Here is a 57,671-nt window from a genome sequence, read left to right as displayed (position 1 = left end):
CAGCTCGTCCTCTTCTTCCCCATCCCGATCGCGATCGCGCTGCTGCTCAACACGATCATGAGCGCACGGGTGCGGGCCTGGGTCCAGGCGGTCGTCTACCTCCCGCACTTCTTCTCCTGGGTGCTCGTCGTCACCGTCTTCCAGCAGATGTTCGGCGGCGCCGGGCTGGTTGCCCAGTGGCTGCGCGAACACGGTCACGAGGGCTTCGACCTGATGACCAACCCGGGCTTCTTCAAGTTCCTGGTCTCCGCCCAGGCGGTGTGGAAGGACGCGGGCTGGGGCGTGATCGTCTTCCTCGCCGCGCTCGCCGCCGTCAACACCGATCTGTACGAGGCCGCAGCCGTGGACGGGGCGGGCCGCTGGCGCCGGATGTGGCACGTGACGCTGCCCGCACTGCGCCCGGTCATCGCGCTGCTGCTCGTCCTGCGGGTGGGCAGTGCGCTCAACCTCGACTTCGAGCAGATCCTGCTCCAGCGCGACCAGGTCGGTGCCGGCGCATCGGAAATCCTCGACACCTACATCTGGTGGACGGGCATCAAGACCGGCGACTTCGGCTACGCGGCCGCCGCCGGGATCTTCAAGGGGCTGTTCAGCGTCGCCATGGTGCTGGGTGCCAACAAGGTCGCCCACATGCTGGGTGAGCAGGGGGTGTACTCCAAGAAATGACAACTCTCCTGGAACGTGCGAAGGACCCGGCGGACCCCGTGCCCCGCGCGGAGACCCCGCTCCAGCGCGCCCTGCGCATGGAACCCCGCCCGGTGTGGGAGGAGGAGCCCACCAAGGCGGGTCTCGCCTTCAAGGGCGTCGGTCTCGTCGCGATCTGCGCGGTCGTGATCATCCCGATCTGGGTGGTGCTCGTCACCAGTCTCTCCGACACCAGGACGATCAACGAGGCGGGCGGTCTGGTCGTCTGGCCGAAGCACATCACCTTCATCGCCTACAAGGAGCTGCTCAGCGGGGGCGCGGTGACCCGCGCGGCCGCCGTGAGCGTGGGCCTCACCGTCGTCGGGACGGTGGTCAGCATGGTGGTCTCGGTCCTGTGCGCGTACGGGCTGAGCCGCCGCGACTCGTACGCCCACCGTCCGCTGCTGATGACCCTGATGGCGACGATGTTCTTCGGCGCCGGTCTCATTCCGACGTATCTGCTGGTCACGGGCATCGGGCTGAGCGACAGCTACTGGTCGATGATCCTGCCCAGCGCGATCAGCGTCTTCAACGTGCTGGTCCTGCGCGGCTTCTTCATGGACACCGCGCCCGAACTCATCGACGCGGCCCGGATCGACGGCGCCGGCGAGTGGCGCATCCTGCTCCAGATCATCATGCCGCTGTCGCGTGCGGTGATCGCCGTGATCTCGCTGTTCTACGCGGTCGGCTACTGGAGCCAGTGGTTCAACGCGATGCTCTACATCCAGGACAGCGACAAGTACCCGCTGCAGATGATCCTGCGTCAGCTGGTCCTCCAGCACCAGGTGCCCCCGGGCGCCATGGGCGCGGCGGTCAGCAGCGGGGCGATCAACAGCCTCTCCGTGCAGATGGCGGTCATGATCCTCGCGCTGATCCCGGTCGCGGTGCTGTCGCCGTTCGTCCAGAAGCACTTCCAGAAGGGCATGCTCACGGGCGCCGTGAAGGGCTGACCCCCGGCCTGTTCCGCTCGACGTACGACGGCTTGGCGGTGCTGCGCCCGGACGACGCGGGCACCACCTGGGTCCGGATCAACGACGACACCCATCAGTGGGGCTGGACCGGCGAAGTGATCACCGGCGACCCCCGCGTCCACGGCCGTGTCCACCTGGGCACCAACGGCCGCGGCATCCAGTACGCGGAACCCGAGTAAGGAACGAGAGACGCCATGCCGTCCCTGCGCGACGCGGCCCGTGGCCGCATCCTCTTCGGAGGCGACTACAACCCCGAGCAGTGGCCCGAGGAGGTGTGGGAGGACGACGCCCGGCTCATGAAGGAGGCCGGGGTCAACTCCGTCACCCTCGGCGTCTTCTCCTGGGCCAAGATCGAACCACGCCCCGGTGCACGGGAGTTCGGCTGGCTGGACCGGCTGATGGACTTGATGCACGGACACGGCATCGGCGTCGTGCTCGCCACCCCGACCGCCTCCCCGCCGCCCTGGATGGGGGCGCGGCATCCCGAGACCCTGCCGCGCACGGAGGACGGTTCGATCGTCTGGTACGGATCGCGCCAGCAGTTCTGCGCGAGCTCCCCCGTCTACCGGGGCTACGCCGCCGCCCTCACCGAGGACCTCGCGGAGCGGTACGCGCACCACCCGGCGCTCACCGTGTGGCACATCAACAACGAGTACTGCACCCACTGCTGGTGCGACGAGACGGCCGCCCACTTCCGTCGCTGGCTGCGGAGCCGGTACGGCACGGTCGACGCGCTCAACGAGGCCTGGGGCACCGCGTTCTGGAGCCAGCGCTACGACTCCTGGACGGAGATCCTGCCGCCGCGCAAGGCGCAGTACACGAAGAACCCGGCGCAGGTGCTGGACTTCAAGCGGTTCACCTCCGACGCGCTGATGGAGTGTTACGTGGCCGAGCGCGACATCGTCGCCCGGCACACCCCGCACATCCCGGTGACGACCAACTTCATGCCGCTGTGGTCGGGGCAGGACGCCTGGGCCTGGTCGGGGCAGGAGGACATCGTCTCCGTCGACATCTATCCGGACCCCAGGGACCCGCTGGGCGGCCAGTACAACGCGATGATCGCCGACATGACGCGCTCGCAGGCCGCCGGGCCGTGGATGCTGATGGAGCAGGCCGCGGGTCCGGTCAACTGGCGGGGGGTCAACCACCCCAAGCCCGAGGGGCTGAACCGGCTCTGGTCGCTCCAGGCGGTGGCGCGCGGCGCGGACGCCGTCTGCTACTTCCAGTGGCGCCAGTCCCGGCAGGGCTCGGAGAAGTTCCACTCCGGGATGCTCGGCCACGCCGGCGAACACGGCCGCACCTTCCGGGAGATCAAGCGCATCGGGGCGGAACTGGCGTTGCTCGGCCCGGCCGTCGGCGGCTGCGCCGTCCGCGCCGAGGTGGCGATCCTGCATGACTGGGACTCCTGGTGGGCGGGCGCCCAGGAGGGCAGGCCGTCCTCGCTGCTGGACTACACGGAGGTCGTACAGCGCTGGCACCGGGCGCTGTGGGAGAACGGGTTCGCCACGGAGTTCGCCCGCCCCGACGCCGATCTGAGCCGGTTCAAGGCGGTGGCCGTACCGCACCTGTATCTGCTCACCGACACCGCGATCGACAACCTCGTGGCGTATGTGCGCGGCGGCGGGAGGCTGGTCTGCGGCTTCTTCAGCGGGGTCGCGGACATGGACGACCGGATCAGGCCGGGTGGCATGGACGCACGGCTGCGTGAGCTGTTCGGCATCAGGACCCTGCACGAGTGGTGGCCGCTCGACGCGGGCTCGGCCGTGGAGTGCGACGGATTCCGGGGCGGGCTCTGGTCGGAGGAGCTGGAGGCAGAGGCGGACACCGAGGTGGTGGCCGCCTACCGCGACGGTGAGCTGGCCGGGCTGCCCGCGGTGCTGCGCAGGGGCCGGGCCTGGTATCTGTCGACGCTGCCCGAACCGGAGGCGCTGCGCGCGCTGCTGGGCGGGGTGGCACGGGAGGCCGGCGCGGAACCGGTGCTGGCGGGGCTGCCCGACGGGGTGGAGGCGGTCCGCCGCGGCGAGCTGCTCTTCCTGCTCAACCACGGGCGGGCCGCGGTCACCGTGGCCGTGCCCGGAGACCTGGAGGACCTGCTGACCGGCAACGCGGTGCACGACCGCGTGGAGCTGGGCCGCCACGGCGTGGCCGTACTGAGAAGCGCGGCGCCGTGAGCGGCCGCACCCGGGCCGACGGCACCTGGGAGCCGCGCCCCGCCGTCCGCTGGGAGGACGCCTTCCTCGGCGGCAACGGCCGGCACGGCGCCATGGTGTACGGGGATCCGGTCGACGACCGCGTCATCGTCAACCACCACACGCTGGTCCGGCCCAACGGCAGCGAGCACACCCGTCCGCCCGAGCTCGCGGACCGGCTGGACCGGCTGCGGGACTCCCTGCTGGCCGGGGACACCACAGCCGCCGAGCAGTTCGGGGCGGGACGGCCACTGGCCTGGGTGCAGCCCTTCCACCCGGCGTTCCAGACCCGGATCCGCCCCACCCCCGCCTCGGCACCCACCGCCGATGGCGACACGGCGCTCGCCGGCTACCGGCGCACGGTCGACTTCGCCACGGGGGAGATCACGGCCGTCTGCGAGGGCAGGCGCAGCCGGGTCTTCGTCTCCCGCGCGGACGACGTGATCGTCCAGTCCGTGTCGGGCCCGGGGCTCGCGGTGGACCTGACCCTGGACCACGCCCTCCCCGGTGCCCCGCCCCGGCTGGCGGTCGGCCGCAGCACCGTGCTGACCCCGGGCGGCGGGCGGCTGGCGCTGCGGGTGGGCTACCCGGACAGCGAACTCGCGTACACCGGGGTGACCGTCGTCCGGGCGGACGGCGGCAAGGTGTCGGTGTCGGGTGAGGGCATCCGCGTCGAGGGTGCGCGCGGTCTGCTGCTGCTGACCCGGGTGCGGCGCCATGCGGGCGACCTCGACCTCGCGGCGGAGTGCGCCGCACTGCCGGGGGACGACTACCCGGCGCTGCTCGCCCGGCACCTCCCGCTGCACCGGCCGGCCTTCGAACGGGCCTCCCTGACGCTGGACGCCGATCCGGCCGAACGCGCGCTGTCCGGGGGCGATTTGGTGCGCCTGCCGGGCAGTCCCGCACTGCTGGAGCGGCTGTTCGCGGCAGGGCGCTACCACCTGTTCTCGTCCTCCGGTGTGCTGCCTCCCCGGCTGACGGGTCTGTGGACGGGTGACTGGGACACCGCGTGGTCGGGGGCGTTCACCACCAACGCCAATCTCAACCTCCAGATCGCCTCGGCGGCGGCCGCGGCGCTGCCGGAGGTGTCCTTGGCCCATGCCGCCCTGGTGTACGGCCAGCTCGGCGACTGGCGGGACAACGCGCGGGCGATCTTCGGTGCGCGGGGGATCGTCGCCCCGTCCCACACCGACGGCGAGTCCGGCCACACCCGCCACTTCCAGCGCGCGTATCCGCTGCATCTGTGGACGGCGGGTGCGGACTGGCTCCTGGAGCCGCTGCTCGAACACGCCGAGACCAGCGGGGTGACGGACCCGCGACTGGTCGACGCCCTGGATGAGGCCGCCTTGTTCTACGAGGACTTCCTGACCCGCACCGCCCCGGACGGAACCGTCGCCGTGGTGCCCTCGTACTCGCCGGAGAACCGGCCCGCCAACGCGAGCTGGGTGACGGTCAACGCGACGATGGACCTCGCGGCCGCCCGTCACGCGCTGACCGTGTCCGCCGACCGCTCCCCCACCCACCCGGCGTCCGCCCGGCGGCGCGCGCTGGCGGCCCGGCTCCCGGAGTTCTCCGTCAACAGGGACGGCGCGCTGGCCGAATGGGCGTGGCCGGACCTGGAGGAGAGTTACGACCACCGCCACCTCAGCCATCTCTACCCGGTGTGGCCGCTGGACGCGATCAATCCGTACGACACCCCGGAGCTGTCGGCCGCCGCGCATCGCGCGCTGGAGCTGCGCGGATCGGAGAACGACTCCGCCCACGGGCATCTGCACCACGCGCTGATCGCGGCGCGGCTGCGGGACGCCGTCCGGGCCTCCGCCGCGCTGGACGCCGTACTCGCGGGCGACTTCTTCCACGACTCCCTGATGAGCGCGCACTATCCGGGGCGCGACGTCTACAACGCCGACGCCGCCCATGCGCTGCCCGCGGCGGTGATCGAGTCGCTCGTCCAGTCGACACCCCGACGGCTGGTCCTGCTGCCCGCACCGCTCGCCGGCTGCCCCGGCGGTGAACTGCGCGGCATACGTACCAGGTTCGGCGCGGGCCTGGATCTGCGCTGGTCCGCCGACGGCACCGCGACCGCGGTGCTGCACCCCACCCGTGACGCCCGTGTCGATGTCCGCACGGGGGACGGCAGCACACTCACCGATTCCTCCGCCGGATCCACCGCGGCTCCGCTGGAGCTGACGGCCGGCGTGGACCGCGTCCTGGAACTGGAGCCGCGGTAGCACTCCCCTGGACTTCACGACGAACGGCTTCGGTGTCTCCGCGAGCTGAGCCGTACGCATCAGGAGCCGGCCCCTGCGCAGGGGCCGGCTCGTGCGCGCGCGCTGCCGTCCGGTGTCACCTCGGGGCGGGGCCGGTGCTCTCCCGTACCGTCAGCTCCGGTGCCAGCAGCTCCACTTCGTCCGTGCCGCGGCCGGAGAGCTTGGCGACGACCTGTTCGACCGAGCGGCGCCCCATCTCCTGCGCGGGGATGGCCACCGAGGTCAGCCGCACCGATGCCTGGGCGGCCACCTGCTCGGGGCAGATCGCGACCACGGACACGTCCTCGGGTACGGCCCGGCCCTGCTGCCGCAGGAGGTTGAGCAGCGGCTCCACCGCCGACTCGTTCTGCACGATGAAGCCGGTGGTGCCGGGTCGCTCGTCGAATATCCGCGAGAGGGTCTGGGCCATCGCCGGATAGCCGCCCTCGCAGGGCCGGTGCAGGACCCGCACCCCCGCCTCCCGCGCCTTGGCCCGTACCCCGTCGACGGTCCGCTCGGCGAACCCGGTGTGCCGCTCGTACACCGCGGCCGCCTCACCGATCACCGCGACCTCACGGTGCCCGAGGCCGGCGAGGTGCTCCACGCAGAGTGCCCCGGTCGCCTCGAAGTCGAGGTCCACACAGGTGAGTCCGTCGGTGTCGGCGGGCAGTCCGATGAGCACGGCCGCGCGGTCGGTCCCGCGCAGCAGCGGCAGCCGTTCGTCGTGCAGCTCGACGTCCATCAGGATCATGGCGTCGGCGAGCGAGCTGCCGGCGATCCGGCGTACCGCGGCGGGACCCTCCTCACCGGTGAGGAGCAGGACGTCGTATCCATGAGTGCGGGCCGTGGTGGCGACCGCGATGGCGATCTCCATCATCACGGGGACGTACATGTCGGTACGCAGCGGCACCATGAGCGCGATGATGTTCGACCGGCTGCTGGCGAGCGCCCGCGCGCCGGCGTTGGGGTGGTAGCCGAGCTCCTTGATGCTCTGCTCCACCCGCTCCCGGGTGGGTACCGAGATGGACCGCTTCCCGCTGAGGACGTAGCTCACCGTGCTCGCGGAGACTCCGGCGTGCTGTGCGACCTCGGCAAGGGTGACCATTCAGCTCTCCATCACGGAACGACGTCGGACACCGGCACGCATACCGGCCTGCACCGGCAGTCTCGGCCAGATGTGGCGAAGCGCTTCGACTTCCCATCATTTGGCTGCGACATGCACGGATGATGCGAGCCTAGACCCGCACGCACAGCGTGTCCATAGAACAGTCGAAGCGCTTCGACTCGCTGCCACCAGCCGTCGCCGACCGCGCCGTCGCCCGTAGGGCCAACGCCACGATATGCCGGACGGCCGGCCCGGGACATCTGGGGGACTCACGCGGCGCACGGGCGCGGTCCGCATCGGTCGCATCCGGGCCTCGCCCGGGGGGGCTCAATCGTTGAGCAGTACGGGGAAGGCCTCCATGTCGTTCTGCGTCATCACCGGAAGCTTGCGGATATCCGCGTCCGGCACCGCGAGCCGCAGTGCGGGGAAGCGGGTGAAGAGCGCCGGCAGGGCTATCCCCGCCTCGACCCGGGAGAGCGCCGCCCCGGGACAGATGTGCGGGCCGTGGCCGAAGGTCATGTGCCGGATGGGGGTGGGGCGGGTGATGTCGAAGGCGTCCGCGTCGGCGCCGTGCTGCTCGAAGTCCCGGCCGATCACCCGGTAGGAGATGACCACGCCCTCGCCCTTGGCGATGACGTCGTCACCCACCTGGATGTCCTCGGTGGCGAACCGCATCAGCAGATGGGTGGTCGGGGTGTCCCACCGCAGCGTCTCCTCGATCACGGTCTCCCAGGAGACCTCCCCGTCGAGGACCATCCGCAACTGTTCCGGGTGCGCCAGGAGGGCTCGTACGGCGTTGAGGATGAGCCCGATGGTGGTCTCGTGGCCGGCCGCGACCATCGCCTTGAGGTTGCCGACCACCTCTTCCTCGGTGAGGGGCTCGCCGCCCTCCTCCGCGAGGATCAGCGCGGAGGTCAGGTCATCGGTGGGGCTTGCCGCCTTGTCGCGCACGAGCCCGGTGTAGAAGACGTCCAACTCGGCCAGCAGGGACAGCCGTTCGTCCTGCGGGGTGAGCATCGAGAAGAAGGCCTTGTACTGCCTGGTCAGCATGGCGTTCTCGGCGGGGTCCACGCCCATCAGCATGCCGACGACCCGCATCGGCAGCGGCTGCGCGAACACCGACTTGAGGTCGACGACGGCCCCGTCCCTGCCACCGTCGGCGAGCGCGTCCAACAGCTCCTCGGTGAACTTCTCGATGTCGGGCCTGATGGCCTCCAGCCGGCGGGGCGTGAGCGCCTGGGAGGTCTTGGTCCGCAGCCGCCGGTGCTCGGCGCCGTCCACGGTGAACATGGACCGCCCGGCGTCAACCATCCCGATGAGCGGCCACGCGTGCGTCACCTCGCCGCTCTGCCACAGCCCCCAGGCGTCGAGATCCTTCACCAGCCGCGGGTCGACGAGGAGTTCACGTGCGTCGGCATACCGGGTGATGGTCCAGGCGGGTACGCCGAGCAGCTCGATCCGGGCGAGCCGGCCGGCGTCGCGCAGCCTCGCCGTCTCACCGTCCAGGTCCTGGACCATGGGGTCGATGACGACGGTCCCGCGGTCCGGGTCAGCTGTGTGCGCGGCGGCGTGAGGGCAGGTCACGAGAGGTCTCCTGTCGTACGAACGGGGGTGAACCGGACGGGGAGCGAGGTCGTCCCGCGCAGAAACGCGGAAGGCCGCCGTACGAGGTCCGCGACGGCGACACTGAGATCAAGGTCGGGCAGCCGGTCGAGCAGCACCTCGATACCGGTGCGCGCGATGGTCTCGGCGATCTCCTGAGCGGGGAAGGGGCACCGGTACTCGCCGTGGCTGAAGGCGAGATGCGCGCCGTTGCCCCCTTGGGCGGAGCCACCGGTGCCGGACAGGCTCTGCCGGATCAGCGGATCGGTGTTGGCGGCGCCGAGCCCGAGCAGCAGCATGTCCCCCGCCCTGATCCGCTGCCCGCCGAGCTGGGTGTCCCGGGCGGCCCAGCGTCCGGCGAGGATCTGCGTCGGCGCGTCCTCCCAGAGCACCTCGTTCATGGCCTCGGCCACGCTGCGCCGCCCGCCCGCCATCGATTCGGCGAACTCCTCCTCGGTGAGCATCAGCCGCAGCGAGTTGCTGATCCAGTCGGCGGTGGTGAGGTGCCCGGCGGCCGTGATGGCCATCAGGTCGAGCATGTACTCCTCGTCGGTGAAGGCCTCGGGGAAGGCGAGCATCCGGGAGGTGACGTCGTCCCCGGGCTCGGCACGCTTGGCGGCGACCAGCCGCCGCATGTGCTCCCCGAAGCGCAGATGGGCCTCCTGCGCCCCCGGACCGCCGTCGGCCAGGTCCTTCAACACCTGGGCGATATCGGCGCCTTCGTCATCGGGGAACCCGACCAGCCGCGCGAGGACGAGCACGGGTAAGGGCTCGCAGAAGTCGGCGACGAGGTCGGCGGTGCCCCGGCTGCACACGGCGTCGATCAGCCGGTCGGCCAACTCCTCGCAGTGGCTGCGGATCTCGAACGGGTCGGTTCCTTCGAGGGCGGGTCCGACCATCCGGGCGTGCCTTCGGTGCTCGTCCCCCGCGCTGAAGTAGATGGACGGCAGCGGCCGCCCGACCATGGGCAGCAGCGGCCAGTCGTCGGGGATGTGCTCCCACTGGTTCCACAGGCCGACATCGCGCGGGAACAGCTCGCCGTCGCTGGTTACTTGATGAAGCTCGCGGTATCCGATGACCAGCCATGCGGGGAACCCGCCCGGCAGTTCCACGGGGACGACCGACCCGTGATCACGGCGCATGACGCGGTAGACGGCCCGCGGCTCGGTCTGGAACGAGGGCCCGCTGAGCGGCACGGCCCCCGGCCTCGCGTGTGCGGGGCACGCAGGAGGGGGCGAGGCGGGCTCGGGCCGTGCGGAGGATGGGCGCGTCATCGTTCTGACTCCTGTGGGCGGAAGCTTCACGCGTCACGATCATGCGATCAACGCACGCCCACTATAAGGATTTTATGTGACGCCACGGCGGTCAATGGCGATCAAATGTGCAGCCGGAGCGAAGCAACCGGCTGACATCTCAACACAATTGACCAACATCTTCAGGTACCGCCCCGGCCACCCGGAGCCGGAGGGCGGCCGAGCGCGCCCGGGAGAACAGACAGAACAGACAGGGCTTGAGCACCCCCGGCCCAACCCGGACTACGACTGCCCGGAACCCTGGACGCCGCACAACTTCCCGCCCTCGAAGGCGACGTTGACGATCGCGGCGACCGGGCTCTCGCCGTCCACCAGCTTCAGCGCGTGCCACCGGGACAGCCAGTAGACGCGTCCACGATGACCGGCGAGTGTCTCCCGCAGCGCATCGGGAGAGTGTGTCCAGACCGCTGGAAGGCCGTCCGCGTAGTCGAACGCGGCACGCAGTCCGACCCATCCGTCGTCCCGGACGTCACCGGCGCTCAGCAGTATCTCGACGGCCTGACCGGGCTCCTGCCGGCACTTCTTGGCATGGATCCAGTGCACCTGATGGCCTGCGGCGTACCGGTCGCAGCCGTCGCTCCGCACGGAGCCGTTCTCGGTGAGATGACGCAGCACGGTGAGTCCCGCCTTCCGGGGATGATGGACCCCGAGCGCTCTGCACCGCGGTCCGCTGTTCCCCGTACCTCGCGCACGGGGCAGGTCGTCACCCGGAGCACCCGCAGCGGAGCGGGGTGCCGTCCAGCCAGCCGGGGCTGCGCGCTGGAACTCATGACCCGACGAAAACCCTAACGCACCCGTGGGGCGGACCCCGACGGGCGGCGCCGCCCAGCCGACGGGTGGTCAGGAGCGGCACCGGAACGGGCCGACCCCGACCCGATCTCCCGGCCCTCCCCCGCCACCCCTGCCGGCAGCTCGATCAGCCCGTGGCGAAGCCTGGGTCGCTCGTCCCGGCCTCGCCCGTCTCGATGTGTCCGGCGAACCGCCGAAGGAACGTGGCGTCCGCGTCCGAGACCACCGTGATGTCGTACCAGCGCTTGCTTCCCCGCAGGTCAACGGTGTGCTTCACGGTCGCCCCCGGACGCACCGCGAAGGTCTGCACCCCGCCCCCATAGGTGTCCGCGATGCGCACGGTCAGCTGGACGGTACCCGTTCCGGTATGGGTGAGAGTGAGGTCGAGCCCACCGCTCGACGGGTCATGACGTGTGGTCACCTCCGGTCCCGCCGCCTTTCCGGGCCCCCGGAAGGCGCGCAGGAACCCGTTCGGACCGTGCACGGTGAGGTCGGTCACGTCATTGGAGTAGGCCGTGTTCCAACTGTCGGAGAGCGCCTTGCCCGCCTCGGTGGTGTAGGTCCAGGGCCCGTCGGTGCGGTTCGCCGACGTCACCAGGAACTGCGCCCCGGCCGCGTCGCCGCCGCTGAAGGTCAGTTGGTACTTCCCGGAGGCCGGGTCGGCCGCCCCGTCCACGAGGGGCGCGTACCGCAGTGGCCGGGTGGGCCGCGAGCCGGGCTCCTGATTCGGCACACTGCCGGAGACCGGCGGCACCGGTACGTAGTCGGGGTGCCGGTCGCCGTCCGGCGGCGCGTATCCGTCCGTGGAGGGCAGCGAGACGGGTGCGGTGTCGGTACGGCTGAAGTCGAAGGCCGAGGTGAGATCACCGCAGACCGTGCGCCGCCAGGGGGAGATGTTGGGCTCGTGCACACCGAACCGCTCCTCCATGAACCGGATGACGGAGGTGTGGTCGAAGACCTCCGAGCAGGAGAACCCGCCGGTGCTCCACGGGGACACGACCGTCATGGGCACGCGCTGACCGAGGCCGTAGGGCCCTGCCGCGTAACGGATGTCGCCGGGGAAGTGGTCGGCGGAGGTGTCCACGGTGGAGAGCCCCTGCGCGGCCCCGGACGGTACGAACGGCGGCACGACGTGGTCGAAGAATCCGTCGTTCTCGTCGTAGGTGACGAAGAGGGCGGTCCGGCCCCACACCTCCGGATCGGAGGTCAGCGCGTCCAGCACCTGCGAGATGTACCAGGCACCGTAATTGGCAGGCCAGTTGGGGTGCTCACTGTAGGCCTCCGGCGAGACGATCCACGAGACCTCGGGGAGCGTCCCGGCCCGGACATCGGCCTTCAGGTCATCGAGGAGCCCGTCACCGTTCTTGACGTCGGTACCGGTGCGCGCCTTGTCGAAGAGGGGGTCGCCGGGCTCGGCATCACGATAACTGTTGAAGTAGAGAAGCGAGTTGTCGCCGTAGTTCCCCCGATAGGCATCGTCGATCCACCCCCAGGAGCCGGCGGCGTCGAGCCCGTCGCCGATGTCCTGGTAGACCTTCCACGACACTCCGGCCTCCTCCAGCCGCTCGGGGTAGGTCTTCCAGCCGTACCCCGCCTCGTCGTTGCCCAGCACGGGCCCGCCGCCGGTGCCGTCGTTGCCGGTGTACCCGCTCCACAGGTAGTAGCGGTTCGGGTCGGTCGAGCCGAGGAACGAGCAGTGGTACGCGTCGCAGACGGTGAACGCGTCGGCGAGCGCGTAGTGGAACGGGATGTCCTCACGGTTGAGGTGCGCCATCGTCGTGGCGGTCTTGGCCGGCACCCACTGGTCGTACGCGCCCTTGTTCGACGCCCGGTGACCGCCGGCCCAGTCGTGGTTGAGGTCCTGGAGGAACTGCAGCCCGAGATCGTCCGCCGGCGGCCGGAACGGCAGCACTTCCTTGCCGAGGCCGTCCTTCTGGTGCCAGACCGGCTTCCCGCTGGGCAACGTGACCGGACGCGGGTCACCGAAGCCGCGCACACCCTTCATGGCGCCGAAATAATGGTCGAAAGAACGATTCTCCTGCATCAGTACGACGATGTGCTCGACGTCCTTGAGCGTGCCCGTACGGCCCTTGGCGGGCAGTGACGCGGCACGGGCGATGCTGCTCGACAACGAGGAGAAGGCGACCGTGCCTCCGGCGAGCTGCAGGAGGCGGCGACGGTTCAGTTCTGCCATGAGTGAGGGCCTCTGTGGGGTGAGGGGACGTAAGGGCGAAAGCGACTGGAGTGTTCCAGAATCGGTATGCCCCATGGAAGACCCTTGCAGTGTGCACGCGGTGGCGTTCGGTCGAACAATCGGAGACGGGACGGCGGGGGCTCCCGTTCGCAGCCCTGCCCGTGGCCTCCGCCGCCGCGTCCGGATACGCATGAATGCTGCGGGCCGAAACTGGACCGCGAGGTCGGTATGTCGGCATGTCGGTCATAGAGAGCGCGACCGGGCCGGTTTGCCGTGAGCGATCCCGGAAAGACGCGGAAGGCCAACTGCCCCTCAGGAAAGTGATGTTGCCTATGCGCGCAAGATCCGTACATACCTCCGGCATCCTGACCGCGGCGCTGCTGCTTTCGGCCGCCGCCGTCGCTCCGACGGCCGGCGCAGCCATCCGGGACACGGCCGGACCGCTGGCTGGTGGCGGTGGCGCCCCGCACTGCACAGTGAACGCGACGTCCGGCAGCGAGCGTTGCTATCGGACGTTCACGGAGGCCATCGAGGCCGCCGGCGGCGGCCGGATCACCGGGGCACCACGCTCCGCGATCGATGCGGTACGCAGTGACGCGTTCAACGCCCGAATGGCCGACCGGACGCAGGACGGAGTCATCCAGGGGACCTTCTTCGAGGACGAGCAGTACGGGGGTGCGTCCCTGACCATCTGGGGCGCCGAGCCGTGCGTGAAGGACGGCTGGATCAACTTCCAGTTCGACCTCGGGGACGACTGGAAGAACCGCATCTCCTCCGTACAGCCCTGGGGCGACTGCGCGCTCTGGCTCTACCCGGAGCCCGGACTGAACGGTGACCGGGACGGCCCGTTCGAGAACAACAGCCCAGCCATCGGGTCGCTCATGAACGACCGCACCCAGTCCATCGGTTTCAGCTGACCGCCCGCCCCACCGGGCGCTCGACTTCCCTCTCCCCCCCACACAGGCACGATCACCCCCCACGGAGATCACCCATGACAGTGAAAATCCGGCTCCCCCTGCTTCTGGCGGCGCTCGTGACCGCGGGCAGCGCCGTCCTGGCCGCTCCGGGCACCGCCCTCGCCGAGGACCAGCCCACCATCCGCGAACTGCTCGACAAGTGCGACAACGGGACCGACAGCTGCGTCTTCCACCCCGACGGAGCGCCCCAGATCTCCATGGGCGAGGCCCACCAGGTGGGTGACTCGGCCTTCAACTGCACCCCGGACACCCAGACCTCCACCGTCGGCTGGTCGGACACGACAGGCGAGTCCAACAGCGTCGGCGTCTCGCTCACCGCGGAGTACGGCTTCTCGCTCGTGTTCAAGATGAGCATCACGACCTCCTACGGACACACGTGGGAGAGTTCGCACACCGAGTCGGAGCTGACGGCCGTGAACGTCCGGCCGGGCGAGGTCGGCTGGGTGACCCGCGAGGCCCAGCTCCAGCACGTCAGCGGGACGTACGAACTGCACTTCCCGGACCGCTTCTACGGGCACTACTACTGGTACGCGCCCTTCGACGCGACCGGTCCGATGCCGGACGCGCCGAGCACCAAGACGCAGCACACCCGGGCGATGACCGATCAGGAGAAGTCGGAACACTGCGGCTGACAGCGCCCAGCGCGCGTCTGCCCGGCCAGAGGCCCGCCGCAAGCCCCTCCCTCCCTCGGACGGGAGGGGCTTGCGGGGCTGCAGCTCCGCGAGTGCCAAGGAAGCCTGTTCCCCTTCCTGGCCGGAACACCCGCCCAACCCGCACCCCCGTCACTCCCCGCTGTTCCGCAACTTCGCTGCGAAGCCGCCATCCGGTGAGGAATCATGCGGATCATGGCTCAGCTCGAAGCGCGCGAAGTGCCGCTGCACAAAGTCTTCTGCAGTGACTACGACTTCCGGATCCCCGACTATCAGCGCCCCTACGCATGGCAGCCCGAACAGGCCCAGCAACTCCTCGCCGACCTTGAGGAAGCTCTTCTGAGAGGTGACGGGGAGCCCTACTTCCTGGGCTCTCTGGTGCTCGTCAAGGACAGCGGCTCCGCCGGGGCCGACGTCATCGACGGCCAGCAACGTCTGACAACCTTGACCATCCTGTTGGCCGTGTTGCGGGATCTGGCACAGCAGCCCGACGTGGTGACCAATCTCGTGGCGATGATCTCCGAGCCCGGGAACACGGTCCTCGGGCTGAAGGCCAAACCCCGGCTCAGCCTTCGCCCCCGGGACGCCGACTTCTTCCACCAGCACGTCCAGACGGCCGGCTCCATCAGCACGCTCCTCAAACTGAACCCCCACAACCTCAGGACGGACGCGCAGAGGGCCGTCCAGGCGAACGCACTGGCGCTGCACACCACCCTGGCCTCCTGGAGCGACGAGCAACGCCTCTCACTGTGCAAACTGATGGGAGTCCAGACGTTCCTCGTCGCCGTCAGTACCCCTGACCTGGACAGCGCCCACCGGATTTTCAGTGTCATGAACTCCCGGGGCCTTGACCTGTCGCCCGCCGACATCTTCAAGGCCCAGATCATCGGAGAGATCGACGAGGAGGTCTCGGAGACGTACGCCAGGCGGTGGGAGGACTCCGAGGAGAGTCTTGGCCGCGAGGACTTCTCCGACCTCTTCTCCCACATCCGCATGATTTTCTCCGGCGAGCGGGCACGACAGGAACTGCTCAAGGAGTTCCAGAGCCAGGTCCTCGTCCACTACAAGGGCGGTCGGGCCAAGGAGTTCGTGGACCAGGTACTCGTTCCGTACGCCGAGGCGTCCGCGGTGATCCGCGACAAGGCGTACGCGGCCGGAGACGGATCACCGCAGATCAACCAATGGTTCCGCAGACTGCTTCTGCTGGACAACAACGACTGGTGGCCGGCTGCACTCTGGGCGCTGCGGTACCACGGGGACGATCCGGCGTGGCTGGGTTCGTTCTTCCGGTCGCTGGAGCGTCTCGCGGCGAGCATGTTCGTCCGACGTATTTACACCACTCCCCGTGTGTTCCGCTTCGCCGAGCTACTGAGTGAGCTGACCGCCGGCCAGGGCCTCGACGCCCCTGCCTTCCTGCTGACCGAGACCGAGCGGGCCGAGACACTGCGCCGGCTCGACGGCGAGGTCTATCACGAGTTGAGGACGCGGCGGTACATCCTGCTGCGGCTCGACGAGTTGGTGTCCGAGGACGACATCGTGGCGACCTACGACGCTCCGCGCATCACGGTCGAGCATGTGCTCCCCCAGAACCCCGATCCCCAGTCGCAATGGCATGCGGACTTCACCACGAACGAACGCGCTCTGTGGACGCACCGGCTGGCCAACCTGGTGCTGCTCAGCCGTGCCAAGAACTCCCAGGTCCAGAACCTCGACTTCACCGCCAAGAAGGATCGGTACCTCAAGCGGGGCGTCATTACGTTCCCCCTGACCACACAGGTACTGGGTCAGGACACCTGGACACCGGAGCACCTGGAGAAGCGCCAGGCGGAACTCCTCGGCCTGCTCGCCGAGGAGTGGCGGCTGTAACGGCTCAGTGAGGGTCAGCCGGCCGCCGTGGCCACGATGGACAGAGCTGGAAGACAATTGTCCGTGATCGTCGGCTCTCGCCCGGCTCGGTCGGCGAGGGACCTGACCCGATACCGGCCACCCTCTACGCCCTGTTGACACTCCGTTGCAGAAGGCGAACCATGCGTAGCGGGGATCACCGCGTCTGACTCGACCCGTGGGGGGCATATGTCAGAGGGGCTGTACGGCTGGCTTGTTTCTGCTGTGTCGGAGTTCGGCCGGGCATCGCAGGTCAAACTTTCCGGCGGTGGTGGCCCCGAGGCTTCGATCCGCGGTCCACTCGAAGCCCTGCTCAAGGTCGTCGGTGAGCGGAATCAGTTGCACGAAGTCAGCTGGCACGACGAGTACTCGCTTCCCGAGCTGGGCGTCCGGCCCGACTACGCCGTGCGGGCCGGCGGCGAGCTGACGGGCTACATCGAGCTCAAACGGCACAGCCTTCCGTTGGACCCCACCACGTTCAACAAGACCAATAGAGAGCAGTGGGAGAAGCTGTTGAATCTCCCCAACGTGCTCTACTCCAACGGAACCGAGTGGCGGCTGTACCGCGACGGGCAACAGTTCGGAGAGACGGTCTGGTTCAACGGTTCGCTGAAGAGCGCGGGCGCGGCACTGTCCCCGGTCGATCCGGCTGCCTTCGACGCGTTGCTCAAGGTGTTCCTCAACTGGAAACCTCCCGGGATCTCCAACGTGTCGCGGCTGGTGCAGCACATCGCCCCGTTGTGCAGACTTCTGCGGTTGACTGTCATCGAGCAGCTGGCCGGCGAGCGCAAGTCCTCGGCTGCGGACGACGACGTGCGGGCCAGGCCGTTCACAGGGCTCAAGACCGAGTGGCGCAGGCTGCTGTTCCCCTCCGCCGACGACGCGACCTTCGCGGACGGCTACGCCCAGGCCGTGACCTTCGCGCTCCTGCTCGCGCGCTCCGAGGGGCTCCTCAAGCAGGACGCCGCTCTCCATGACATCGGCCGCAGCCTGGACGCCGAGCACGCCCTCATGGGCCGGGCGCTGCAACTGCTCACGGACAACGTCAACGACCGCTTCGGCGTGACGCTCGAACTGTTGCAGCGCACGATCACGGGTGTGAACTGGCCCGCCATCCGGGCCGGCAACCGGGATGCGTACCTGCACCTGTACGAAAACTTCCTGACCGTGTACGACCCGGCGCTGCGCCAGAAGAGCGGCTCCTACTACACGCCGCACGAGGTCGTGGAGGAGATGGTCCGGCTCACCGAGGACGTGCTCCGCACCCGTCTGGGGCGGCAGGCCGGCTTCGGTGAGGACGACGTACGCATCGTGGACCCGGCCATGGGGACGGGCACGTACCTGCACACGATCATCGAGCGGGTGGCGGAGCAGGCCGCCGACCGCTACGGCCCGGCAATGGCTCCCGACGCCATAGCCCGGCTCGCCTCACGCCTCTACGGCTTCGAGGTGCAGATGGGCCCCTTCGCCGTGGCCGAGCTCCGCACCTCGGACCTGCTCAAGCGCCACCGGACGCCGGTGCCCGAAGGCGGGCTGAACCTCTTCGTCACGGACACCCTCGACAATCCCTTCGTCGAGGAGGAGTACCTGTACACGCACGACGCACTGTCCGCCTCGCGGCGCCGGGCCAACCACATCAAGGCGAACACACCCGTGACAGTCGTCATCGGGAACCCGCCGTACGACGACAAGGCGGAGAACCGTGGCGGCTGGATCGAGAAGCGAAGCGGTGGCCAGGAGGCGCCGCTGCTGGACGGCTTCCGATTCCCGGGCAACGGCCGTTACGAGCACGTGCTCAAGAACATGTACGTCTACTTCTGGCGCTGGGCTGCCTGGAAGGTGTTCGACGCCCACGACACCGACCGGCACGGAGTGGTCTGCTTCATCTGCCCGTCCGGTTGGACGACCGGCCCCGGCGGGCGCGGCATGCGGGAGTATCTGCGTCGGACGTGCGACGAGGGCTGGATCATCAACCTCTCGCCGGAGGGGCAGCGCGCGGATGTGGCCACGCGCGTATTTGCGGGGGTTGCTCAGCCGCTGGCCATCTGCGTCTTCGTCCGCAAGGCGACGGGGGAAGCCGGCGGGCCGCGCGCGGCGCGGGTGCACTACCGGTCCGTTTCGGGCAGACGCGAGGAGAAGTTCGGGCAGTTACGTGGAGTTGAGCTGGATGACGAGGGGTGGAGGGACACCCATTCCGAAGGGGTGCGGCCCTTTACCCCTGCCACCCGGTCGGGTTGGGAGGAATTCCCGGCGCTGGACAGCGTGTTCCTGTGGGGCAGTCCCGGCGTCAAGCCGAACCGGTCCTGGGTCAGTAGCCCGTCGTCTGAAGTCCTGCGGCGTCGGTGGGCACGTCTCGTACGCGAAACCGACCCAACGAGCAAGGCGGAGCTCTTCAAGACCACCCCGGACCGTACGTTGACCGGCAAGCAAGAGCCGCTTCCGGGCAGGGCCCACTCTCCGCACGCAATCGGTCACGAAGGCAACGTCCAACCGGAGTTGATCCGCACAGCATTACGCAGCTTCGACAGGCAGTGGCTCGTCGCGGACAACCGCGTGCTCGACCGTCCGCGCCCCGATCTTTGGTCCTCGCTCCAGCCCGAACAGCTCTTCCTCAACCAGCAGTCGACGCACCGGATCGAGTCGGGGCCGGCCGTGGTAGCTACCCATCTCATTCCGGATACTGATCACTTCAACGGCCGAGGCGGCCGCACCATACCGGTCCTGCACCCCGACGGCTCCCCCAACGTCGCGAAAGGCCTCTTGACCCACCTGACCCGCACGGTCGGCGCACCGGTGGCCGCGGCGGATCTGGCCGCATACACCGTGGCCGTCACAGGTCACAGCGCGTTCACCGAGCGCTTCGCCGAGGAACTGCTCACTCCCGGGGTACGTCTACCGCTGACCCGCGATCCGGAACTGTGGCGCAGAGCCACGACCCTCGGCGGCGAGCTCCTCTGGGCCTCGACGTACGGCGAGCGCTTCGCCGCCCCCGATGCCGGCCGCCCCGCCGGCGCGGTCGAGTTCCCCTCCGGCGACGAACGACAGGTTCGCTACCTCACTCATATCGGCAACAGCGTTCCGGAACGCATGAGCTACGAGGCCGAGACGCAGACCCTTCGCATGGGCGAGGGCACCTTCGCCCCGGTCCCGGAAGCGGTCTGGGCCTATCACGTCGGCGGCATGAGAGTCGTGAACAAGTGGTTCGGCTACCGGAAGGCGAAGCCCACCAGCAAGCGGACGAGCCCTCTGGACGACATCCATGTGGACAGCTGGCCACCGGAGTGGACCAAAGAGCTGATCGAACTCCTCTCCGTGCTCCGCCGCATCACCGACCTCTGTCCGGCACAGGCCGACCTTCTGACAGACATCCTCGCCGGCCCCGTGGCCACGCACGCCGAGCTCGCTGAGGCCGGGGTTCTGCTCGCTTCGGAAACCGGCCGCAAGCCGCGGCACCGTCCGACGGACGGACTGTTTCCGGCGGACGATGTCGCATGACGTCGGCGACTCAGGCCGATCGCCGGGCAGCGCCGCTCAGGGCCTCTTCAAAAGTGACGGCCCCCTGAGCGAGCCGCCGGACCGCCAGCGTGAGTTGCGGCGCCATCGTCTCGTGCGCTTCAGCGAGCCGGGCGACCTCGCTCAGTCGCAGCTCCGACGACTCGTACAAGCGCCGGTAGTGCACAGCTGCTCCCAGAGCGGTGACCACCAGTTGGTCGTCCCGCCGCTCAATCAGCTTCAGCCAGCTCAGAAGCGGCACGTCATCGAGGATCTGCTCCGAATCGGTCCCTCGTGCGGCGGCGGCCTCCGCATCGCCCGTGCTGATACCCGGGTCGCGCAGGGGAGCAGTGGCCAGCTGTGCGAGGAGACGCCACTGCACGTCGGTGAGGTCCACATGGGGTAGGGGGACGGAGAATTGCATGCTGTCATGCCTAGCACATGGCATGCACGGCCCGGATCCGGTTGGCCGATGACAAGCGGCCCCGTGCCCTTTCGGGGCAGTGGATGCTTGGTCAGCCGGCCGTGCCGGCCGTCCCGATCCGGGCGTAGAGCGTGAGGAAGAGTTCGAGTTCTGCTCTCTCCTCGGAGCTCTCCCGTCCCGAAGCGAGGCGGCCCGGTGCCGCTTGATTGACACGGTGCAGGTGGCCGATCTGGTCCAGGTGATGCCAGAGGAGCCGGAAGGTCTGCTGGTGGTCGTAGAGGCTGGTCTCGTACGACCGCGTGATGACGTGGCGGGCCTGAACCATGAGGGACTGGAAGGCCTCGTCGTGAAGATCGACGAGCAGCACGGGGCCAAGGGCGCGCAGTTGGCCAAGGCGCTCTCCCGGGACACCGGCAAGATCGTCACGGTCACCCTGCACTCCTTCCCGGCCCTGCTCGACTACGTCAAGCGCAACCCCACCGAGATCCAGGGCTCCAACTTCGCGATCATCGTGGACGAGGCGCACTCCTCGCAGTCGGGCGGCGCCGCCACCGACGTACGCAAGGCCTTGCGCGACCTCGGTCTGGACTCCGACTCCGACGACGCGGGCGCAACGGAGGCGCAGGCGGAGAAGCCGGCTCCCACCCTCCAGGAACAGTTGGCGCAGGAGGCCAAGCACCGCTCCATGGCCTCGAACCTCTCCTACTTCGCGTTCACCGCCACCCCGAGGACAAGACCCTCCAGCTCTTCGGCACGCTTCAGGACGTCCACGGCGAGGCGAAGTTCCGGCCGTTCCACACGTACTCGATGCGGCAGGCGATCGAGGAGGGGTTCATCCTCGATCCGCTGCGCAACTACGTCACGTACGAGACGTACTGGAAGCTCGTCAACAAGAACCCCGACGAGGTGGAGGTCGACCCGACCAAGGCGAACCCCCTGCTCGCCCGGTACGCGCTGACGCACGAGTACACGGTTGCCCAGCATGCTCAGGTGATCGTCGAGCACTTCGTCGCCCATACCCTCGGCCGACTGGGCGGCCGCGCCAAGTCGATGGCGGTGACCGCTTCGCGGCAGTCCGCCGTTCAGATGGCCCGTGCCATCAAGAGCTACCTCGCCGACCGCGGGTACGACACCAAGTACCCCGAGCTCGGGGTACTCGTCGCCTTCTCCGGCTCGCTCACGATCGACGGCAAGGAGACGACCGAGCCGAAGGAGAACGGCGGCATCTCCGAGAGCGCCCTCCCGAAAGCCTTCGCGTACACGCGCGCCGACGACAAGGCGATCCGCTCCGGCGGGAAGGGCCAGCAGGAGTACCGGATTCTGGTCGTCGCCGAGAAGTACCAGACCGGCTTCGACCAGTCGCTCCTCACCACGATGTACGTCAACAAGACGCTCAGCGGCATCGCGGCCGTACAGACCCTGTCCCGGCTCAACCGGACCGCCGACCGCAAGGCCCAGGCGGACCTCGCGGTGCTGGACTTCGTCAACAAGGCCGAGGACATCCAGGACGCTTTCCGTCCGTACTTCGAGGAGGCGATGACCCTCCCCTCCGACCCGAACCTCCTCTACCAGGCGCAGAGCCGGGTCATGTCCGCGCCCATCCTCGCGGCGAAGGAAATGGACGAGTTCGCCGAGGCATACTTCGAGGCCCAGGAGAAGGCGGCCGGCTCGCAGGCCAAGTGGGAGAAGCTGCATGCGGAGCTGTACCGCATGCTCTCACCCGCCGTGGCCCGCTTCACCGACCTCCAGGCGAGCGACGACGAGGACGACGAGCAGACCGCCGAGGACTTCCGCGCCGACCTCAACGACTACGTCCGCAAGTACGGCTTCCTCGCGCAGATCGTGCCGTACCAGGATGCCGAGCTTGAGCGGCTGCACCTGTACGGCCGCCACCTCCTCAACCGGCTGCCACGCCGGGCGGACGGAGGTGTGGACATCGGCGAGGTCGACCTCAGCCACCTGCGGGTGGAGCAGACCGGCGAGCACGACGTCAGCCTCTCCCCCGAAGGTCCGACGACCATGCCGGGGTTCGGCGACGGCACGGGAGGAGCGCAGGAGCCCGAGAAGTCGCTGCTGTCCGAGCTGATCGACCGGTTCAACAGCAAGTTCGGCACCGACTTCACCGAGCAGGACCTGCTGCCCGCCTTCAACGCGACCGTCGCGGACTCCGAAGTGCGCCGCGTGGCCGTCGTGAACGACGAGGCGAACTTCGGCGAAGTCTTCGACGAGGTCTTCGCCGACAAGGTGGAGGAGCACGTGGGCCTCATCACCGACCTCGGCAAGCGGTACTTCGCCCCTGACAAGGGCTTCCAGTCCTCCCTGAACCGCAGCGCCCGCCGCGCCGCGTGGCGGATGATCCGCCGCGAGGAGGGCGTGGACGACGCGGCGTGACGCCCACGTCCAGATGAGCATCCGGGGGCCCGCCGTTGCGCCTGCGCGGCGCACGGCGGGGCCCCGGACGTTGTGTGCGTCAGCCCGCGACGAGGCCCACGAACCCGGCCCATGCGCCTGGACCGACGGTCAGTATGGGGCCGCTGAGCTGCTTCGAGTCGCGGATGTGTACGTGGGTGGCTGCGGCGGTGAACTCCACGCATTCACCGCCGTTGCCGGTGCTGTAGCTGCTCTTGCGCCAGGCGACCTCTACGCACTCGCCGCCGCCTCCGCTGCTGTAGCTGCTCTTAAACCAGGCAGCCTCCGGCACGAACGGCTCGATGCCCTGTGCGCTCATGCTTCTCCCATCAATTGCACGATCAGTGCCAACGACTCGCTCGGCGTCAGCGCTTGTGATCGGAGGATGCCATAGCGCGCTTCGAGCTCGCGAACCTTGGTCGGATCGGTGTACAGCCGGCTGTCGTCCTGGACTTCGGTGTACGCGACGCGTTGCCCTTTGTCTGTGTCGATCAGCGTAAACGGCCCTCCGAGACCCGCGTGATCTTCACGGTTGGTCGGCATGACCTGAATCTCTACGTTGCGCAACTGCCCAGTCAGCACGATCTGCTCCAGGGCGTCGCGCATGACCTTCCTCCCGCCGATCGGCCTACGGAGGACGGCTTCCTCGATCACGAAGCTCATCAGGGGAGCCGGGCTTCGGTCAAAGATGTCCTGCCGCACCAAGCGCGCTTCGAGACGCTGGGCGATCACGTCGTCGTGGAGCAAGGGCCGCTGCATCTGGAAAACCGCTCGCGCATACTCCTCAGTCTGCAGCAGGCCCGAGACCGCGCTCACCGCGTACACGCTCATAGCCGCTGCGCGCGCCTCCAACCGCGCCATATCCCGGAAGAACGGCGGATACTGCGCCCGCGCAAGCTCCTCCTTCAACGCCATCAGCAAGCCCCCGGCGTCCAGCACCGCGTCCGCCTTGTCGATGAACGCGGGCTGCGGGATCCGCCGCCCCTGCTCGAACGACGCGATGGACGGGGCCGCGTAGCCCACCAGCTTGCCGAACTCCGCCCGGTCCAGCCCCGCTCGGAGGCGTAACAGCTTCAGCTGACGCCCGAACGCCATCATCACCCCGGATCCCGGCTCGCCCTCCGGCCGTTCCCCCGTCTCCGCGCCCGAACCCGACTCCGCGTCCATGTCCGCGTCGCCCCGTACCACCGTCATCGCCACACCGCCTGTCCCACGCACCGACGTACGTACATGCAGACCGCCTCCGCGTACAAGCAGTCCGCGACGGCGCGTCACCTGTTGTCACGCTACGCCACCGGGCGACACCGTGGAGTCATGAACAGCAATCCCCCACTCCCCCTGCGCCCACTTCCCACCACCCAACCCCGCTTCCCCTGGCACCACTTCTCGATGCGCTTCAGCTCCACGCCCCGCGGCGCCCGTCTCGCCCGGCGCCTGGCCGGCGAGAGGTTCGACGCCTGGGGCATCCCGTACGGCAGCGACACGCACGACGCGCTGACGCTGATCGTCGCCGAGCTGTGCGCCAACGCGGTTCGCCACGGGCTCGTCCCCGGCCGCGACTTCCGCCTGTGCCTGTCAGCCGAGGGCGCCGCCCTGCGCATCGAGGTCACCGACACCCGCGGGGAACGCATCCCGGCACTCACCCAGCCGTCGGACGCCCCGGACGGAGACGGCGGTCGCGGCCTGCTCCTCGTGGCCACGCTCGCGGACCGCTGGGGCTGGTACCCGTGCGCGGACGGGCCGGGCAAGACGGTGTGGGCCGTTCTGGACCCGAGGTAGGCGTCAGGACCGCGTCCCCTACACCGACACGGGCACCGCAGGGAACACGACCACCGAGCCGTCCTTGTCGCGGGCGATCTCAATCGCCACGTCCGTCGTGCGGCCGTTGACCATGCCACCGTCGCCCAGCTTGTGAATCAGGTTTGCCGAGCGCATCAGGCGCTCGACTTCACCGGTCGTGAAAACGGGCCGCAAGCCGCTCGGGCGTGCCAGCTCCAGCTCCGACAGGCGTTCCAGGACACCGGCGATGCTCGTCTCCAGTGTGTGGAGACGCTGATGGTCGGCCTTGAGTGCCCGCGCGAAGTTCACGAACAAGTTGTCAGGTTCGCTCTGTGCGTGCTCGACGGCCTGCAGGACGATGACCCGCTGCTTCAGCGCAATGGCCAGGGCAGCGATTTCGAGGTGGGTGCGGAACCTGCCGCCATGGTCGTCGACGCCGGGAAATGACTTGGTCAGCGTGGTGATCTCGACGGCCCGTCCCTCGGGCAGCTTGTCGAGTGCGCTCTGCCATCCGGCGAGGCGGCGGTCAGCGGCGCCGAGCGCCGTGTTGATGGCGTGGACTGCCGAGTCCAGTCCCAGCGAGGCACCGAGCTTGCCCTGGTCGAGCAGAATGGCTGTGGCCTTGTCGATGGCGTCGCGGCAACCGTCGAGTTCGCCGTGCTCGTCGTCGAGCTTCTGCTCGTGCAGCTGCTCCAGCAGTTCCGTGATGTGCTCGACAGCCTGCTGGCGCTTCTGGTCGGCGTACGCGCTCACCCCCACCGCTACGGCCATGAGCACGAGCGGCGCGGCCACGGTGAGCGCCATGCTGCCGGTGGCCGCGACGCCGGCTGTTGCACCGGCTCCACCGACTGCGCCTGCTGCTGTCGCTTGACCGACTGGTACGAACGTCGTCTGGGAGGCGATGCCCGTTGAGTTCACGAGTGCACTGTGGATGCCACCGGCCGCCGCCTTCGACGCCATCGGGCGAACGATGCCCTGGCCGAACTGGGCGGCAACCTTCGCCGGAACCACCATGCGGAACAGGCCTTCGCCGGTAGCGGTCGCCCTGGCCGCAGCAGAGGAACTCCGCGCTGATTGCGTGATGAGCTGCGACAGGTGCTGTGCCAACGGGCTTACCGAATCGAGCGGGATGCCTCGGCTGCGGTCGAGCCGGCCGGGCAGCGGATGTGCCTCAAGTGTGGCAATCGGCTTGTCCGCCAGGCCTGCCAGCACGCTGCGCAGTTCAGCCAGGCGCTCAGCTGTCATCGGCTCGTCCCCGGCCACTGCGGGCACCCGGACGTCACCGGTCGCCAGCGTCCACACCGGCACGTTCGCCTTGCGGTAGTCGATCATCGTCTCCCCCTCATTTTCCAGCGACAGACTACGGGTGACGTCCGACAGGGACGGCATGAACCTTGCGGTTCAAGTACCGGAGTCGCCTCCCGGTGACCCGACGTTCCGGCGGCCACCCCGGCTGACCGGAAAGCGGCGTCCCGGACGCCCCTGCCCCGCTCCCGCTGGACTGAAGATCGCCCCACCAGGGACACTTGCCCTCCACTCTGCCGAAAGCCGGTGCTGTCGCACTCACCGGCCAGCACACGCACACACGAACGCCTCACCCTGGAGCAGCTGTTCAAGGATCCCGGACTGAAGCTGGAGAGCCTGAAGCGCGCCCGTGATCCGCACATCCGGACCATCCGGATCGACCAGGGCACGCGGGGTGTCGTCCTCGCACCCGACAGCGGCGACACGTTCGTACTGCTGCGCGTGATGCCGCACGACAAGGCGATCGACTGGGCCATCAAGCAGAAGGCCAGCATCAACACCATGACCCGGGCCGTCGAAATCCGCGACATCGGGATGCTCGACGAGCTCACACCCGCCTACGAACGCATCGCGGCCGCCCCCGACCAGCGGCTGTTCGCGAAGGTGTCCGACGGGGACCTGACAGCACTCGGCATCGACGGGACGACACTGCGCCAGGCCCGCGCCCTCACCAACCCGGAACAGCTGGAGGTCTTCGCGCCGTACTTCCCGCAGGACCAGCGTGAGGTCCTCGAATACCTCGCCGCGGGATTCACCGTGGAGGAGGTGTGGCGGGACGTGGTGTCTGTCAGTCTCTCCTCCACACCCGCCGACACCACGCCGGTGGACACCGCCGACTTCGCGACCGCCATCCAGCGCACCGGCACCCGCATCGCCCTCATCACCGCGTCCGACGAGCTCCGCGACGTCCTCGACAAGCCGTTCGCCGCCTGGCGCGTCTTCCTGCACCCCTCCCAGCACAAGGTCGCCTACCGGGCCAGCTACTCAGGGCCGGCCCAGGTCACCGGCGGCCCCGGCACGGGCAAGACCGTCGTCGCGCTGCACCGGGTGCGGCACCTTCTGCGGTTCCTGCGCGACGGTGAGCGCATCCTGCTGACCACGTACACCAACGTTCTCGTCGACGCGCTGCGCAGCGGTCTCGCCGCCCTCGTCGAGGACGCGCACCTGCGCGACCGGGTGGACATCACCACCGTGGACGCGCTGGCCAGCCGGGTCGTCGCCACGTCGCGCCGCCCGCTGCGGGGTGGCGAGGAGCAGACACGCTGGGAGCAGGCCGCGGGTACCACCGGCTTCACCGGCACCGCTCAGTTCCTCGCCCAGGAGTACAAGCACGTCGTCCTCGCCCAGAACCTGAAGAGTCTGGAGGAGTACGAAGCCGCCGACCGGCCGGGACGGGGCAGCCGGCTCCGGGTCGCCGAACGGCCGGTGGTGTGGCGCACGATCCAGGCGTTCTCCGACGGGCTCGCCGCCGACGGGCTGCGCACCCATCTGGGGACGTGTGCGGAAGCTGCCGACCTGCTCGAAGCGCGGCAGCCCCTGTATCGGCACATCGTCGTGGACGAGGCCCAGGATCTCCACCCGGCGCAGTGGCGGCTCCTGCGCGCCGCCGCCCCGGCGCGCCCCGACGATCTGTTCATCGCCGGAGACCCTCACCAGCGGATCTACGACTCGAAGGTGTCGCTGAAGGCCCTCGGCATCAAGGTCTCCGGCCGCTCGACGAAGATGCGGAAGAACTACCGCAGTACGCACGAGATCCTGAGCTGGTCCACTGCGTTGCTCGTCGGGCGGCCTTTCGCGCAACTGGAGGATGACAACCGCAACGAGACGCTGCTGGGCTACCGATCCGCGCTCCACGGGAACGGTCCGGTGGTGCACGGGGCCGCTTCGGCGGACGCGGAACTGGACGCGCTCGTCACACAGATCCGCGCCTGGACGGAGGCCGGTGTCAGCCCCGGCGACATCGGCGTCAGCGCACGCTTCAACAAGAACTGCACCAAGGCGATCGAACGGCTGACGGCCGCAGGTATCCCCGCAGCACCACTGCGGTCCGAAGCCACCGAGGATGCGCCCGGCGTACGCATCGGAACCATGCACTCCTTCAAGGGGCTGGAGTTCCGCTGCGTGGCGGTGATCGGCGTGCACGACGGAGCCCTGCCCTACCCGGGGGCCGTGACACCGGCCGATGTGGACCGGCTCCAGCGCGAGGCGGATCTGATGGCTGAGCGCTGCCTGCTCTTCGTCGCCTGCACCCGGGCCCGGGACGGCCTGTACGTGTCCTGGACGGGGGTGCCGAGCCCGTTCCTGGTCGAGGCCGGTGCCGCATGAGGACGAACGAGCACGGCCTCCAGCAGGGTCTCCTTGCCCGGGAAGTGCCGGTACACCGTGCGGGCGCCGACCCTCGCCTGCCGTGCGATCGCACTGCTCCGGGAAATGGGTTGTCCCCCAGGCCCCCTGGGGGACAACCCCCAGGAAAGTCGGGGAGAAACCGAGTCGTGGGGAGGACGCCGGGTCCGTAGGTTCTGGGGTGAGATCTTCGTACCGCCCCACACAGCCTCCGGAGGCATCTCGTGACCGCCCCGACCCACCAGCCGACACGCACGCCTCACGCGCTGGTCGCGGCCTTCGTGCGCTTCGTGGTCTGCGGCGGTGGGGTCGGGGTCGCCTCCAGCGGGGTGCTGGTCCTGCTCCATGACCGGATGCCGCTGGCGGTGGCGAACGCTCTGGTGACGGTCGTGTCCACGGTGATAGCGACCGAGCTGCACAGCCGGATCTCGTTCCGGAGCGGGCGCCGGGGATGGGGTGTCCATCTTCAGTCCGGGCTGACTGTCGCGGTGAGTTACGCGTTCACGACCGGGGCGCTGCTCTGCCTGTACGCGTTCCGGTCCGAGCCGTCGGCGCTGGTCGAGCAGAGCGTGTACCTGTCGGCGTCGGCGCTCGCCGGGGTCGGCCGGTTCGCGCTGCTGCGGGTGGTGGTCTTCGGGGAGCGGAAGGCCGGCAGGCCGCGTGCCGGGGTGCTCGGCAGGACTTCCGTTTCCATGGCCGCTGACACGGAAGGGCGGACCGTCCTCCTCGCTCGCGCCTGCCGTGGGCACCGATTGGATATCGTGGATGGTCGGCCGGGCAGTCGCGCGGCCCGTGAGTCAAGTGGGCGGGGCGCAGGTGGCACAGGAGCGGGCCGGATGGGTGCGGGTGCCGGTCGGGGACGGTGCGGTGCGGTGGGCCACACGTGGGAAGTGTCTGCGGGTGCTGGTCGTCGTGCACAACGTGACCTCCGCCACGCGGCTCCTCGACGTGCTGCCGCTCTTCGACGGCGATCTGCGGATTCAGCTCCTCGCCACCTGCCCGGAGTCCTCCGCGTTCTCGGCCGGCACGGCCGATCTCCTGGCCGGGACCGGAGTGCCGGTGCTGCCGTGGGATCAGGCCGTCGAGACGCCGGTGGACCTGGCCGTCTCCGCCAGCTTCGGCGGCCAACTGGAGTTTTTGCGCGGGAAGTTGACCATCCTTTCGCATGGTGTCGGATATACTAAGAGGCTGGCTACACCGGACACCGGACACCGGATCGGGATCGGGATCGGGGGCTGATGCCGCACCCGTGTTCGGTCAGGCTCCGCAGTGGGTCCTGGCCAATGGCGTGCCCATCGCGGACGCCCTCGTCCTCTCCCATCCCGAGCAGTGCGACCGGCTGCGCGCCGCGTGCCCCGAGGCCGCGCCGACCGCCGTGCTCGCCGGTGATCCCTGCTTCGACCGTGTGCTCGCCGCCCGTCCCTACCGCGAGCGGTTCCGCCGGGCGCTCGGGGTACGGGCGGGACAGCGGCTGATCGTCCTCAACTCCACGTGGAATCCGGAGTCCTTCTTCGGGGACGGCGGCGCGGGCGGCGACGACCTGCTGCCCGCACTGCTGCCTCGGCTCGCACGCGAGTTCCCCGTGGACGAGTACCGGTTCGCCGCCGTTCTGCACCCCAACATCTGGCACGGCCACGGTCCCGGTCAGGTCCGGGCCTGGCTCGACCGGGCGCGGCGCTGCGGGCTGGTGCTGATCGATCCGCTGGAGGGGTGGCGGCAGGCCCTGGTGGCGGCCGACGCGGTGGTCGGGGACCACGGGTCCGTCACCTTCTACGCGGCGGCGCTCGGCACTCCGGTGCTGCTGGCGGCGGCTCCGCTGCACGAACTCGATCCCGGGGCACCGGTCTCCGACTTCATGCGGGAGGCTCCCCGGCTCGATCCCGGTGCGCCGCTGCGCGAGCAGATCGACCGGCTCATCGAGCACCATCGGCCGCTGCCTGGGCCCGCCGCGTACACGACCTCTGTGCCGGGTGAGGCCGCGGTCCGGCTGCGGACCCTGTTCTACTCGATGATGGGTGCGGCGGAGCCGGAGTGGCCCGCCTCGCTGGAGCCGTTGCCGCTGCCGGGCCACGAGCCCGTGTCCGTCACGGCTCCCGTCCATGTACTGACCCGGGTGCCGCGTCCGGGCGAGGTCGTGGTGACCCGTTGGGCGGGTTCCCCGCCGGCCGCCGAGTGCGTCGGCGGGGAGGTGCACGTCGCCGTGCACGAGGACACCCGTGACGTGGACCAGTTGGAGCTGGCCGACGTCATCTTCCGGGACGGCCTGCCCGACGATCCTCGCTTCGGGTCTCCGGCCATCTGGACGGAGGAGGTGTTGCGGCGCCATCCCGGGTGTGCGCTGGCCGCCTTCACGGTCGGCCCTGCCGAGTGTGTCGTCCGGCTGCGGGGCGGGGAGCCGCTGCGTCTGCTGTCCTCGCCGGAGGCCGCGGTGGACCCCGCCACCGGCGCCTCGGCCCTCCATGCGCTGCTGGGGGCCGGGGAAGCCGACGGCGACGTCACGGCGACGCGGCTCGCGAACCTGTTGGCCGACGGCGGGTTCGCGGTCCGCGTCGGGGCCCGGCGGGTGCGGGTGCGGGTGCGGGTCGCCGGCCTCCATCCCGGGTGACGCCGTTCAGTTCAGCCCGTGCCGCGCTCCTCGGCCGTGCAGCGCTCGCGCATGGACCGCAGATGGGCCACGTGGTACTCGGCGCTCTGGCCGCTCAGCGTCGTGAACGCCGCCTCGATCAGCGGGCGTGCGGCCGCGGTGTCCGACTCGTCCAGCCAGGTCTCGGCCAGGTCGGTCAGGGTCCGGGCCGTGTTGTACGTGTCCTCCTGCGCCCGGAAGCGGCTCAGCGCCGTCCCCAGTCGGTCCCGGGACTCCTCGAACCTCCCGAGGCCGCGCAGGGCCCGGCCCCGGTGGCGTTGCAGCAGGGCACGTGCGCGGGGGACGTCGGCGGTCCCTTCGTCCTGAGCCCCCATCGTGATCAGGACGGCGTCCGCCGCCTCGAAGCACTCGTAGGCCTCCTGGAACCGCCACTGCCGCAGCCGCAGCAGTCCGAGGAACTCCGTTGCCGAAGCGTGGCCCCGCTTGTGGCCCGCCGCCTCCTCGGCCCGCGCGGCCGCGAGTGCCTCCGCCTCCGCCTCGTCCCAGTGGCGCAGTTCGGTCAGCGTGTGCGCGAGTTGGGCGTGCAGTGCTCCCGCGTCCGCCGATCCCGGCAGGTGGGTGTCGGCGAGCCGTGCTCCGATGCGCAGTGCGGGCAGCAGCATCTCGTGGCGGCCGGCCTTGAGTTGCAGCGGCCACAGGGAACGGCACAGCCGTACGGCCGAGGCCGGGTCGCCCGATTCCTCGGCGCAGTGGACGGCCTGGACCAGATTGCCGCACTCGGCGATCAGTGCGTCGAGCGCCTCGCCCTGGCTCTCGAAGTCCGGGGTTTCGAACGCCGGGGTTCCCGGGGCCGGGGTTCCGGGAGTCGAGCCGCGGCGGTTTGCCGAGGGTGCGGGGACCCGCCAGCTCTCCGGCAGCGCCTGATGGGCCACGGACATCGACAGATCGACATACCAGCGCAGGGCTCGGGCCATCGCCGCCGAGCACGCGGCGATGCCGTCCTCCTGCACGGCGACGGCCTCGGCGTGTCCGCGTACCGCGGGGCGGTAGTGGTAGCGGGCCTGGCCGTCAGCGGTGGTGTTGTGCTCCAGCAGGAGCCCTTCCGCCAGTTCGTCCAGTCGTCGCGCGGCGTCCTCGGGCGTCGTTCCGGTCGCGTGCGCGGCCACCGCCGCGTCGAGGGCGGGCCAGTCGCGTACCGCCATCAGGCGGTACACCTTCGCCGTCCCCGGTTCCAGCAAGCGGTAGGTGTCCTGCGCCGCCGCCCGTACGGGGTCGGCGCCAGCAGCCGGGCCGGAGGCGGGTTCGGTGAGGCGGGGCGCCGCCGCGCGCAGGGCGTACGGCGATCCGCCGCACCGGGCGAGGACGGAGGGCAGGGTGGCGCGGGCCGCGGCGATCGCCGGCTTGTCCAGGAGCTGGGTCAGCAGTCGTACCGCGTCCTTGTCCGTCAGCGGGCCGACGGGAACGCGTACCGCGTCGACGCCGGGGAACGGACGGCGGGCCACCACGATCATGAACACAGCGGGCGCTGAGGTGAGGAGCGGCCGGATCTGGGCGGCCGAGTGCACATGGTCCAGGACGATCAGCAGCTTCCGGTCCGCCACGCAACGGCGGAAGAACTCGCTCAGCTCTCCGGCCGAGGTCGGCATCTCCTCGTCCCGGACACCGAGTTGGCGCAGCAGGCTGCGCAGTACGGTCCCCGCGTCGCGTGCGGCAGCGGTGCCGCCGGCCAGGTCCGCGTAGAGCTGCCCGTCCGGGAACATGGCCGCCTGGCGTACTCCCCAGTGCACCGCCAGCGTGCTGGTCCCCATGCCCTCGGCGCCGTGCACCAGGGCCAGTCTCGGCGTTCCGTCAGCACGGCGCGACGCCTCGCGGTCGAGGCTCTTCAACGCCTCCTTGCGGTCGGTGAAGAACCTTATGGAGGCGGGGAGGCCCGGCTGCCCGGTGCCGGGGGCGAAGTCCGCTCCCGGACCTCGGCCGCCGGCGCTCACCCGGCTCGCGAACGCCATCCACGAGGCGGCGAGTCGGGGGTCGCCGCGGAGCCGGTCGGACACCATGCGGGCCACCGCGTCCAGTTCGTCCGGTGCGGTGGGCGCCGGGATCTCGCGGCCGGCGATGCGGCGGACGAATCCGCCCGTCGACTCCCACGCCCATCTTCCGGCCTCGTTGGCCATTCCCGAGCCGACCGCACCGAGCACCGCCGTAACGGCCGTCAGCGAAATGGGATCCAGCATGTCGCGCACTCCCCGTTCCCGGTGTTCCGCGCGATGCGCCCTCCCCGGCATCGCCGCTGCCACCGTGCAGTTGCAATCTACCGAGTCGGGCGCCGCCCCGTGCGGCACCGCGCGACACAGCCGGGTTGGCTATCCTGACGACCGTTCAGGTGATCACGGTGGCCGTGCGGGCCCGCGGCACGGGCCGCGCACTCGCCGGAGGGGGAGAGACACGTGCGGGGTGCAGCGGCGAGCCGGGGCTCGGTCAGGAAGGCCGAGCAGGCGTGGAATCAGGCGATGCTGCTGATGCGGCAGGGGGACACCGCGGGGGCGTCCGCGCAGTTCGCACTGGCCACGTCCCACGATCCCGCCGCCGCCGACGCGTGGCTCGGCCTCCATGCGACCGGGCAGGATCAGCAGCGGGCGCTGGACGCCATGCTGCGGACCTCCGGGGCCTTCGGCGCGCTGCGCACGAAGTCCGGGATGCCCCTCCGGTCCACGTTCCAGATCGGCCATTACGTCACCTTCCGCCTGGAGAACGCACGCGATCTGTGGCTGGCCGCGATGTCCTCGCTCCTGGACAACGGCCGGCTCGACGAGGCCTGGGCCGGGCTGTCCACCGCACAACTGGACTGTGACGAGACGCGGTTCGTCTACACGCGGTACGCGTTCCTCAAAGAGGACTGGGCCCTGGTACTGAGGTTCGCCACCGGAATCGGTGACGCGTTCCTGCGCGACGAGTCGCAGTTGTACGTCGGTGCGTCGCTCTTCGCCCAGGGCGTCCACCACGAGGCGCTGAACGTGCTCGCTCCGCTCCCCGGGAAGCTGGAGAAGGGGAGCAGGTTCGATGCCGAGACCAAGTACTTCATGGGGCGGTCACTGGAGGAGCTGGGGCGGAAGGAGGACGCCCTGAAGCGGTACCAGTACGCCTTCCGGTGTTCGCCGGACCTCTTCGACGTGGATGTCCGCGCCCAGGCCCGCCCGGCGCCGGCCCCCGCCGCCCCGCTCACCCCCGAGGACGCACCGGACGTCGCTCCCGCGCGCCGCTCCGATGAGCCGGCGCCGTCCGTTCCGGCCTCGGCGGGCTCTCCCTCGCCGCAGACCGGGCCCGGTGGCGGCGCGGAGAGCGGCAGCGGGGAGGGGCTGTCGGCGCAGGAGCGGGCCGCCCTGCTGGCCGAGGCCAGGGAGTCCCTCGACGGCATGATCGGCCTGGAACCGGTGAAGCGCCAAGTGCTCACCCTCATGGCCCAGTTGCGCATGGCCGCGCTGCGGGAGGAGCAGGGCCTTCCCGGGGGTGCCAAGCCCCGGCACTTCGTCTTCGCGGGGCCGCCGGGTACCGGCAAGACGACGGTGGCCCGCATCATCGGCAAGGTCTTCGCCGGGCTCGGTCTGTTGAGGTCCGGTCATGTGATCGAGGCCCAGCGCGTCGATCTGGTGGGGCAGCACCTCGGCTCCACGGCCATCAAGACCACCCAGGTCATCGACTCGGCGCTGAACGGGGTGCTGTTCATCGACGAGGCGTACGCCCTGTCCAACAGCGGTTACAGCGGCGGCGACGCGTTCGGGGACGAGGCGATGCAGGTCCTCCTGAAGCGGGCCGAGGACGACCGGGACCGGCTCGTCGTCGTCCTCGCCGGGTACCGCGCCGAGATGGCCGAGCTGCTCGCGAGCAACCCCGGACTGGTCTCCCGCTTCAACACGCGCGTCGACTTCCCCTCGTACTCCGCGGAGGAACTCGTCCTCATCGCCCGGTCCGTGCTGGCCTCACAGGGCGACGAGCCCGATGCCGGGGCCGTCGACGTCCTCGGTTCCCTGTGCGCGGCGATCGTGGACGGCGGGATGGCCGACACCGTGGGCAACGCCCGGTTCGCACGTGAGCTCTGTCAGAAGGCCTCCGCGCAACGGGACCTGCGGCTGTACGCCGCACACGCCGACAGCACACCGACCCGGGAGGAGATGGTCACCGTACTCGCCCGGGACGTGGTCGCCGCACACGATGAGCTCATGGAGTCCCACGGTCTCGCGGGTGAGGCCGAGGGAGCGGGTGGCAGCGGCGGGTAGCCGGTGCCGGCCTGCCACCGCCCGCCTCGTCACGGCGCCGTGCACCCGCTTCGACACGGCACCCGTGCGTCCGCCTCTCACGGCGCCGTGAAGTACTCCGGGAAGCGCGGCCCGAGCCACGGCCTGCGTCCCCAGGCGAGGACCCGTCCCCTGGCCATGGCGCCCGCCGGGGCGATACGGCCGAGCGCCATCAGCAGGAACGTGACGGGCTCGATGGAGATCGTGCAGTCCGGGCGGTCCGGCGGCCGGTGGCCCACCGTCACCGCGCCGTCGGTGAAGGTCACCCCGAAGCGGTCGCCGCCCCACAGCCGGACCGTGTAGCGGGCGGTGAGACCCGCCGTGGCCCCGGCGTCGGTCACCCGGGGCATGGCCCGGACGAGGAAGGGCAGGGTCAGCCCGGCTCTGGGCCGGTCGACCATGTGCGGGCGCCTCAGTGCCCTCGCCAGGTCGTAGCCGTGGCCCAGCATGTGCGTCAGGAGGTAGGAGCCGAGGACGGCGCGGTTCATCGGACCCATCGGCGTCATCAGCTCCTCGTCCGCGGGGTGTTCGGCCACCGCGTCGAGGAACGCGGCGGTCTGCGCCACGATCATCGCGGCCAGCGGCTCGCCCGCGCGCTCGCCGAAGGCCGCGAGGGCCCGCTGGTTCGCTGCGGCCAGGCCCTGCGGGGTGCCGTCCCCGTAGTCGCGCGCGTGCCCGGCGGCCACCTCCGCCATCAGCTGGTTGGCCTGCGCGAGATGTGCCGCCGCCTCCCCCACGGTCCACTCCGACCTGGGAACCGGCGGCCCGGTGTCGGGGGCGTCGCGCAGCAACGCCGCGATCTCGGCGGCCGTCGCCCGTATCGCGTCGGCCAGCCCCTCGGGCAGCCTGTCCCGTATGCCGTGCTCCGCCACCGGCTCCACCCTGTTACCGCCCTCGTGAACGCCGTGCCCCGTGCGTACGGATCCTGCCTCCGTGCCCACGCGCACGGACCTGCCGCGCACACCTGTTACCTGCGGGTACACAAGAGCAGGTCGCGGACCCCGCGGGCAAGAGGTCGGCGGCCGCAGTTCGAACCCCTCTACGATCAACGGCGTGTGCGCAAACGTGATCGTCGCTGAAGACGACGAGAAGCAGGCCGAACTCCTCCGCCGATACCTCGAACGGGAAGGTCACTCCGTCACCCTCGTCGGCGACGGCCTCGCGGCCCTCGACCTGGTCAGACACCGGGAGCCGGACCTGCTGGTCCTCGATGTGATGATGCCCCGGGCCGACGGCCTGGATGTGGTGCGTGTCCTGCGCGCCGAGTGCCGGGAGTTGCCCGTACTCATGCTGACGGCCCGCGCGACCGAGGACGATCTGCTGCTCGGACTCGATCTGGGCGCGGACGACTACGTGACCAAGCCGTACAGCCCACGTGAGCTGATGGCCCGGGTCCGTACGCTGCTGCGCCGCAGCAGACGCGCCACGGGCGGCGAACCGGCCGATGCCGCACTGCTGACGGTCGGAGCGCTGGTTGTCGATCCGACCCGGCACGTGGTGTCGGTCGGCGGCGCGGCCGTGGAGTGCACCCCCGGTGAGTTCAGGATCCTCGCCGCGCTCGCGACCGAGCCCGACCGGGTCTTCTCCCGGCAGCAACTGCTCGCGGAACTGCACGGCTTCGACCGGTACATCAGCGATCGGACGGTCGATGTGCACATCATGAACCTGCGCAAGAAGATAGAACCCGCCCCGCGCCGGCCGGCCCGGCTGCTCACCGTCTTCGGTGTCGGATACAAGCTGACGGACCCGGCGAAGGCTGCGGCACGTGCGTCGTCGTAGCGGAGGGCGCCACAACGACGGGGCACACAGCGCCTCCCCCGGCTCCGAGCGGCGGGCGCGGCTGCCGTTGCGCAAGAGCCTCTTCGCCCGGCTGCTGGCCGTATCGGCACTCGTGGCGGCGTGTTCGGTGGCTGCCACCGCCTGGCTCGCCGTACAGACGACGTCCGGCGCGATCAGGCAGGAACAGGGGCAGAACCTCACGGCCGATGCCCGGATCTACCAGAGCCTGCTCGGTTACGCGGCGGCTCATCCCACCTGGGAGGGCGTCGGGGGCACGGTGCGTGAGCTGGCCAAGAAGTCCGGCCGGCGGATCGCGCTGACGACGGAGCGGCGCGATCCGCTCGCCGACTCGGCCGACCCGGAGTCGTCGGCCGCCCTGCCGGCGCAGGCCTCGGCGATCGTCGACCCGCTGTCGGTGGACACCGCGCTGGCCGCCGAGACCGCGGGCGCCTCCGGCGCTCCGGCCGACCGGGTCGATCCGCGAGCGGTCGGGCCGTTCCGGCTGCCCGCCTCGGAACGGGCGGAGCTGCAACAGATCGCCGAACGGAACGTGGCCTGCCTCAGCGAGTCCGGGATCGCCTCGGACGTGGTCCGCAGCGCGAGCGGTCGCCCTCGCATCCAGGTGGTGGGCAACGACCCCGACCGCCTCCAGGGCGCTCGCTGCATGACCGATGCCCTGGACAGTCCGACGGCGACCGAGAAGAAGGCGCTGAAGTCCCTCAACCAGCTGGCCGACGCCTGTCTGAAGCGCCAGGGCCGCCCCGGCGTGCAGCTCAAGCTCGATCTGTCCTGGGGGCAGGCTCCGGAGCCCCGGCCCGCGGAAGCGCGCGCCAGTATGGCGCCCAGTCCCATGCCGACCGCCCCGCCCACGACCGCGCCCAGCGTCTCTCCGGACTCCCGCCCCTCGCCCGCCGTCGGCAACGGCGAGGACGGCCGGGCCATCGCCTCCTGCGTCGGCACGGCCCGTCGTGAACAGCTCGGTTCGTACGTCGCCTCGCCCGCCCTGCTGTTCATCAGCGACACCGGCGGCACCACCGTGCCCGGTTTCGATCTCTCACCGGCCAACACCGCCAGGATCGCGGGCACCGCGGCTCTCGTCCTCGCTCTCACCGTCGGCGCCTCGGTACTCGTGGGCGCACGGCTCGTACGCCCGCTGCGCGCGCTGACGGGCGCCGCCCAGCGGATGCGGGACGGCGAGGACAGCGTGCCCGTGCTGGTCGCCGCGGACAACGAGATCGGGCGGCTCGCCGCCACCTTCAACGACATGTCCGCCCACCGCGCCCGGCTGGAGGCCCAGCGCAAGGCCATGGTCAGCGATGTCGCCCATGAACTGCGCACCCCGCTCAGCAACATCCGCGGCTGGCTGGAGGCGGCGCAGGACGGCGTGGCCGAGCCGGACCCGGCGTTCATCGCCTCGCTGCACGAGGAGGCGGTGCAGTTGCAGCACATCATCGACGACCTCCAGGACCTGGCCCAGGCCGACGCGGGCGCGCTGCGGCTGCACCCCGAACCGGTGCGGATCGAGGACCTGCTGAACCAGGTCGCCGCCGCGCACCAGGCCCGCGCCGAGACGGCCGGGGTCGCGCTGACGGTGCTCCCCGCGCCACCGGGCCGCCCGCTCCCGGGGCTGACGGCCGATCCGGTCCGGCTGCGCCAGGCCATCGGCAATCTGGTCTCGAACGCCGTCCGCCACACCCCGTCCGGCGGGAAGGTCACCCTGCGTCCGTACGGCTCCGAGTCCGGGGAAGCGGTGCTGGTGGACGTCACCGACACGGGCAGCGGCATTCCGCCCGAGGACCTCGGCCATGTCTTCGACCGTTTCTGGCGCGGCGAGAAGTCCCGCAGCCGCCGTACGGGAGGCAGCGGGCTGGGCCTGGCGATCGTACGGAAACTCACGGAGGCGCACGACGGTTCGGTCACGGCGGTGAGCGTGCCGGGACAGGGGTCGGCGTTCACACTCCGTCTCCCGGCCGACCGCGGTGGCTCGTCCGGGAACGGTTCGACGGAGGCCGGCTCGACCGACGGTCTCTCAGCCGACGGCCTCTCGACCGACGACCGGGATGGCGGCGGGCGCGGCTCCGAACAGCCCTGATGCGATGACCACAGCGTTCTGACAGTTTCTTCATAACTTCGGGACAGCCTGTCGGCACGCCTCGCACCGCGGTGCGATTCCGCATCGCGGCGCCGTCGGGGCCGACCTGGAACGGAGCCATATCCATGTCCCTGCGCTCGTCCTTGCGTACCGCCGTCCTTGCCGCTGTCGCGGCCGGCGCGGTATGTGTACCCGCCACCTCGGCCTTCGCCGACTCCTCCCCCACCCCCGCGCCCGCGGCCACGCCGTCACAGAGCCCCATGCGCTCCGCCCCCTCCGAGGCCCCCTCCGTCGTACCGTCCGAGGCGCCGCGTGGCGGCGTGGCCGCGGGCGACAGCCCCACACCCGCGGTCCGGCCGACGACCGTGCCGCGCGGCGGAGTCGCCGCGGGCGAGCGCCCGGCCGGCACGTCCGGTGACAACACCGCCGCGGTGACGGGTTCCGCCGTGGCGGCCCTCCTGATCGCGGGTGCCGGAACGGTCGTCCTGCGCCGCCGCTCCACCGGCCGCCGCAACGGCTGACCACCCCTCAGCCGACAAGCCGGCAGTGGCGCCGTCCTGCATCAGGGCGGCGCCACTGCCGTCGGCCGATCTCTTCTGGAGTCTGTCCTCATGCCCCGCACGCCCCAGTTCCTCCGGCGCACCGCGCTGCCGGTGCACGCCTGCCTCGCGCTGACCGCGCTGATCGCGCTGACCGGCTGTTCCGACACCTCCCCGTCCACGTCCTCGGCCGCGACCGGGACCACGGAGTCGGCCGCCACGGCCGGAACTCCCGCCCCCGGCCCGGGAACCGCCTCCGCACCCGCGTCCGGGTCCTCGTCGTCATCCACATCCTCGAAGTCCGCCTCGCCGCCCGTCCATGTCTCCATCCCCTCCCTCGGGATCAACAGCGCGGTCATGCGCCTCGGGCTCAACCCGGACCGCTCGGTCGAGGTGCCGCCCGCCGACAAGGGCATGACGGTCGGCTGGTACACCGGCGGCTCCGTACCCGGCCAGCCGGGCCCCGCCGTGCTGATCGGCCACAACGACACCCGCTACGGCCGGGCCGTGTTCCACGATCTCAAGAAGATCACCAAGGGCGCGGACATCGCCGTCCGCGACGACCGGGGCGCCGAGATCCACTTCAAGGTCACCGGCCGGGAGACGGCGAGCAAGAAGGCGTTCCCGACCGCACGGGTCTACGGACACACCGAGGACCGTGCGCTGCGGCTGATCACCTGCGACGGTTCGTTCGACGCCGCGGGCCACCCCGTGGACAACCTCATCGTGTACGCCGAGAGGGAGTGAAGAACGACCGGTGACGGGTGTCCGGAGGTGGCGGTCAACCAGTGACGGGTGTCCGGAGGTAGCGGTCAACCGGTGACGGGTGTCCGGAGGTGGCGGTCAACCGGTGACGGGCCTCCCGAAGTGACGGCCACCTGATGGACGGTCGCGGGCAGTGCTCCCGGCACCTGCCGTCTACCCACGGGTAACTCCCCCTGGTTTCATGGGTTCCAACATTCTCCCGCCCGCCCCCCATGCACCAGCAGAATCAGGAGCACCCCGTGCCGCACTCCGCGCTCCGCCGTATCTCCGGCGCGACCCTGTCCGCCACGCTCACCGCCGCCGCGCTGGTGGCCGCCGCACCACAGGCGTCGGCCGCCGACGCCCCGCCGCTGCGGGTGCTCACGTACAACACGTTTTTGATGAGCACGAACCTCTACCCGAACTGGGGGCAGGCGCACCGGGCGGCCGAGATACCGAAGGCCGACTTCTTCCGGGGCAATGACGTCGTCGTGCTGGAGGAGGCGTTCGACAACTCCGCGTCGGACGCCCTGACACGCAACGCCTCCGCCCAATACCCGTACCACACACCGGTGGTGGGCCGGAGCAAGAGCGGCTGGGACGCTACCAGCGGGGCCTACTCGTCCGCCACACCGGAGGACGGCGGCGTCACGATCCTGAGCAAGTGGCCGGTCCTCCGTCAGGAGCAGCACATCTACAAGGACGCCTGCGGCAGCGACTGGTGGTCCAACAAGGGCTTCGCCTATGTCGAGTTGAACGTCAATGGGGCGAAGGTGCACGTGGTGGGCACCCACACCCAGTCGACGGACCCGGGCTGTGCGTCGGGCGAGGCGGCCGGGGACCGGGCTCTGCAGTTCCGCCAGATCGACGCGTTCCTCGACGCGAAGAACATCCCCGCCTCGGAACAGGTCATCGTGGCAGGCGACCTCAACGTGGACTCCCACTCCCCCGAGTACGCCTCCATGCTCGCGAACGCCGGGCTGACCGGGGCGGACTCCCGCACCGGGCACCCCTACTCGTTCGACACGCGGGACAACTCGATCGCCGCCGAGCGCTACCCCGACGACCCCCGCGAGGATCTCGACCACGTCCTGCACCGCACGGGGCACGCGAGGCCGGCGGGGTGGACGAACGAGGTGGTGAAGGAGGAGAGCGCGCCGTGGACGGTGTCGAGCTGGGGGACGGACTACACGTACACGAACCTCTCCGATCACTACCCGCTGGTGGCGTCGGGGCGGTAGCCGGCGCACGGCCCCGGCCGTCCCGGGGCCGTCCGGCTTGCCGGGATCAGGAAGCCAAGGGGCCCGGGGGCTGCCGGTCCCGCTTCTTGATGACGGACCGTACCGCGGCGCAAGCTGACCGCGCAGGGGTACGGCTGTCGCGATGCGAGGGGGGCCCGGATGAGGCACATGCCTGTGTTCCGGTGGGTGCTGGCACTCGGCCTGGTGCTGATCGGGTGTTCGCTGGGCGTGTACCTCGCCGCGCCCGGCTTCCCCGAGCTCCGGCAGGTCGACCTCACCGTCCTCGACGAGGCGGCGGACGGGGCGTGCACGGTGCGCTGGACCGACCCCTTCGACCAGCGCGAACGCGAAGGGCCGTACCGGTGCGAGGCCGGCCGCGACCCGATTCTGAAGGCCCCGGCCTTCGACGCGGGCTCCGGGCTCGGCTGGGACAGCGGATTCGTGGTGGCCGAAGGCGCGGACCGAGGTGATCTGTACGCGCTGGATGAGGACTACGGGCCGAGGAACGCGCAGATGCGGACGTCCGACGCGCTGGTGGTGGCAGGGCTCCTCCTGACGATCGCCGGTCTCGTCGGCGGCAACATCCGCTCCGCCGCACGGTTGAGCGGGGTGAGTTCGCGCCTGGTCCGGCGGGCGCAACGGCTCAGCGACGCGGCGGTGGCGGTGGCGGACGACCACGAACGGGCCGTGGAAGCCGTACGGGCGGCCTGGGCACCGCTGCACAGGGAGCTGGTGGCCGAGCGGCTGGGCAGGCTTCCGGTGGCGCGGCTGCGCTGGGCGGTCAGGGGGAGGCCGAGTGCCGACGAGTGGGAGAGGAGCGGCGTCCGGAGCGTGCGGGACGTGCTCGACGCCGGGGTATGGGAGTTGGCCCGGCTGCCCGGAGTGGGGCCCCGCGCGGCCGAGCGCGCGGTTGCCGCCGCGCAGCGGATGTCCGACCGGGCCGACGCCACCGCTGCCGTACGGATCGACTCCGACCGGCCCGAGCCCGGGACCACGGCCCTGCTGGTCGCCCTGCAAGTGCTGGTCGACGGCGGAGCGGCGGCCCGGAGTGCGGCGGCGGAGGGAAGGGCCCTGGCCGAGCGGCTGGAGCCGCTGCTGGCCGACGCCGAGCCGTGCGGTACCTACCGGGAGATGCTGCGTGCCGGACCCGGCCGGCGCGGGCAGGCCCGCGCGTCCGTGACGCGGCTGCGTCAGGAGTTGGACCTGGCCGCACGGACCGGCCTCGCGGACCGGTTCGCGCAGGCGTCGGTGGATCTGCTGCGCGGTCAGAACAGCGATGCGGCCGGGCTGGCCGCGCGGGTGGACTTCGATGCCCGCTCGGCGGAGTACTGCCGGGTACTCGTGGATGTCACGGGCCACGGCGTCGTGCCGACGCGCTGACCGCAGGTCGTGTCCGCGAACCGGTGCGCCCCGCGCGTCGGCGGTCTCAGAAGAACACCCCGCACCTCAGCAGCACATTCGCGTACGGCCGTGCCTCGCCCGTGCGGACCACCAGGCGCGCATCCACCGTGAGTGCCTTGAGCGCCTCGTGGGGGACGTGACTGAGTCGCGGGAGGCGTCCGGTCAGGAGGCGGGCCGTCTCCGGGTTGGCCTCCCGGATCTCCTCGGCCGCCGTCGCGCTCTCCACCACCAGTTCGTCCAGCAGGCCGTCCAGCACCTGCGCGAACGACGGGACGCCCGCCCGGAAGGCCAGGTCGACGATGCGGGGGCCCGGGGGGATGGGCATGCCGACGTCGCAGATCAGAACGCCGTCGCCGTGGCCCAGTTCGGCCAGTGCCCCTGCGAGGTGGCGGTTGAGGATGCCTGACTTCTTCACAGTGCGGAGACCTCCTCCCCGGTGGGGAATGACGCCTGCGCGCCCTCCTTGGTGACGGCGGCCGCGCCGACCCTGACGGCGAAGGCCGCCGCCTCGGGGAGCTCCTCCCCCAGGCCGAGCCGCCAGGCCAGGGCCGCCGTGAACGCGTCGCCCGCGCCCGTCGTGTCCACCGCGTCGACCGCGGGGCTCGGCACCCGTACGCGGTCGCCGGTACGGGTGTCGGCGGTCAGCGCTCCCCCGGCACCCAGGGTGATCACCACCGATCGGGGGCCGAGCGCGGTCAGCGCCCCTGCCCACGACTCGGGGGTGGTGCCCGCTCCAGGGCCCAGGATGAAGCGGGCCTCGTGCTCGTTGACCACCAAGGGGTCGCAGGCCGCCAGCACTTCGGCGGGAAGCGGGGCGGGCGGGGACGGGTTGAGGACGAGGCGGGTTCCGGAGGGCAGGACGCGGGCCGTCTCGGCGACCGTGTCCAGGGGGATCTCCAGTTGGACGGAGACGACCCGGGCGGCGCGGAGCAGTGGGCCCGCCGCCCGGATGTCCTCGGGGGTGAGCCGGGCGTTGGCGCCCGGCGAGACGACGATGCTGTTGTCGCCCGACGGGTCGACCGTGATCAGGGCGACGCCCGTGGGCGCTCCGCCGACGAGGACTCCGGTGGTGTCGACGCCCGCCGACCGCTGCGATTCCAGCAGCAGCCGGCCGTGGGCGTCGTCCCCGACGCGGGCCAGCAGCGCCGTACGGGCTCCGAGCCGGGCGGCGGCCACCGCCTGGTTGGCGCCCTTGCCGCCCGGGTGGACGGCCAGGTCGGAGCCGAGCACCGTCTCCCCCGGTGCCGGGCGCCGGTCGACGCCGACGACCAGGTCGGCGTTGGCCGAGCCGACGACCAGGAGGTCGTACCGGGCGGGACCGGAGTCCTCGTTCTCGTACATCGGTTGCTACTGCCTTCCTTGGACTGCGTGGTCAGGACGCGTGACGCGGTCAGGAGAAGTCGGCGACGTTCTGCCGGGTGACGACCTTGACGGGTACCTTCACCGTGCCGGCGACCTTCTTGTCCTCGGCCGCCCGGACCGCGTTCTGCACGGCGATCCTTCCGAGCTCCTTCGGCTGCTGGGCGACGGACGCGTACAGCGTGCCCGTGCCGACCGCCTTCAGGCCGTCCGGTGTGCCGTCGAAGCCGACCACGGAGACCGACTTGCCGGCCTTGCTGCCGAGTGCCTTGACCGCGCCGAGCGCCATCTCGTCGTTCTCGGCGAAGACACCCGTGATGCCGGGGTGGCCCTGGAGGAGGTTGGTCATGACGTCCAGGCCCTTGGTGCGGTCGAAGTCGGCCGGCTGGGTGGCCACGACCTTGATGCCCGGGTACGCCTTGATGCCGGCGGCGAAGCCCGCTCCGCGCTCGCGGCTGGCGGAGGTGCCCGCGGTCCCCTGCAGGACGACGATGCTTCCCTTGCCGCCGAGCCTGTCGGCGAGGGCCTTGGCGGCGAGCTCGCCGCCGGCCACGTTGTCGGAGGCGACGAGTGTCGCCGTCTCCGCCTTGTTGACGCCCCGGTCGGCGGCGATCACGGGGATGCCGGCCTGGTTGGCGCTGCGTACACCCGGTCCGACCGCGTCGGAGTCCACCGGGTTGACGATGATCGAGTCCACTCCGGAACTGGTGAAGTTCTGGAGTTGGTTGGCCTGTTGTGAGGCGTCGTTCTGGGCGTCGGTGACGGTGAGGTCGATCCCGGCGGCCCTGGCCTCCGCCTGTGCGCCCGCCTTCATCTGGACGAAGAAGGGGTTGTTGAGCGTGGAGAGGGACATGCCGATCCTGGTGTTGCCGCCGGAGGAACCGGAGTTGAAGAACGTCACGGCGGCGATGACAGCCGCCACGCAGACCAGTGCGAGGCCGGCCTTCATCGCTCCCCTGCGACCCCCTCCCGGTGATCCGGTCCCGGAGGAGGCGCCGGCGCCGGCCGCCGCACCCGAACCGGCCTTGCGGCGCAGCGTGTCGAGCAGCACCGCGAGGGCGATGACGACACCGATGACGACCTGCTGCCAAAAGGCGGAAACGGACATGAGGTTCAGGCCGTTGCGCAGGACGGCGAGGATCAGCGCGCCGATCAGGGTGCCGGAGGCCTTGCCGACGCCGCCCGCGAGGCTGGCGCCGCCGATGACGACCGCGGCGATCGCGTCGAGTTCGTACCCCTGCGCGGCCTGCGGCTGGGCGGAGGTCAGACGGGAGGCGAGGACGATGCCCGCGACGGCGGCGAAGAGGCCGGACAGGGCGTAGATGGCCAGCTTCTGCTTCTTGACGCGCAGTCCGGAGAGCCGGGCGGCTTCCTCGTTGCCGCCGATCGCGTACATGGAGCGGCCGAGGTAGGTACGGGCGAGGACGAGGGCCGTGATCAGCCCCATGGCGATCATGACGAGGACCGGTACGGGCAGCCAGCCGCCGAGCGTGTCGCCGAGTACGGAGACGGAGTCGGGGAACGCGATCGGGCTGCCCTGGGAGATCACCAGGGACAGACCGCGTGCGATCGACAGCATGGCCAGCGTCGCGATGAACGACGGCAGCTTCCCGTACGCGACGAGGGCGCCGTTGACGAAGCCGCACGCGATGCCGGTGGCGACGGCGAGGAGGACCGCGAGGACGACGGGTATGCCCGCCGATGTCGCCGACCAGGCGAGGACCGTCGCGGAGAGCGCGGCGACGGAGCCGACGGAGAGGTCGATGCCGGCGGAGACGATGACGAAGGTGACGCCGAACGCGAGGATCGCGGTGACGGCCGCCTGCACACCGACGTTGAGCAGGTTCTGGGTGGTGAGGAAGTCGCCCGAGAGCAGTGACATCGCCACCAGCAGGACGACCAGTGCGGTGAGGGCTCCGTTGTCGAGCAGCAGGCGGCGCAGGCCCGGTCCGGCGGCTCCCGCGCGCGCCTTGCTCGGGTGGGTGTCAGTGGCCACGGGGGCTCTCCTCGTCGTTCTCGGTGGGTTCGGCTGCGGCGGCGGAGCTGACGGCGAGTGCCATCACGGCGTCCTGGGTGGCCCGGTCGGCGGGGAGTTCACCGGCGATCCGGCCCTGGGCCATGACCAGCACCCGGTCGCTCATGCCGAGGACCTCGGGCAGATCGCTGGAGATCATGAGTACGGCGTGGCCGGAGGCGGTCAGTTCGTTGATGAGCTGGTAGATCTCGACCTTGGCGCCGACGTCGATGCCCCGGGTCGGCTCGTCGAGGATCAGCACCCGGGTGTCCGCGAGCAGCCACTTGCCGATGACGACCTTCTGCTGGTTGCCGCCGGAGAGGGTGCGGACGTGCTGGCCGAGGCCCGCCATCCGTACGCCGAGCTGTTCGGCGATCCTGGCGGCGGCCGTGCGCTGGCCCTTGAGGTCCACGAGTCCGGAGCGGCTCGCCGACCGCAGGGTGACCAGGCCGAGGTTCTCCTGCACGGAGGCGTCGAGCACCAGGCCCTGTCCCTTTCGGTCCTCGGGGACGAGGCCGATCCCGGCGCTCATGGCGGCCGTGACGTCGTGCTTGCCGAGCCGTTCGCCGCGTACGTCGACGGTGCCGGCGTCGTAGGGGTCGGCGCCGAAGACGGCGCGGGCGACCTCGGTGCGGCCGGCGCCGACGAGTCCGGCGAGGCCGACGACCTCACCGGCGCGCACCTCGAAGCTGATGTCGTGGAACACGCCGTCGCGGGTGAGCCCGCGCACGGACAGCAACGGCTCCCCGGCATCGGCGCGTTCACGGGGGTACTGCTGGTCGATGCTGCGTCCGACCATCAGCTGGACGAGTTCCGGCTCGGGGGTCGAAGCGGGCACCTGGTCGACGCTGCGGCCGTCGCGCAGGACGGTGACGCGGTCGCCGAGGGCGGCGATCTCGTCCAGGTGGTGGGTGATGAAGACGATCCCGACGCCGTCCTCGCGCAGCCTGCGCACGATACGGAAGAGCCTGTCGACCTCCTCGGAGGTGAGGACCGCGGTCGGCTCGTCCATGATCAGGACACGTGCCTCCAGGCTGAGGGCCTTGGCGATCTCGACCATCTGCAGCCGGGCGATGCCCAGTTCACGGATCTTCGTCCGGGGTGAGACGTGCAGGCCGACACGGTGCAGCAGCACCTCGGCGTCGGCCTCCATGCGGCGCCGGTCGATCAGTCCGTAGCGGCGCGGCTGGCGGCCGAGGAAGATGTTCTCGGCGACCGTGAGATCGGGGACCAGGTTGAACTCCTGGTAGATCGTGGCGATCCCGAGCTTCTCGGCGTCCTGCGCGCCGTGGATGCGGACTTCCTGTCCGCCGGCGAAGATCCGGCCGCTGTCGGGGCGGTAGGCGCCGGAGAGCATCTTGATGAGGGTGCTCTTGCCCGCGCCGTTCTCGCCGAGCAGGACGTGGACCTCGCCGCTGCGCAGATCGAAGTCGACGCTGTCGAGGGCGACCACGCCGGGGAAGGTCTTGCGCACGCCTTCGATGCGCAGCAACTCGACTGACTCGCTCACGCGTTGCTCCTCGGGTCGGATGCCGCCAGGGGCGGTTCGCCGGTGCGCTCGCCGCAGGAGCCTCGTACGACGAGACGGGCGGGCAGGGTGACGGACTCCGGGGGCCTGCCCTCGACGATGTCGACCAGCGCGCGTACGGCCGCGCGGCCGAGTTCGCCGGTGGGCTGGGCGATCGCGGTGATGGGCGGTCCGGTGTGGACGAACCAGGGGATGTCGTCGAAGGCCGCGAGCCCGATGTCCTCGGGAACCCGCAGACCGTGGGCGCGGATGGCGTCCAGGGCGCCGAGGGCCATGAGGTTGTCGGCCGCGAACACGACCTCGGGCGGCTGCGGCAGGGCGAGGAACTGCTCGGTGGCACGTCTGCCGCTGGCCGCCTGGAAGTCGCCCTGCCCGATGTAGGCGTCCGGCAGCGCGAGCCCGTGCGCGCTCATCGCCGCCCGGAACGCCTCGACGCGCTCGTTGCCGGTGGTGGTGGCCGCGGGCCCGGCGATGATGGCGAGCCTGCGGTGACCGAGGGCATGCAGGTGGGCGACCAGGTCCTGGATGGCCCGGTGCCCGTCGGCGCGCACGACGGGGACGTCCACTCCCGGCATCCAGCGGTCCACGAAGACCATCGGGGTGCCGGCGCGTGCGACGTCGTGGAGCAGCGGGGAGTCGCCGTCGGCCGGCGAGACGAGGAGCCCGTCGATCCTGCGGTCCAGGAGCGTACGGACGTGGTGGTCCTGCTGCTCGGGCTGCTCGTCGGCGTTGCCGATGATCACGCTGTAACCGAGGGCGCGGGCCTCCTCCTCGACGGAGCGGGCCAGGGCGGTGAAGTACGGGTTGAGCACGTCGCTGATGACCAGACCGAGCGTGCGGGTCTGATCGGTGCGCAGCGAGCGGGCGAGGGTGTTGGGCCGGTAGCCGAGGGCTTCGACGGCGGCGAGGACGCGTCTGCGCGCGTCCGGGCTGACGGAGGGATGGCTGTTGAGGACGCGGGAGACCGTGGCGACAGAGACTCCTGCCTGGGCCGCGACATCCTTGATGCTCGCCATTTCCGGGACCACCTCCTTGTGGTTTCCGTGCGCCTCGAAACCAGCGGCGAGGACCGTGGAATCGATTACACGGATGATTGGAATCGATTACACGGCCGAAAACAAGCCCCCACCCGACGTCCGAGACCGGATCGTGACGCGAGGTGGGGCGGGGCCGGCGAGGCGCGTGGCCGGGCGGGGCGGGTGGCCGGGCGGGGCGGTCAGGGCCCTGGAGTCCGCCCCGGTGCGCGGGCCGGTCCAGCGGTCGGCGCGGCAAGGCGGCACCCGTTGAACCTCACGAGACCGGACGACCGGAACTCCGGTCCGGCCCGTTTCGACCGTCGCGCTGAATGACGGGGCGGGGTGTCCCGTCCGGCTCCGGGCCCGGGTGGGCGTGCTCCGCGCATGTCCCCGTGGTGGCGGGATTCGCCAGGCACGCGGTGGGCTCTGTCGCTGAGTCGTCCCGGCGGAACCGGTCGTCTTCGCCGAGGGTCGTGCAGCTGCGGATGGGTCATTGGGGCTGAGCCGGATTCGCTGCCACCGCACCGGCGATGCGGCGGCTTCCTCGTGACCGGTTCCGGTAGAGGGCCACGATGACGGAAGGATGTCCGAGCTGAATCGGTGAACCTGTGAGACTGACCGCGTTCCAGACCCGCTCCGCCACCGCGGAGTCTGCGGCGGCTGCCCGCATGGTGGCCCGGAACAGTTCGGCCAGCACGCGTGTGGTCATCGATCCGCTCCCCGGTACCTGGGGAAGAGCCTTGTCCGCCAGCATGGCGAACAGCCAGGGAAGGCGCACCCTGCGCGCCGCGGAGCGGTAGTAGCGCCGAGGAAGGCGGTTCATTCCGCGCTCCAGGCATGCGCGGAGCGCCTCGGCTTCCAGTGCTGCCGCGGTCATCCCGGTCCCGTAGATGGGATTGAGGGCGCATACCGCGTCACCGATGGACAGCAGACCACCGGGCAGGTGACGCAGTTTGTCGTATCGGCGCCGGACGGTCGCCGGAATACGGAAGGACATGGCGTCGTCGAGAGGTTCGGCTTGCTGGAGCACGTCCCACACATCGGGTGGCGCGATCTCCTTGACGAAGACGTCCGTTTCCTCCGGCAAAACCGGCGGCCGGTCGGCGGTGCCGTAGCCGTACAAGGACAGAACCCACCCGTCGCCCTCCTGGGCGGTGAGTACCAGGCCACGCGGACGCTGCGGTGTGGGGCCCACGAGCACGGCCTTGTCGGTACCGAGCGCGGCCGGCGGAAGGCGGTAGTGGCGGCTGACGTAGGTGACATCCACCCGCAGCCCTTCCTCCTTCGGCCTCGCATACCCCATGGATTCAAGCCAGGCCGCCCCCCGGCCCCCGCGTCCCATGGCATCCACCACAAGGTCTGCCGCGACCTCCTGGGGCGCCCCGGCGGAACCCGGCCGGCCCAGCCGGACGCCGGTCACGGTCTTCCCCGGTGCGGTCAGGATGCCGACGGCTTCCATGCCGTCCATGACCGTGACGTTCCCGAGCGCGGCGACCCTTCTCCGTAAGTGGCCCTCCAGGAACGGTCGGCTTGCCTGGATCACATCGCTGCCGATCGGCACTCTCCGCAGGAGGCTGCCGAAGAAGGAGATTCTGAGGTCCGTCAGCGCCTTGGCCGGGGTCGCACCGTCCGCAACCAGTTCCTCGCTGAATCCCGGAAAGAACCCCTCAAGGATCCTTGCCCCTCGAAGAACCAGTGAGTGGACATGATGTCCCTGTGGGACACCCTTCCGGGGCGTGAATCCACTCGGAAGCACGTCCCGCTCGACGACCGTCACCCGATCGAAGAAATCAGCCAGCACGCGTGCGGCGCACAGGCCGCTGACACTCGCCCCCAACACCACCGCGTGCTCCGTCTTCTGCCCGTCGCCACGCTTCGTCAGTTCCATTTCGAACTCCTGCCTGCATTCGGTTTCCGGAATCGGAAGGGGATGGTTCTGGCCGACGGGCCGCCCCGATTTCCGGGACAGAGGCAGGCATCCGCCCACGGTCAACGGCGTCCGACCCAACAGCTCAAGAAGGAAGAAGGCCCAACTGCTTGGACAACGCAGCCAGATTCCAGACCTCGACGTCCTCACGGATCAGGCCGTTGTCGTCGAACCTGGCCAGGGTGACACCGGTGAAGGAGAACTCCTCGCCGACTGCCTCACCGGTCCAGATCCCGGGCAGCTCCGCCGTGACAGTGCCGCTCGCCTGCCACTTTGCAACCGCCCGGTCATCGACCTCGAAGCCATCGAGCACTTCGATGTTCGGATCGGCATACGTCAACCAGACGTTCTGGAGCTGGTCGAGATGTGCGGTGCGGGACGTCTGGAACACACTTTCCGTCAATGAATTCACGGGCGATGCAACAGCGCGACGCATCCGCAGAACGGCGACCGACATGCCGCCGGTACCTCGCGCGCGACGCAGCACCTTCGTGATCACGCCCCCGTTTGTAGCCGGGGGTTCGGTCCGCCTGGAAGGCGTTGCGGGGCACCTCACCCGAATGGGGGCCGCTTTCACCGTGACTCGATCAGGTGTTCCCGGAGCGGGGCGACCCGCGCGCGGGCAGCACGGCCCGTATCAGCGGCCGCCGCGGGATTCGCCGGTGACCGCTACTGCGATGCGAGTGCGTCGCGCAGGATCGGCACAAGCTCCTGCGCCCACTCCTCGGAAGTCTCACCGGCCGTGTCCGCCGTGATGACCCAGGCGATCATGGGGCCGACGCGCACCCATGTGTAGACGTAGCCGGGCTGCGTGTAGCTGAACGCCTGGTCGCCGATGTCCGTGGGCTCCGCGTCCGACAGGCAGCCGTACATGACGCACAGGGCCTCCATGGCGGTGATGGCGCTGTCGGTCTGCGTGCCGGCGTCGGCCGCCTCGTGGCCGGTGAGAGTGATCACGACGCCGGACTGTTCCGCCTTGAACTGGGACACCGAGTCAACAATCCTGCGTCCTGCCGGGTCGCCGCTGCCGCCGGTGTCGCGGTGGAAGGACTTCAACGGCAGAAGCTTCGATACGACGACGTGCGCCATGACGTCGAACTCCACGCGAGGCCGGCGAGCGATGCGGAGCCGTCACACCGGTAGCAATTCGGCGAGGCGGCCGGCCGGGCTCGGCCTGTCGCCCCTGGCCCGACCTGGGAAGTCGCCGGGCCGTTGGCCGCGCGATTGGTCACGCCACAGCCCAGAAAAGCAAAAAACCCCTGATGAACAGGGGTTCCAGCTGGTGGCCAACCGACACAATCCTCTGGCCTGCACCGATTAGCCCCGCCGGGAGTGGTCGTTCCCGGATCGAACAAGATCGGTTCCCAGGTTATCTGCCGTCAGTCATGGCGTATGCGTTGCCACTGGTCAACGCGTTATGTGGGTCAGCAGACGCTGACCGCCCGAACTGACTGGTCAGAGCGCGCCGCCAGGAGGACTGAGGCTGGGTTCACTGGGTGCTCCGGAGACAAGGCGCGTGAGATCGACGGTTCCGGCTCCGGTCCGTGGCTCAGGGATGAGTGCCCACAGGGCTACCAGCGCGATGAACGTGACAAGGAGGGCAAATGCTCCCGCGCGGCCTTTCGCCCACGGGGCGCGGAACCGGATGGGGTCCTCGACGAGGGTCTTGGAGACTGCCGCCGCTGCGATGGACACGCCGATGATGAGGGCTGTACGGCCCCATCCGGCCATGCCGAGACGTTCCTCGCTGAGCATCAGGTAGACGGGCCAGTGCCACAGGTAGAGGCTGTAGGAGATCAGTCCGAACCAGCGCAGGCCGGGTGTGCCGAGGATCTGGCCGAGAGGGGTGTGGGGGGCTCTGACCAGGCAGGCGATGAGCAGGGCGGCTGCCACCGCGTGGAGAAAGAGGCCTCCGTGAAAGAGGGAGGGGGAGCTCTGTCCGTCGGCTGTGATCCAGTGGGCGCTGATCCCGCAGGCCAGGATGAGGGCCCACCATCCGGCCGCCCGTTCGCCGAGGCGGTCCATGAGCCGAGACGCGGGGGCGGTGGCCATCAACGCACCGAGGAGGAGGGAGAAGGCACGGGTGTCGGTGCCTTCGTAGACGCGGGTGGTGTCGGCCGGGTTGGTGAGAGCGATCATGACGATCAGAGAGAGCGCAGCGCCGGTCACGGCCACCGCGGCGACGCATCTGCCTCCGTGCTGGCCTCGGGCCGCGAGGCCGATCACCAGCGGCCACAGGAGGTAGAACTGCTCCTCGACGGCAATGCTCCACAAGTGGCCGAAGACTCGGGTGTCGCCGGCCTGCCAGTAGCCGACCTGGTCAGCGATGAAGTGCCAGTTGGTGAGGTTCGCCAGCACCCAGGGGGTGTCGTCGAGGGCGTGGCGGAGCAGGGACAGTGGGCCGAAGGCCCACAGGAGCAGGAGGGTGCCCGCGATCATGACGGCGAGTGCGGGAAGCAGACGGCGTGCCCTTCGTCCCCAGAAGCTGAGGAGGTCGATGCGGCCGTTGTGCGCCTGTGCCTCCCGCAGCAGCAGACCGGTGATAAGGAAAGCCGGACAGGACGAAGAACAAGTCGACACCGAGGAAGCCACCACTGAAGTGGCCGGCGTGGAAGAACAGCACGCCCAGGACGGCGAGCCCGCGCAGTCCGTCGAGCGGGGCGATATGCCGCCCGGCGGGCGGCGACGGGGCGGCAGCCCGGGAACGGGGGCGTCGGTGGCAGGGAGGTGTCCGGCTGGTCATGGGTCTCCGTCGGGGTGAGCCGGGTGCCGCGGCGCACGTGGCCGCGGCACCCCTACGTCGGTGTCCGGTGCGGGAAGGAGGGGCGGCCGCCTATGAGCAGCCGAACTTTCCGTAGACCCTTTCTGCGGTCCATGCCCCTGTGGCCCACTGGTCGGCCGCTGCCGGGGTGAAGGCGTAGAGCGCGTTGAGCTTCTTGCCGAACCACTGCGCGAACGCCGCCGAGCCCTGCTGGCAGGAGTGGATGCCGTCCTTGCTGCGCTGTGCCTTTGCCGCAGTGCTATCGGTGCCCCACAGCGTTGAGGCATCGAGGAAGTGGACGGTGTCCGTGTTCTGGTCGGCGACGCTCTTGGCCGATTTGGGTGCGGTATCGATCGCGGCCGCGTTGGGCTTGTAGAAGTCGTCGATCTTGAAGGGGGGTGCGGAGACGATGACGAGTTCGGCGTCCGCGTCGTTCACGGTCTTGGCCAGGCGCTCATAGGCGGCGCGCTGCTCCTCGGGAGTGCCCCAGTCGAAGGTGGTGATCTGGTAGGCGACGACGTCCGGCTTGAAGGAGGCCAGCTCCTTGGGGAGCGTTTCCCAGGTCGGAGCGGCTATCTCGCCGACGACGACGCCGCCACCACCGGCGGCGGCCACCGACTTGAACTCCATGCCGCCTGCGGCCATCGCCGCCCCGAGAGCCGGAGCCTGCGCCTCGCCGATGGAGTCGCCCATCCATAGGAGTTTGTCCGGTCCCGCGCCCTTCTTGTCACTGCCGGCGGACGGCTGGCCGTCGGGTACTGCGGTTGCGGTGCTGCTGGCGGTGCGGACGTCGTCGGCACCGCCACAGGCGGTGAGGGCAAGCCCGCTCGTCGCCACAAGGAGGGCGAGGCCGACGGTGTACCGGCGTCGCGGGGAGAAGGAGCTGTTGCTGTTCATGCGTCCAGCGAATCCGGCCGTTGGGGGTGGCCGGGAGGGCTGTCATCGTCTCGTCACGTACTGGGAGACACACCGACATGCGTTGCCGAAGCCACGGTCACCGCAATAGCGTCGGTGCCGTGCTTGTCGCTGCAGCCGGGGTGCGCGGGCCGGGCAGGGGAGGCAGGGGACGGCTCCGGTGCGGTCCGACCCGATTCCCTACAGCCAACGGCTTCGGTCCCCTTGGGGGCATGGTGAGCGAGCGTCATGTGGCTCGGGGGAAGCTGAAGGCGTAGCCCTGCTCGGTGAACCAGGGGAGAAGTTGTTCCATGGCCTCGATCGTCTGGTTCCGGTTCCCGCCTCCGTCGTGGAGGAGAACCGTCGGCCCCTTGGGGAGCTGGTTCTTCACCGCACGGACGATCGTGTCGGCGCCGGGCTGATTGAAGTCGCCGGGGTCGACGTTCCAGCCGAGGTTATACATCCCGTGAGCAGCCGCGAACTGACGGCTCTGCGGGGTGAAGGCGCCGCCTGGGGCACGGTAGTACCAGATGCGGGCGCCGCCGGATGCCTGGTCGATCATCTCTTTGGCGTCGAGGATTTCCTTCTGCTGGTAGGCGACGGGCTTCTTGTCCATCGCGGTGTCGTGGCTGACCGCGTGATTGCACAGCCGGTGGCCCTCGGCGACGATTCTCTTGACGAGGTCGGGGTGGGCGGCGGCGTTCGGACCGGTCATGCAGAAGACGGCCCGGGTCTTGTGCTGTTTCAGCAGTTGCAGCGCCTTGGGAGTCCAGCGTGGGTCGGGGCCGTCGTCGAGCGTGAGGTTCACCGTCTTCCCGGTGTCCTCGGACTCCCGGACGATGGCCGGGTCCACGGAAGGTGTGGGCATGGCTGGGGTGGGCGGGGCGGGAGCGGCACCCGCGCTTGGGCCCGCCGCCTTGCCACTGGTTGTCTCATCGCCCGAATCCACCGTCAGGGTGACGGCGGCCGTCCCGGCCAGAACCAGGACCGCGGTGGTGGTGACCACCGTGCGCCGGACTGTGCGGGCACGTCGGCGGCGGTGTGTGTGATCGCTCATGTCTCCGACACAACCGGGCATTGACCGGCAACGACCGGGTCGTCATCGTTCCATCATGAAGCGCGAGGAAAAGCGTCATACCCTTCGAGCATCCTGGTCGAATACGCCTTTCGCCCGTACCGAGCAGATGGAGAAGTGAGCACCGCCCATGGCACGAGTCCTGCTCATCGAAGACGACCCCGCCGTGCAGAAGGGTGTCTCACTCGCGCTCGGACGCCGCGGTCACGACGTGGAGGTCGCCGCACGGGGCGAGACCGGGCTCCTCGCCCTGGAGCGCTACCGGCCCGATCTGGTGCTGCTCGATCTGATGCTGCCGCAGATGAGCGGCTTGGAGGTATGCCGCCGGATCCGGGAGAGCAAGCAGGTTCCGATCATCATTCTCTCCGCGCGGGGCGATGAGATCGACATGGTCGTCGGTCTGGAGGCGGGCGCCGACGACTACATCACTAAACCGGCCAGCGGTGAGATCATCGAGGCCCGTATGAAGGCCGTCCTGCGCCGGGTGGCGCCCAGCCAGGACGCGCAGGAGGCAGCGCTCCCGGCGGGAGTGGAGCACTATGCCGGTCTCACGGTGGACCGCACCACCTTGGTCGTGACCAAGCACGGCGCAGAGCTGACCCTGGCTCCTTCCGAGCTCAACTGCTGCTGTTCCTCACCTCCACCCCGGGAAAGGTCCACAGCCGGCAACAGCTGTTGGAGCAGGTCTGGGAGTACGCCTTCTACGGGGACGTCCGGCTCGTCGACGCCTGCGTGATGCGGCTGCGCGCCAAGATCGAGAACCATCCGCGCCAGCCGGTGTACGTGCAGACCGTGCGCGGCTTCGGCTACCGCTTCGGGCCCGTGGAGTGAGCACCCGGTTCCGCCCTCCCCGGGGACTGCGGGTACGGCTTGTCGCCGCCTTCCTCCTGGCCGCGGCCTTCGGTGCCCTGCTCACCGCGGGCCTCACCTTCCAGCAGGCCCGCTCGGCCACCCTGGAGCGCACCCAGAACTCCGCCGTCGCCGACCTGCGGACCCAGCTCGACTCCCTCGCCCCCGACCTGACCATGCCGCCCAGTGGCAAAGACCTGCGCGGCCTGACGCTCCAGCTCGACCGGGCCGGAGGCGCCCGGGCATGGCGTTCCTCAGCCTTCTACCAAGGCAGTGACCTCGTCTCGGTCTCCCCGGACGCCCCACCTGTGCCCCGGGGACTGCGCGAAACGGTCCAGAGCGACGGCCAGGCAGCATACGAACGCACCGAACGCGACGGCCGTCCCTGGCTGACCGTCGGCATGCCGGTCGCCTACACCCACGACCCGGCACGGCCCGACAGCGCGGGCAGGCTCTCCGGACTCACCGTCTACGCCTCCTTCCCGCTCGACGGCGACCAGGCCGATATCGACGCCCTTGTCACCGCCGCCCGCACCGGAGCGATTCCCTCGCTCATCCTCGCCGTCATCCCCGCTCTGTTCGCCGCCCGCAGCGTGCTGCGCCCGGTACGACGGCTACGCAGCGGCGCCGAGCGCGTCGCCGCAGGCAAGTTCGACACCCGCCTCGACGCCGAAGGACACGACGAACTCGCCGATCTGACCTGCTCCTTCAACACCATGGCCGCAACCCTGCAGAAGGACGACGCCGAGCTGCGCCGCATGGAAGCGGGCGCGCGCCGTTTCGCCGCCGACGTCGCCCATGAACTGCGCACCCCCCTCGCGGCCATGATCGCCGTCACGGAGGTCCTCGACGAGGACGCCGCGTCCGGCGCCCTGCCCGCCGACACCGCCGACGCCCTCCAGCTGATCAGCGAGGAGACCCACAAGATCGCCCGGATGGTCGAGGACCTGATGGAGGTATCCCGCTTCGACGCCAAGGCCGCCCCCCTGGACCCGGAGGATCTCGACCTGCGGGCCATCGTGTCCAAGACCATCCGGATGCGTGGCTGGGCCGACGACGAACGCATCAGCACCGACCTCTCGGCCCCGGTCCCGGTGCACGCCGACCCCCGCCGTATCGACGTCGTCCTCGCCAACCTCATCGGCAACGCCCTGCGCCACGGCAGCCTTGACGATCAGCAGCTGCTCGGCCGGGTCCAGATCGGGCGGCAGCGAATCCGC

At 70.1% G+C, this 57,671-nt stretch carries 45 protein-coding genes, 5 pseudogenes and 1 riboswitch (1 of these 51 running past the window's edge); of the genes and pseudogenes, 24 read left to right on the top strand and 26 right to left on the bottom strand.

Annotation, left to right across the window (positions count from 1 at the left end; translation table 11 throughout):
• From AB0I52_RS26200 to AB0I52_RS26180, 5 genes and pseudogenes are all read left to right on the top strand, one after another.
• Positions 1 to 666 (top strand): annotated as a pseudogene (locus tag AB0I52_RS26200) (ABC transporter permease subunit) (its annotated part extends 444 nt beyond the left edge of the window); the annotation flags it as partial.
• Positions 663 to 1,634: a carbohydrate ABC transporter permease gene (locus tag AB0I52_RS26195; RefSeq protein ID WP_363076510.1), complete on the top strand. Its 972-nt coding sequence runs from the start codon at positions 663 to 665 to the stop codon at positions 1,632 to 1,634. The pseudogene AB0I52_RS26200 and the gene AB0I52_RS26195, both read left to right, overlap by 4 nt.
• A 32-nt stretch (positions 1,635 to 1,666) precedes the next feature.
• Positions 1,667 to 1,834, top strand: a complete 168-nt coding sequence (locus AB0I52_RS26190; RefSeq protein WP_363076554.1) for a hypothetical protein — start codon at positions 1,667 to 1,669, stop codon at positions 1,832 to 1,834.
• 15 nt (positions 1,835 to 1,849) lie between these two features.
• On the top strand, positions 1,850 to 3,826 hold the full coding sequence (locus AB0I52_RS26185) for a beta-galactosidase (RefSeq protein WP_363076508.1): 1,977 nt from the start codon (positions 1,850 to 1,852) through the stop codon (positions 3,824 to 3,826).
• The gene (locus AB0I52_RS26180) at positions 3,823 to 6,075 is read left to right on the top strand and encodes a glycoside hydrolase N-terminal domain-containing protein (RefSeq protein WP_363076506.1); all 2,253 of its coding nucleotides are present in this window, start codon (positions 3,823 to 3,825) and stop codon (positions 6,073 to 6,075) included. The genes AB0I52_RS26185 and AB0I52_RS26180 overlap by 4 nt, the downstream gene beginning before the upstream one ends.
• Positions 6,076 to 6,190: 115 nt before the next feature.
• Here AB0I52_RS26180 and AB0I52_RS26175 read toward each other — a convergent pair whose 3' ends face one another.
• The 5 genes from AB0I52_RS26175 to AB0I52_RS26155 all read right to left on the bottom strand — a co-directional run bounded on the left by AB0I52_RS26175 (position 6,191) and on the right by AB0I52_RS26155 (position 13,096).
• Positions 6,191 to 7,198, bottom strand: coding sequence for a LacI family DNA-binding transcriptional regulator (locus AB0I52_RS26175; protein WP_363076504.1), 1,008 nt, complete (start codon positions 7,196 to 7,198; stop codon positions 6,191 to 6,193).
• A 327-nt stretch (positions 7,199 to 7,525) separates the two neighbouring features.
• The gene (locus AB0I52_RS26170) at positions 7,526 to 8,716 is read right to left on the bottom strand and encodes a cytochrome P450 (protein WP_363076548.1); all 1,191 of its coding nucleotides are present in this window, start codon (positions 8,714 to 8,716) and stop codon (positions 7,526 to 7,528) included.
• 62 nt (positions 8,717 to 8,778) lie between these two features.
• Positions 8,779 to 10,074, bottom strand: coding sequence for a cytochrome P450 (locus AB0I52_RS26165; RefSeq protein ID WP_363076502.1), 1,296 nt, complete (start codon positions 10,072 to 10,074; stop codon positions 8,779 to 8,781).
• 261 nt (positions 10,075 to 10,335) lie between these two features.
• The gene (locus tag AB0I52_RS26160) at positions 10,336 to 10,728 is read right to left on the bottom strand and encodes a hypothetical protein (RefSeq protein ID WP_363076500.1); all 393 of its coding nucleotides are present in this window, start codon (positions 10,726 to 10,728) and stop codon (positions 10,336 to 10,338) included.
• A gap of 49 nt (positions 10,729 to 10,777) precedes the next feature.
• A riboswitch (SAM riboswitch) is annotated at positions 10,778 to 10,887 on the bottom strand.
• 142 nt (positions 10,888 to 11,029) lie between these two features.
• Positions 11,030 to 13,096: a phosphocholine-specific phospholipase C gene (locus AB0I52_RS26155; RefSeq protein WP_363076498.1), complete on the bottom strand. Its 2,067-nt coding sequence runs from the start codon at positions 13,094 to 13,096 to the stop codon at positions 11,030 to 11,032.
• Positions 13,097 to 13,428: 332 nt separating this feature from the next.
• On the opposite strand from AB0I52_RS26155, the gene AB0I52_RS26150 reads away from it, so the two are divergent.
• The 4 genes from AB0I52_RS26150 (at position 13,429) to AB0I52_RS26135 (ending at position 20,102) form a co-directional block, all read left to right on the top strand.
• Complete coding sequence (locus AB0I52_RS26150) at positions 13,429 to 14,013, top strand: hypothetical protein (RefSeq protein ID WP_363076496.1); 585 nt, start codon at positions 13,429 to 13,431, stop codon at positions 14,011 to 14,013.
• Positions 14,014 to 14,087: 74 nt separating this feature from the next.
• Positions 14,088 to 14,705, top strand: a complete 618-nt coding sequence (locus tag AB0I52_RS26145) for a hypothetical protein (protein WP_363076494.1) — start codon at positions 14,088 to 14,090, stop codon at positions 14,703 to 14,705.
• 213 nt (positions 14,706 to 14,918) lie between these two features.
• Positions 14,919 to 16,589: a DUF262 domain-containing protein gene (locus AB0I52_RS26140; protein ID WP_363076492.1), complete on the top strand. Its 1,671-nt coding sequence runs from the start codon at positions 14,919 to 14,921 to the stop codon at positions 16,587 to 16,589.
• Between the two features lie 207 nt (positions 16,590 to 16,796).
• Entirely contained in the window at positions 16,797 to 20,102 is a 3,306-nt protein-coding gene (locus AB0I52_RS26135) for a type ISP restriction/modification enzyme (protein ID WP_363076490.1), read from the top strand.
• A gap of 10 nt (positions 20,103 to 20,112) precedes the next feature.
• Here the strand turns inward: AB0I52_RS26135 and AB0I52_RS26130 are convergent, their stop codons facing one another.
• Together AB0I52_RS26130 and AB0I52_RS26125 are read right to left on the bottom strand one after the other, a co-directional pair.
• On the bottom strand, positions 20,113 to 20,496 hold the full coding sequence (locus AB0I52_RS26130; protein ID WP_363076488.1) for a hypothetical protein: 384 nt from the start codon (positions 20,494 to 20,496) through the stop codon (positions 20,113 to 20,115).
• A gap of 118 nt (positions 20,497 to 20,614) precedes the next feature.
• Positions 20,615 to 20,848 carry a hypothetical protein gene (locus AB0I52_RS26125; protein WP_363076486.1) on the bottom strand — a complete coding sequence of 78 codons (234 nt, stop codon included), beginning with the start codon at positions 20,846 to 20,848 and terminating at the stop codon, positions 20,615 to 20,617.
• Between the two features lie 12 nt (positions 20,849 to 20,860).
• Between AB0I52_RS26125 and AB0I52_RS26120 the strand changes: the two are divergent.
• Positions 20,861 to 22,914 (top strand): annotated as a pseudogene (locus AB0I52_RS26120) (type I restriction endonuclease subunit R); the annotation flags it as partial.
• Between the two features lie 79 nt (positions 22,915 to 22,993).
• Here the strand turns inward: AB0I52_RS26120 and AB0I52_RS26115 are convergent.
• Both AB0I52_RS26115 and AB0I52_RS26110 read right to left on the bottom strand, forming a co-directional pair.
• Positions 22,994 to 23,251 (bottom strand): DUF397 domain-containing protein, encoded by a 258-nt coding sequence (locus AB0I52_RS26115; protein ID WP_363076484.1) that lies wholly within the window; start codon positions 23,249 to 23,251, stop codon positions 22,994 to 22,996.
• A complete protein-coding gene (locus AB0I52_RS26110) occupies positions 23,248 to 24,099 on the bottom strand; it encodes a helix-turn-helix transcriptional regulator (RefSeq protein ID WP_363076546.1) in 852 nt (283 codons plus the stop codon). The genes AB0I52_RS26115 and AB0I52_RS26110 overlap by 4 nt, the downstream gene beginning before the upstream one ends.
• A 147-nt stretch (positions 24,100 to 24,246) precedes the next feature.
• Here AB0I52_RS26110 and AB0I52_RS26105 point away from each other — a divergent pair, with 147 nt between their 5' ends.
• A complete protein-coding gene (locus AB0I52_RS26105) occupies positions 24,247 to 24,711 on the top strand; it encodes an ATP-binding protein (RefSeq protein WP_363076482.1) in 465 nt (154 codons plus the stop codon).
• An 18-nt stretch (positions 24,712 to 24,729) separates the two neighbouring features.
• Here AB0I52_RS26105 and AB0I52_RS26100 read toward each other — a convergent pair whose 3' ends face one another.
• Positions 24,730 to 26,043: a hypothetical protein gene (locus tag AB0I52_RS26100; protein ID WP_363076480.1), complete on the bottom strand. Its 1,314-nt coding sequence runs from the start codon at positions 26,041 to 26,043 to the stop codon at positions 24,730 to 24,732.
• 219 nt (positions 26,044 to 26,262) lie between these two features.
• Here AB0I52_RS26100 and AB0I52_RS26095 point away from each other — a divergent pair, with 219 nt between their 5' ends.
• A complete protein-coding gene (locus AB0I52_RS26095) occupies positions 26,263 to 28,341 on the top strand; it encodes a UvrD-helicase domain-containing protein (RefSeq protein WP_363076478.1) in 2,079 nt (692 codons plus the stop codon).
• A gap of 23 nt (positions 28,342 to 28,364) precedes the next feature.
• On the opposite strand, the pseudogene AB0I52_RS26090 reads toward AB0I52_RS26095, so the two are convergent.
• From AB0I52_RS26090 to AB0I52_RS26080, 3 genes and pseudogenes are all read right to left on the bottom strand, one after another.
• Positions 28,365 to 28,580 (bottom strand): annotated as a pseudogene (locus tag AB0I52_RS26090) (helix-turn-helix domain-containing protein); the annotation flags it as partial.
• Positions 28,581 to 28,618: 38 nt separating this feature from the next.
• Positions 28,619 to 28,756 (bottom strand): hypothetical protein, encoded by a 138-nt coding sequence (locus tag AB0I52_RS26085; protein ID WP_363076476.1) that lies wholly within the window; start codon positions 28,754 to 28,756, stop codon positions 28,619 to 28,621.
• A 96-nt stretch (positions 28,757 to 28,852) separates the two neighbouring features.
• The gene (locus tag AB0I52_RS26080; protein ID WP_363076474.1) at positions 28,853 to 29,053 is read right to left on the bottom strand and encodes a hypothetical protein; all 201 of its coding nucleotides are present in this window, start codon (positions 29,051 to 29,053) and stop codon (positions 28,853 to 28,855) included.
• A 98-nt stretch (positions 29,054 to 29,151) separates the two neighbouring features.
• Here AB0I52_RS26080 and AB0I52_RS26075 point away from each other — a divergent pair, with 98 nt between their 5' ends.
• The gene (locus AB0I52_RS26075; protein WP_363076472.1) at positions 29,152 to 29,598 is read left to right on the top strand and encodes a hypothetical protein; all 447 of its coding nucleotides are present in this window, start codon (positions 29,152 to 29,154) and stop codon (positions 29,596 to 29,598) included.
• 10 nt (positions 29,599 to 29,608) lie between these two features.
• Complete coding sequence (locus tag AB0I52_RS26070) at positions 29,609 to 30,964, top strand: hypothetical protein (RefSeq protein ID WP_363076470.1); 1,356 nt, start codon at positions 29,609 to 29,611, stop codon at positions 30,962 to 30,964.
• Between the two features lie 11 nt (positions 30,965 to 30,975).
• Here the strand turns inward: AB0I52_RS26070 and AB0I52_RS26065 are convergent, their stop codons facing one another.
• Positions 30,976 to 33,174, bottom strand: a complete 2,199-nt coding sequence (locus AB0I52_RS26065) for a tetratricopeptide repeat protein (RefSeq protein WP_363076468.1) — start codon at positions 33,172 to 33,174, stop codon at positions 30,976 to 30,978.
• A gap of 213 nt (positions 33,175 to 33,387) precedes the next feature.
• Here AB0I52_RS26065 and AB0I52_RS26060 point away from each other — a divergent pair, with 213 nt between their 5' ends.
• Positions 33,388 to 35,214 (top strand): AAA family ATPase, encoded by a 1,827-nt coding sequence (locus tag AB0I52_RS26060; RefSeq protein WP_363076466.1) that lies wholly within the window; start codon positions 33,388 to 33,390, stop codon positions 35,212 to 35,214.
• Positions 35,215 to 35,291: 77 nt separating this feature from the next.
• Here the strand turns inward: AB0I52_RS26060 and AB0I52_RS26055 are convergent, their stop codons facing one another.
• Entirely contained in the window at positions 35,292 to 36,104 is an 813-nt protein-coding gene (locus AB0I52_RS26055) for a maleylpyruvate isomerase family mycothiol-dependent enzyme (protein ID WP_363076544.1), read from the bottom strand.
• 181 nt (positions 36,105 to 36,285) lie between these two features.
• On the opposite strand from AB0I52_RS26055, the gene AB0I52_RS26050 reads away from it, so the two are divergent.
• From AB0I52_RS26050 to AB0I52_RS26025, 6 genes are all read left to right on the top strand, one after another.
• Positions 36,286 to 37,011, top strand: a complete 726-nt coding sequence (locus AB0I52_RS26050; RefSeq protein WP_363076464.1) for a response regulator transcription factor — start codon at positions 36,286 to 36,288, stop codon at positions 37,009 to 37,011.
• Positions 37,012 to 37,078: 67 nt separating this feature from the next.
• Positions 37,079 to 39,103, top strand: coding sequence for a HAMP domain-containing sensor histidine kinase (locus AB0I52_RS26045; protein WP_363076542.1), 2,025 nt, complete (start codon positions 37,079 to 37,081; stop codon positions 39,101 to 39,103).
• Between the two features lie 125 nt (positions 39,104 to 39,228).
• Positions 39,229 to 39,624, top strand: coding sequence for a sortase-dependent protein (locus tag AB0I52_RS26040; RefSeq protein ID WP_363076462.1), 396 nt, complete (start codon positions 39,229 to 39,231; stop codon positions 39,622 to 39,624).
• A gap of 90 nt (positions 39,625 to 39,714) precedes the next feature.
• The gene (locus AB0I52_RS26035; RefSeq protein WP_363076460.1) at positions 39,715 to 40,389 is read left to right on the top strand and encodes a class F sortase; all 675 of its coding nucleotides are present in this window, start codon (positions 39,715 to 39,717) and stop codon (positions 40,387 to 40,389) included.
• A 257-nt stretch (positions 40,390 to 40,646) separates the two neighbouring features.
• Positions 40,647 to 41,627 carry a sphingomyelin phosphodiesterase gene (sph, locus tag AB0I52_RS26030; RefSeq protein ID WP_363076540.1) on the top strand — a complete coding sequence of 327 codons (981 nt, stop codon included), beginning with the start codon at positions 40,647 to 40,649 and terminating at the stop codon, positions 41,625 to 41,627.
• A gap of 168 nt (positions 41,628 to 41,795) precedes the next feature.
• Positions 41,796 to 43,007 carry a hypothetical protein gene (locus AB0I52_RS26025; protein ID WP_363076458.1) on the top strand — a complete coding sequence of 404 codons (1,212 nt, stop codon included), beginning with the start codon at positions 41,796 to 41,798 and terminating at the stop codon, positions 43,005 to 43,007.
• Between the two features lie 46 nt (positions 43,008 to 43,053).
• Here the strand turns inward: AB0I52_RS26025 and rbsD are convergent, their stop codons facing one another.
• The 8 genes from rbsD to AB0I52_RS25985 form a co-directional block, all read right to left on the bottom strand.
• On the bottom strand, positions 43,054 to 43,443 hold the full coding sequence (gene rbsD, locus AB0I52_RS26020) for a D-ribose pyranase (protein ID WP_363076456.1): 390 nt from the start codon (positions 43,441 to 43,443) through the stop codon (positions 43,054 to 43,056).
• On the bottom strand, positions 43,440 to 44,369 hold the full coding sequence (locus AB0I52_RS26015; protein WP_363076454.1) for a ribokinase: 930 nt from the start codon (positions 44,367 to 44,369) through the stop codon (positions 43,440 to 43,442). Before AB0I52_RS26015 ends, rbsD begins: the two co-directional genes overlap by 4 nt.
• 49 nt (positions 44,370 to 44,418) lie before the next feature.
• Positions 44,419 to 46,383 (bottom strand): substrate-binding domain-containing protein, encoded by a 1,965-nt coding sequence (locus AB0I52_RS26010; RefSeq protein ID WP_363076452.1) that lies wholly within the window; start codon positions 46,381 to 46,383, stop codon positions 44,419 to 44,421.
• Entirely contained in the window at positions 46,373 to 47,911 is a 1,539-nt protein-coding gene (locus tag AB0I52_RS26005) for a sugar ABC transporter ATP-binding protein (RefSeq protein ID WP_363076450.1), read from the bottom strand. Before AB0I52_RS26005 ends, AB0I52_RS26010 begins: the two co-directional genes overlap by 11 nt.
• On the bottom strand, positions 47,908 to 48,945 hold the full coding sequence (locus tag AB0I52_RS26000; RefSeq protein ID WP_363076448.1) for a LacI family DNA-binding transcriptional regulator: 1,038 nt from the start codon (positions 48,943 to 48,945) through the stop codon (positions 47,908 to 47,910). The genes AB0I52_RS26005 and AB0I52_RS26000 overlap by 4 nt, the downstream gene beginning before the upstream one ends.
• Before the next feature lie 490 nt (positions 48,946 to 49,435).
• On the bottom strand, positions 49,436 to 50,932 hold the full coding sequence (locus tag AB0I52_RS25995; RefSeq protein ID WP_363076446.1) for an FAD-binding monooxygenase: 1,497 nt from the start codon (positions 50,930 to 50,932) through the stop codon (positions 49,436 to 49,438).
• A 25-nt stretch (positions 50,933 to 50,957) separates the two neighbouring features.
• On the bottom strand, positions 50,958 to 51,371 hold the full coding sequence (locus tag AB0I52_RS25990) for an ester cyclase (protein ID WP_363076444.1): 414 nt from the start codon (positions 51,369 to 51,371) through the stop codon (positions 50,958 to 50,960).
• A gap of 170 nt (positions 51,372 to 51,541) precedes the next feature.
• Entirely contained in the window at positions 51,542 to 51,829 is a 288-nt protein-coding gene (locus AB0I52_RS25985) for a hypothetical protein (RefSeq protein WP_363076442.1), read from the bottom strand.
• A 6-nt stretch (positions 51,830 to 51,835) separates the two neighbouring features.
• Between AB0I52_RS25985 and AB0I52_RS25980 the strand changes: the two are divergent.
• Positions 51,836 to 52,015 (top strand): annotated as a pseudogene (locus AB0I52_RS25980) (GNAT family N-acetyltransferase); the annotation flags it as partial.
• A gap of 312 nt (positions 52,016 to 52,327) precedes the next feature.
• Here the strand turns inward: AB0I52_RS25980 and AB0I52_RS25975 are convergent.
• The 3 genes from AB0I52_RS25975 to AB0I52_RS25965 all read right to left on the bottom strand — a co-directional run bounded on the left by AB0I52_RS25975 (position 52,328) and on the right by AB0I52_RS25965 (position 55,584).
• Positions 52,328 to 53,452 (bottom strand): acyltransferase, encoded by a 1,125-nt coding sequence (locus AB0I52_RS25975; protein ID WP_363076440.1) that lies wholly within the window; start codon positions 53,450 to 53,452, stop codon positions 52,328 to 52,330.
• A 253-nt stretch (positions 53,453 to 53,705) separates the two neighbouring features.
• Positions 53,706 to 54,530, bottom strand: coding sequence for an SGNH/GDSL hydrolase family protein (locus tag AB0I52_RS25970; protein ID WP_363076438.1), 825 nt, complete (start codon positions 54,528 to 54,530; stop codon positions 53,706 to 53,708).
• Between the two features lie 244 nt (positions 54,531 to 54,774).
• Positions 54,775 to 55,584, bottom strand: a complete 810-nt coding sequence (locus tag AB0I52_RS25965) for a polysaccharide deacetylase family protein (protein WP_363076436.1) — start codon at positions 55,582 to 55,584, stop codon at positions 54,775 to 54,777.
• Positions 55,585 to 55,732: 148 nt separating this feature from the next.
• On the opposite strand from AB0I52_RS25965, the pseudogene AB0I52_RS25960 reads away from it, so the two are divergent.
• Both AB0I52_RS25960 and AB0I52_RS25955 read left to right on the top strand, forming a co-directional pair.
• Positions 55,733 to 56,433 (top strand): annotated as a pseudogene (locus tag AB0I52_RS25960) (response regulator transcription factor).
• Positions 56,430 to 57,671: HAMP domain-containing sensor histidine kinase (locus tag AB0I52_RS25955; protein ID WP_363076434.1), on the top strand; the 1,242-nt coding region annotated here is incomplete at its 3' end. The pseudogene AB0I52_RS25960 and the gene AB0I52_RS25955, both read left to right, overlap by 4 nt.

The organism is Streptomyces sp. NPDC050423 (genome assembly GCF_040655445.1).
GTDB lineage: Bacteria > Actinomycetota > Actinomycetes > Streptomycetales > Streptomycetaceae > Streptomyces.
The sequence above is the reverse complement of the archived record's forward strand: the minus strand, read 5'-3'. Positions and strand labels throughout refer to the sequence as shown.

Bases quoted from the DNA above. Each gene is read 5' to 3' on its own strand.
- AB0I52_RS26195 (WP_363076510.1), top strand. From the start codon at position 663: ATGACAACTCTCCTGGAACGTGCGAAGGACCCGGCGGACCCCGTGCCC.
- AB0I52_RS26185 (WP_363076508.1), top strand. From the start codon at position 1,850: ATGCCGTCCCTGCGCGACGCGGCCCGTGGCCGCATCCTCTTCGGAGGC.
- AB0I52_RS26175 (WP_363076504.1), bottom strand. From the start codon at position 7,198: ATGGTCACCCTTGCCGAGGTCGCACAGCACGCCGGAGTCTCCGCGAGC.
- AB0I52_RS26170 (WP_363076548.1), bottom strand. From the start codon at position 8,716: ATGGTCCAGGACCTGGACGGTGAGACGGCGAGGCTGCGCGACGCCGGC.
- AB0I52_RS26165 (WP_363076502.1), bottom strand. From the start codon at position 10,074: ATGACGCGCCCATCCTCCGCACGGCCCGAGCCCGCCTCGCCCCCTCCT.
- AB0I52_RS26155 (WP_363076498.1), bottom strand. From the start codon at position 13,096: ATGGCAGAACTGAACCGTCGCCGCCTCCTGCAGCTCGCCGGAGGCACG.
- AB0I52_RS26150 (WP_363076496.1), top strand. From the start codon at position 13,429: ATGCGCGCAAGATCCGTACATACCTCCGGCATCCTGACCGCGGCGCTG.
- AB0I52_RS26145 (WP_363076494.1), top strand. From the start codon at position 14,088: ATGACAGTGAAAATCCGGCTCCCCCTGCTTCTGGCGGCGCTCGTGACC.
- AB0I52_RS26140 (WP_363076492.1), top strand. From the start codon at position 14,919: ATGGCTCAGCTCGAAGCGCGCGAAGTGCCGCTGCACAAAGTCTTCTGC.
- AB0I52_RS26135 (WP_363076490.1), top strand. From the start codon at position 16,797: ATGTCAGAGGGGCTGTACGGCTGGCTTGTTTCTGCTGTGTCGGAGTTC.
- AB0I52_RS26125 (WP_363076486.1), bottom strand. From the start codon at position 20,848: ATGGTTCAGGCCCGCCACGTCATCACGCGGTCGTACGAGACCAGCCTC.
- AB0I52_RS26115 (WP_363076484.1), bottom strand. From the start codon at position 23,251: ATGAGCGCACAGGGCATCGAGCCGTTCGTGCCGGAGGCTGCCTGGTTT.
- AB0I52_RS26110 (WP_363076546.1), bottom strand. From the start codon at position 24,099: ATGGACGCGGAGTCGGGTTCGGGCGCGGAGACGGGGGAACGGCCGGAG.
- AB0I52_RS26105 (WP_363076482.1), top strand. From the start codon at position 24,247: ATGAACAGCAATCCCCCACTCCCCCTGCGCCCACTTCCCACCACCCAA.
- AB0I52_RS26100 (WP_363076480.1), bottom strand. From the start codon at position 26,043: ATGATCGACTACCGCAAGGCGAACGTGCCGGTGTGGACGCTGGCGACC.
- AB0I52_RS26080 (WP_363076474.1), bottom strand. From the start codon at position 29,053: ATGGAAACGGAAGTCCTGCCGAGCACCCCGGCACGCGGCCTGCCGGCC.
- AB0I52_RS26065 (WP_363076468.1), bottom strand. From the start codon at position 33,174: ATGCTGGATCCCATTTCGCTGACGGCCGTTACGGCGGTGCTCGGTGCG.
- AB0I52_RS26040 (WP_363076462.1), top strand. From the start codon at position 39,229: ATGTCCCTGCGCTCGTCCTTGCGTACCGCCGTCCTTGCCGCTGTCGCG.
- AB0I52_RS26035 (WP_363076460.1), top strand. From the start codon at position 39,715: ATGCCCCGCACGCCCCAGTTCCTCCGGCGCACCGCGCTGCCGGTGCAC.
- AB0I52_RS26025 (WP_363076458.1), top strand. From the start codon at position 41,796: ATGCCTGTGTTCCGGTGGGTGCTGGCACTCGGCCTGGTGCTGATCGGG.
- AB0I52_RS26015 (WP_363076454.1), bottom strand. From the start codon at position 44,369: ATGTACGAGAACGAGGACTCCGGTCCCGCCCGGTACGACCTCCTGGTC.
- AB0I52_RS26000 (WP_363076448.1), bottom strand. From the start codon at position 48,945: ATGGCGAGCATCAAGGATGTCGCGGCCCAGGCAGGAGTCTCTGTCGCC.
- AB0I52_RS25970 (WP_363076438.1), bottom strand. From the start codon at position 54,530: ATGAACAGCAACAGCTCCTTCTCCCCGCGACGCCGGTACACCGTCGGC.
- AB0I52_RS25965 (WP_363076436.1), bottom strand. From the start codon at position 55,584: ATGAGCGATCACACACACCGCCGCCGACGTGCCCGCACAGTCCGGCGC.